The sequence below is a fragment of the Bacillus sp. BS3(2021) genome, from assembly GCF_021043345.1.
GTDB lineage: Bacteria > Bacillota > Bacilli > Bacillales > Bacillaceae > Bacillus > Bacillus paralicheniformis.
On record NZ_JAJNDM010000005.1, the window covers coordinates 170,221 to 227,891 of the forward strand.

54 protein-coding genes and 1 pseudogene (2 of these 55 only partly in view) are annotated in these 57,671 nt (G+C 44.4%); 18 read left to right on the plus strand and 37 right to left on the minus strand.

Going from position 1 to position 57,671, the window contains the following annotated elements:
* Window positions 1-150: the start of a hypothetical protein gene (locus LQ247_RS12905; RefSeq protein WP_152847519.1), read on the minus strand. Its footprint begins 345 nt before the window's first position; the window shows 150 of its 495 coding nt (coding positions 1-150); it begins with the start codon at window positions 148-150; its stop codon lies off the left edge, out of view.
* A 72-nt stretch (window positions 151-222) separates the two neighbouring features.
* Between LQ247_RS12905 and LQ247_RS12910 the strand changes: the two genes are divergently transcribed.
* Complete coding sequence (locus tag LQ247_RS12910) at window positions 223-783, plus strand: hypothetical protein (RefSeq protein ID WP_227005537.1); 561 nt, start codon at window positions 223-225, stop codon at window positions 781-783.
* 856 nt (window positions 784-1,639) lie between these two features.
* Here LQ247_RS12910 and LQ247_RS12915 read toward each other — a convergent pair.
* The 13 genes from LQ247_RS12915 to allB form a co-directional block, all read right to left on the minus strand.
* Complete coding sequence (locus LQ247_RS12915) at window positions 1,640-1,756, minus strand: hypothetical protein (RefSeq protein ID WP_020450851.1); 117 nt, start codon at window positions 1,754-1,756, stop codon at window positions 1,640-1,642.
* Window positions 1,756-2,853 carry a Rap family tetratricopeptide repeat protein gene (locus tag LQ247_RS12920; RefSeq protein WP_025811723.1) on the minus strand — a complete coding sequence of 366 codons (1,098 nt, stop codon included), beginning with the start codon at window positions 2,851-2,853 and terminating at the stop codon, window positions 1,756-1,758. The genes LQ247_RS12915 and LQ247_RS12920 overlap by 1 nt, the downstream gene beginning before the upstream one ends.
* Before the next feature lie 251 nt (window positions 2,854-3,104).
* Complete coding sequence (locus LQ247_RS12925) at window positions 3,105-3,284, minus strand: DUF2690 domain-containing protein (RefSeq protein WP_255265632.1); 180 nt, start codon at window positions 3,282-3,284, stop codon at window positions 3,105-3,107.
* A 190-nt stretch (window positions 3,285-3,474) separates the two neighbouring features.
* Complete coding sequence (locus tag LQ247_RS12930; protein ID WP_075212921.1) at window positions 3,475-4,728, minus strand: MFS transporter; 1,254 nt, start codon at window positions 4,726-4,728, stop codon at window positions 3,475-3,477.
* Window positions 4,729-4,893: 165 nt separating this feature from the next.
* The gene (gene arcC / locus LQ247_RS12935) at window positions 4,894-5,826 is read right to left on the minus strand and encodes a carbamate kinase (RefSeq protein WP_020450847.1); all 933 of its coding nucleotides are present in this window, start codon (window positions 5,824-5,826) and stop codon (window positions 4,894-4,896) included.
* 5 nt (window positions 5,827-5,831) lie between these two features.
* Window positions 5,832-6,602 carry a DUF2877 domain-containing protein gene (locus LQ247_RS12940; RefSeq protein WP_231006137.1) on the minus strand — a complete coding sequence of 257 codons (771 nt, stop codon included), beginning with the start codon at window positions 6,600-6,602 and terminating at the stop codon, window positions 5,832-5,834.
* On the minus strand, window positions 6,599-7,864 hold the full coding sequence (locus LQ247_RS12945) for a DUF1116 domain-containing protein (protein WP_144497753.1): 1,266 nt from the start codon (window positions 7,862-7,864) through the stop codon (window positions 6,599-6,601). Before LQ247_RS12945 ends, LQ247_RS12940 begins: the two co-directional genes overlap by 4 nt.
* The gene (locus LQ247_RS12950; protein ID WP_144497752.1) at window positions 7,864-9,621 is read right to left on the minus strand and encodes an acyl-CoA synthetase FdrA; all 1,758 of its coding nucleotides are present in this window, start codon (window positions 9,619-9,621) and stop codon (window positions 7,864-7,866) included. Before LQ247_RS12950 ends, LQ247_RS12945 begins: the two co-directional genes overlap by 1 nt.
* Before the next feature lie 17 nt (window positions 9,622-9,638).
* Window positions 9,639-10,688, minus strand: coding sequence for an ureidoglycolate dehydrogenase (allD, locus tag LQ247_RS12955; protein ID WP_020450843.1), 1,050 nt, complete (start codon window positions 10,686-10,688; stop codon window positions 9,639-9,641).
* Window positions 10,689-10,715: 27 nt separating this feature from the next.
* The gene (allD, locus tag LQ247_RS12960) at window positions 10,716-11,744 is read right to left on the minus strand and encodes an ureidoglycolate dehydrogenase (RefSeq protein ID WP_231006138.1); all 1,029 of its coding nucleotides are present in this window, start codon (window positions 11,742-11,744) and stop codon (window positions 10,716-10,718) included.
* Window positions 11,745-11,759: 15 nt separating this feature from the next.
* Window positions 11,760-12,548: a (S)-ureidoglycine aminohydrolase gene (gene allE, locus LQ247_RS12965; RefSeq protein ID WP_020450841.1), complete on the minus strand. Its 789-nt coding sequence runs from the start codon at window positions 12,546-12,548 to the stop codon at window positions 11,760-11,762.
* Window positions 12,549-12,571: 23 nt separating this feature from the next.
* Window positions 12,572-13,801, minus strand: a complete 1,230-nt coding sequence (gene allC / locus LQ247_RS12970) for an allantoate deiminase (protein ID WP_231006139.1) — start codon at window positions 13,799-13,801, stop codon at window positions 12,572-12,574.
* A 590-nt stretch (window positions 13,802-14,391) separates the two neighbouring features.
* Window positions 14,392-15,756: an allantoinase AllB gene (allB, locus tag LQ247_RS12975; RefSeq protein ID WP_231006140.1), complete on the minus strand. Its 1,365-nt coding sequence runs from the start codon at window positions 15,754-15,756 to the stop codon at window positions 14,392-14,394.
* Between the two features lie 602 nt (window positions 15,757-16,358).
* On the opposite strand from allB, the gene LQ247_RS12980 reads away from it, so the two are divergent.
* Window positions 16,359-17,972, plus strand: a complete 1,614-nt coding sequence (locus tag LQ247_RS12980) for a PucR family transcriptional regulator (RefSeq protein WP_020450835.1) — start codon at window positions 16,359-16,361, stop codon at window positions 17,970-17,972.
* A 40-nt stretch (window positions 17,973-18,012) separates the two neighbouring features.
* Here LQ247_RS12980 and LQ247_RS12985 read toward each other — a convergent pair whose 3' ends face one another.
* The gene (locus LQ247_RS12985; protein ID WP_020450834.1) at window positions 18,013-19,254 is read right to left on the minus strand and encodes an MFS transporter; all 1,242 of its coding nucleotides are present in this window, start codon (window positions 19,252-19,254) and stop codon (window positions 18,013-18,015) included.
* Window positions 19,255-19,678: 424 nt separating this feature from the next.
* Between LQ247_RS12985 and LQ247_RS12990 the strand changes: the two genes are divergently transcribed.
* Window positions 19,679-21,454: a S8 family peptidase gene (locus LQ247_RS12990; protein WP_231006141.1), complete on the plus strand. Its 1,776-nt coding sequence runs from the start codon at window positions 19,679-19,681 to the stop codon at window positions 21,452-21,454.
* Window positions 21,455-21,585: 131 nt separating this feature from the next.
* Here the strand turns inward: LQ247_RS12990 and lepB are convergent, their stop codons facing one another.
* Together lepB and LQ247_RS13000 are read right to left on the minus strand one after the other, a co-directional pair.
* Complete coding sequence (gene lepB / locus LQ247_RS12995) at window positions 21,586-22,104, minus strand: signal peptidase I (protein ID WP_020450832.1); 519 nt, start codon at window positions 22,102-22,104, stop codon at window positions 21,586-21,588.
* Between the two features lie 12 nt (window positions 22,105-22,116).
* Window positions 22,117-22,728 (minus strand): TVP38/TMEM64 family protein, encoded by a 612-nt coding sequence (locus LQ247_RS13000; RefSeq protein ID WP_020450831.1) that lies wholly within the window; start codon window positions 22,726-22,728, stop codon window positions 22,117-22,119.
* Between the two features lie 207 nt (window positions 22,729-22,935).
* On the opposite strand from LQ247_RS13000, the gene LQ247_RS13005 reads away from it, so the two are divergent.
* A complete protein-coding gene (locus LQ247_RS13005; RefSeq protein WP_020450830.1) occupies window positions 22,936-23,301 on the plus strand; it encodes a hypothetical protein in 366 nt (121 codons plus the stop codon).
* On the opposite strand, the gene LQ247_RS13010 is transcribed toward LQ247_RS13005, so the two are convergent.
* Entirely contained in the window at window positions 23,295-23,873 is a 579-nt protein-coding gene (locus LQ247_RS13010) for a competence protein ComK (protein ID WP_026579946.1), read from the minus strand. The genes LQ247_RS13005 and LQ247_RS13010 overlap by 7 nt on opposite strands.
* 272 nt (window positions 23,874-24,145) lie before the next feature.
* Here LQ247_RS13010 and LQ247_RS13015 point away from each other — a divergent pair, with 272 nt between their 5' ends.
* The gene (locus LQ247_RS13015) at window positions 24,146-24,379 is read left to right on the plus strand and encodes an IDEAL domain-containing protein (RefSeq protein WP_020450828.1); all 234 of its coding nucleotides are present in this window, start codon (window positions 24,146-24,148) and stop codon (window positions 24,377-24,379) included.
* Between the two features lie 68 nt (window positions 24,380-24,447).
* On the opposite strand, the gene LQ247_RS13020 is transcribed toward LQ247_RS13015, so the two are convergent.
* Complete coding sequence (locus tag LQ247_RS13020) at window positions 24,448-25,305, minus strand: SDR family oxidoreductase (protein ID WP_020450827.1); 858 nt, start codon at window positions 25,303-25,305, stop codon at window positions 24,448-24,450.
* Between the two features lie 120 nt (window positions 25,306-25,425).
* On the opposite strand from LQ247_RS13020, the gene LQ247_RS13025 reads away from it, so the two are divergent.
* The 7 genes and pseudogenes from LQ247_RS13025 (at window position 25,426) to LQ247_RS13050 (ending at window position 32,289) form a co-directional block, all read left to right on the plus strand.
* Complete coding sequence (locus LQ247_RS13025; RefSeq protein WP_231006142.1) at window positions 25,426-26,976, plus strand: FAD-dependent oxidoreductase; 1,551 nt, start codon at window positions 25,426-25,428, stop codon at window positions 26,974-26,976.
* Window positions 26,977-27,082: 106 nt separating this feature from the next.
* A pseudogene (locus tag LQ247_RS22325) lies at window positions 27,083-27,616 on the plus strand (protoglobin family protein); the annotation flags it as partial.
* Window positions 27,617-27,880: 264 nt separating this feature from the next.
* Window positions 27,881-28,375 (plus strand): methyl-accepting chemotaxis protein, encoded by a 495-nt coding sequence (locus tag LQ247_RS22330; protein ID WP_237562672.1) that lies wholly within the window; start codon window positions 27,881-27,883, stop codon window positions 28,373-28,375.
* A gap of 147 nt (window positions 28,376-28,522) precedes the next feature.
* The gene (locus LQ247_RS13035; protein ID WP_101560673.1) at window positions 28,523-29,074 is read left to right on the plus strand and encodes a biotin transporter BioY; all 552 of its coding nucleotides are present in this window, start codon (window positions 28,523-28,525) and stop codon (window positions 29,072-29,074) included.
* Between the two features lie 13 nt (window positions 29,075-29,087).
* Window positions 29,088-30,521, plus strand: a complete 1,434-nt coding sequence (locus LQ247_RS13040; RefSeq protein WP_229129127.1) for an AMP-binding protein — start codon at window positions 29,088-29,090, stop codon at window positions 30,519-30,521.
* The gene (locus LQ247_RS13045) at window positions 30,518-31,609 is read left to right on the plus strand and encodes an acetyl-CoA C-acyltransferase (protein ID WP_231006143.1); all 1,092 of its coding nucleotides are present in this window, start codon (window positions 30,518-30,520) and stop codon (window positions 31,607-31,609) included. Before LQ247_RS13040 ends, LQ247_RS13045 begins: the two co-directional genes overlap by 4 nt.
* Before the next feature lie 107 nt (window positions 31,610-31,716).
* Complete coding sequence (locus LQ247_RS13050; RefSeq protein ID WP_020450824.1) at window positions 31,717-32,289, plus strand: histidine phosphatase family protein; 573 nt, start codon at window positions 31,717-31,719, stop codon at window positions 32,287-32,289.
* 30 nt (window positions 32,290-32,319) lie between these two features.
* On the opposite strand, the gene LQ247_RS13055 is transcribed toward LQ247_RS13050, so the two are convergent.
* The 4 genes from LQ247_RS13055 to LQ247_RS13070 all read right to left on the minus strand — a co-directional run bounded on the left by LQ247_RS13055 (window position 32,320) and on the right by LQ247_RS13070 (window position 36,701).
* Window positions 32,320-33,342: a FecCD family ABC transporter permease gene (locus LQ247_RS13055; protein WP_245118013.1), complete on the minus strand. Its 1,023-nt coding sequence runs from the start codon at window positions 33,340-33,342 to the stop codon at window positions 32,320-32,322.
* Window positions 33,342-34,340: a FecCD family ABC transporter permease gene (locus LQ247_RS13060; RefSeq protein ID WP_026579951.1), complete on the minus strand. Its 999-nt coding sequence runs from the start codon at window positions 34,338-34,340 to the stop codon at window positions 33,342-33,344. Before LQ247_RS13060 ends, LQ247_RS13055 begins: the two co-directional genes overlap by 1 nt.
* A 344-nt stretch (window positions 34,341-34,684) precedes the next feature.
* Complete coding sequence (locus tag LQ247_RS13065) at window positions 34,685-35,662, minus strand: ABC transporter substrate-binding protein (protein ID WP_130569373.1); 978 nt, start codon at window positions 35,660-35,662, stop codon at window positions 34,685-34,687.
* Window positions 35,663-35,771: 109 nt separating this feature from the next.
* Complete coding sequence (locus tag LQ247_RS13070; RefSeq protein WP_231006145.1) at window positions 35,772-36,701, minus strand: DMT family transporter; 930 nt, start codon at window positions 36,699-36,701, stop codon at window positions 35,772-35,774.
* 384 nt (window positions 36,702-37,085) lie between these two features.
* On the opposite strand from LQ247_RS13070, the gene LQ247_RS13075 reads away from it, so the two are divergent.
* A complete protein-coding gene (locus LQ247_RS13075; protein ID WP_023856571.1) occupies window positions 37,086-38,222 on the plus strand; it encodes a S8 family peptidase in 1,137 nt (378 codons plus the stop codon).
* A 57-nt stretch (window positions 38,223-38,279) separates the two neighbouring features.
* Here LQ247_RS13075 and LQ247_RS13080 read toward each other — a convergent pair whose 3' ends face one another.
* The 4 genes from LQ247_RS13080 to LQ247_RS13095 all read right to left on the minus strand — a co-directional run bounded on the left by LQ247_RS13080 (window position 38,280) and on the right by LQ247_RS13095 (window position 41,192).
* Window positions 38,280-39,536, minus strand: coding sequence for a M48 family metallopeptidase (locus tag LQ247_RS13080; protein ID WP_020450818.1), 1,257 nt, complete (start codon window positions 39,534-39,536; stop codon window positions 38,280-38,282).
* Window positions 39,537-39,607: 71 nt separating this feature from the next.
* A complete protein-coding gene (locus LQ247_RS13085; RefSeq protein ID WP_009328928.1) occupies window positions 39,608-39,919 on the minus strand; it encodes an AzlD domain-containing protein in 312 nt (103 codons plus the stop codon).
* Window positions 39,912-40,628, minus strand: a complete 717-nt coding sequence (locus LQ247_RS13090; protein WP_003180314.1) for an AzlC family ABC transporter permease — start codon at window positions 40,626-40,628, stop codon at window positions 39,912-39,914. Before LQ247_RS13090 ends, LQ247_RS13085 begins: the two co-directional genes overlap by 8 nt.
* 12 nt (window positions 40,629-40,640) lie before the next feature.
* Window positions 40,641-41,192 (minus strand): helix-turn-helix domain-containing protein, encoded by a 552-nt coding sequence (locus LQ247_RS13095; protein WP_003180313.1) that lies wholly within the window; start codon window positions 41,190-41,192, stop codon window positions 40,641-40,643.
* A 127-nt stretch (window positions 41,193-41,319) separates the two neighbouring features.
* Here LQ247_RS13095 and LQ247_RS13100 point away from each other — a divergent pair, with 127 nt between their 5' ends.
* The gene (locus LQ247_RS13100; RefSeq protein WP_128822848.1) at window positions 41,320-41,766 is read left to right on the plus strand and encodes a hypothetical protein; all 447 of its coding nucleotides are present in this window, start codon (window positions 41,320-41,322) and stop codon (window positions 41,764-41,766) included.
* On the opposite strand, the gene LQ247_RS13105 is transcribed toward LQ247_RS13100, so the two are convergent.
* The 3 genes from LQ247_RS13105 to LQ247_RS13115 form a co-directional block, all read right to left on the minus strand.
* Complete coding sequence (locus LQ247_RS13105; protein ID WP_039072636.1) at window positions 41,737-43,278, minus strand: fatty acid--CoA ligase family protein; 1,542 nt, start codon at window positions 43,276-43,278, stop codon at window positions 41,737-41,739. The genes LQ247_RS13100 and LQ247_RS13105 overlap by 30 nt on opposite strands.
* Before the next feature lie 159 nt (window positions 43,279-43,437).
* Window positions 43,438-44,427 carry a lipoate--protein ligase LplJ gene (lplJ, locus tag LQ247_RS13110; protein ID WP_003180306.1) on the minus strand — a complete coding sequence of 330 codons (990 nt, stop codon included), beginning with the start codon at window positions 44,425-44,427 and terminating at the stop codon, window positions 43,438-43,440.
* 18 nt (window positions 44,428-44,445) lie between these two features.
* A complete protein-coding gene (locus LQ247_RS13115; protein ID WP_020450814.1) occupies window positions 44,446-45,180 on the minus strand; it encodes an MBL fold metallo-hydrolase in 735 nt (244 codons plus the stop codon).
* 156 nt (window positions 45,181-45,336) lie between these two features.
* Between LQ247_RS13115 and yhfH the strand changes: the two genes are divergently transcribed.
* From yhfH to LQ247_RS13130, 3 genes are all read left to right on the plus strand, one after another.
* Complete coding sequence (gene yhfH, locus LQ247_RS13120; RefSeq protein WP_003180302.1) at window positions 45,337-45,471, plus strand: protein YhfH; 135 nt, start codon at window positions 45,337-45,339, stop codon at window positions 45,469-45,471.
* Between the two features lie 308 nt (window positions 45,472-45,779).
* Window positions 45,780-47,066, plus strand: a complete 1,287-nt coding sequence (locus LQ247_RS13125; protein WP_003180300.1) for a cation:dicarboxylate symporter family transporter — start codon at window positions 45,780-45,782, stop codon at window positions 47,064-47,066.
* Window positions 47,067-47,221: 155 nt separating this feature from the next.
* Entirely contained in the window at window positions 47,222-47,419 is a 198-nt protein-coding gene (locus LQ247_RS13130; protein ID WP_003180298.1) for a hypothetical protein, read from the plus strand.
* Window positions 47,420-47,497: 78 nt separating this feature from the next.
* Here LQ247_RS13130 and LQ247_RS13135 read toward each other — a convergent pair whose 3' ends face one another.
* A complete protein-coding gene (locus LQ247_RS13135; RefSeq protein ID WP_016886430.1) occupies window positions 47,498-48,535 on the minus strand; it encodes a M42 family metallopeptidase in 1,038 nt (345 codons plus the stop codon).
* A 106-nt stretch (window positions 48,536-48,641) separates the two neighbouring features.
* Between LQ247_RS13135 and LQ247_RS13140 the strand changes: the two genes are divergently transcribed.
* On the plus strand, window positions 48,642-49,637 hold the full coding sequence (locus LQ247_RS13140) for a ketoacyl-ACP synthase III (protein ID WP_101560668.1): 996 nt from the start codon (window positions 48,642-48,644) through the stop codon (window positions 49,635-49,637).
* A gap of 56 nt (window positions 49,638-49,693) precedes the next feature.
* Here the strand turns inward: LQ247_RS13140 and LQ247_RS13145 are convergent, their stop codons facing one another.
* The 6 genes from LQ247_RS13145 to LQ247_RS13170 form a co-directional block, all read right to left on the minus strand.
* The gene (locus tag LQ247_RS13145; RefSeq protein WP_059231187.1) at window positions 49,694-51,856 is read right to left on the minus strand and encodes a YhgE/Pip domain-containing protein; all 2,163 of its coding nucleotides are present in this window, start codon (window positions 51,854-51,856) and stop codon (window positions 49,694-49,696) included.
* 71 nt (window positions 51,857-51,927) lie between these two features.
* Window positions 51,928-52,500 carry a TetR/AcrR family transcriptional regulator gene (locus tag LQ247_RS13150; RefSeq protein ID WP_003180287.1) on the minus strand — a complete coding sequence of 191 codons (573 nt, stop codon included), beginning with the start codon at window positions 52,498-52,500 and terminating at the stop codon, window positions 51,928-51,930.
* Between the two features lie 196 nt (window positions 52,501-52,696).
* The gene (gene hemY / locus LQ247_RS13155) at window positions 52,697-54,109 is read right to left on the minus strand and encodes a protoporphyrinogen oxidase (RefSeq protein ID WP_023856566.1); all 1,413 of its coding nucleotides are present in this window, start codon (window positions 54,107-54,109) and stop codon (window positions 52,697-52,699) included.
* Window positions 54,110-54,124: 15 nt separating this feature from the next.
* Window positions 54,125-55,063: a ferrochelatase gene (gene hemH / locus LQ247_RS13160; RefSeq protein WP_039072633.1), complete on the minus strand. Its 939-nt coding sequence runs from the start codon at window positions 55,061-55,063 to the stop codon at window positions 54,125-54,127.
* A 73-nt stretch (window positions 55,064-55,136) separates the two neighbouring features.
* Window positions 55,137-56,198: a uroporphyrinogen decarboxylase gene (gene hemE, locus LQ247_RS13165; protein ID WP_186439805.1), complete on the minus strand. Its 1,062-nt coding sequence runs from the start codon at window positions 56,196-56,198 to the stop codon at window positions 55,137-55,139.
* A gap of 125 nt (window positions 56,199-56,323) precedes the next feature.
* Window positions 56,324-57,671, minus strand: partial view of a transglycosylase domain-containing protein gene (locus LQ247_RS13170; RefSeq protein ID WP_023856563.1) — the 3' portion only. The gene runs 791 nt beyond the window's last position; 1,348 of the gene's 2,139 nt are visible here — the last part of the coding sequence; the start codon falls outside the window, past its right edge; the stop codon is at window positions 56,324-56,326.

Here is a 57,671-nt window from a genome sequence, read left to right on the forward strand (position 1 = left end):
CACATCTGGTGCCAAAGCCACCAATTTAAAGACTCCGAAGAATATCAGAAAAGGGGAAGAAATAAGAAATACACACATAAGAAGAACAACCAAAATTGCAAAAATATGATCCCCAATAGAGTAGTTTTTTCCTTTAGTTTTTTTACCCATTTATACCTATTCCTCTCTTTTTGTGGTATTATATTACTTGTTAAGAATATCAAATAATTGGGGGAATTTGAAATGAAATCTAAGAAAAAAAGATTTTCTCAAGGTGTGATAACACTTACTGCCACAACTCTTATCATTTCAGGATTTAGTGGGTTCGCGTCATCTGTCTCAGCCGCTGAACAAGAACAGCCAACCACGTCAATAACAGAAACAATGGATGTCACATTGCCAACTTCTCTTCAAGAATATATGGAAACACATCAAGAACCTACTACCCTAGAAGATTCCAAAGCATTCATCGAATTTGCATCACAGACTCCAGAATTTCAAACTTACAACCAGTTAAATCAGGATGGGCAAGTACATACTGCAGGCCTTATTGGTGGATCTCTGAAAGCCATAAAAGCATTTGGATGGGTATGCAGAGTTGGAGGAAAAACTCTTAAATGGGCTATTAGACCACTCTCTCCTTCTAAAGCGAGACTCGTCGACAAATATGCACGCAAAATTGCATATGCCACAGAGAGATTAAATAGTGCTTCAAAAGGCGCTCTTGTAAAAGCCTTAGTGAAAGCCGGAGTTCCTAAAAAAACAGCAGATTCCCTTGCTGAAATCATCTTATGGATCGTATAAAAGTAGAGCAGGCCGCTGGCCTGCTCCTTACTTTGATTAGTAATTTTGATGATAGGAAATCAATAGGAATGACCTCAAACACAGTTTCATATTTTCATCACTGTTTCATCTCTTGATAAGTAGGCTTTTCCATTTTCCCTTCACGCATCAGTTTTCATTTCTTTAAGCGCTGCCAAAGATTGAGAAGGGGAAGGATTTAAAGTACCAAATAACTTTTTCCTTTGTGCTCTTCTCGCCTAGAATTCTTTTGTTGGTACTCTTTCAAGAAAATCTTACAGCACCTTTTCCTGTTACAATGGGTTTGTCAGTCACTTCCGCCTCCATATAATTATCTCCTTTTCTTCATAAAGAATCCCTACTGAAACAAACAGTAGGGTTTCATTTGCTTCTTCTATGTTTCTAAGTTTTGCTTGTCTATAGTCAATCATAATGCATCTTTGCTATTCTTCTTTTCGAAATTGGAAGCTTAGAATTCTTCAAGACTTCATAGTAATGATTAAGCAGCTTAGCCTCTTCTTTGGTAACAATTACAGTCATTGTCATCACCTTGTAAGGACACTTTACTTTATTATACAACGTGTTGAGGAAAAGGGTACTGATCTGTCGATGGCGCAACCTCTTGTATACTGGATGTATATTCTTTCATGACAACGTTACCTGGAGCCTCAGCCTCTACTTTGTAGTTATGCTGATCTTCTTTATTCATGTTGTCAATTTGAAGTTTCTCAATATAAGAAAAACCAGCAAGTACAGAAGCAGTAATTGTTGATCATATACTCCAATACTTTACCTTTATCCGAAAAACCCGCCCCTTAGCTAAGGAGCGGTTGTTCAATATTTGTTCCGGGTATTCGATTTAACCGACCATCTTTTCAGCAATCTGCATGTCGCCGGATGGCGAATGAGTTTCTGCCGCAAACCATCCCGAACATACGACGGCAGCAATCGCAGCAACAATGAACAGTTTTTTCATCACATTCCCTCCACTTTTTTCATTTTTTCTTCCGCTTTAATCGCTTCCAAAAAGAAATGTGCGGCCTCTTTATAAAGAGACTTTGATCTGTAAACATTGGCCGTTAAGAGAGATAGTTCTCTGGCACTGTCGTATTGCTTTGCTTGAAAGAGGATTTCTATGTTGTCTTTGCAGTCTTTAACCGCCTGTTCACCACATCCAGCATAAGCCGCATATAAAAGATCGATTTTAGCGTCAAATATTTCATTCGCCGCAGATTGCGACCTTTCCTTCCCTTCTTTGTAAAAGGCTGCGGCGCGTTCATAGTCTCCGGTTTTAAACAGCTCTTTGATCATTAAAAACACGACATTGAAATAATAATCCGATGCAGCATATGCATGATCATTCAAAACGATGTCCAAAAATTGAATACTCTTGTCCGATTTGTCCATCGCCGCATAAAGCAAGGCAAAATTATGAAGGAGCTGCATTTCTTTAAAATGGTCGCCGGCTTTTCTGACAGTATGGATTGCTTCTGTTAAATATTCTTCCGCCTCTGTATATTTCCCCATCTCAGTATAATTTCCGGCCATTGTAATATAAGTTGAGACAAGGTTCATGTCATGGTCGCCATGTCCTTTGAAAATTTCCATCGCCTGCCGGGTATGGTTTAAAGAGACGATATTCTGGCCCAAGTAATAGTAGAGCTTTCCGACTTTATCGTGAAATTGGGCAACTTCAATTTCATCATGTACATGAGCAAGCTTCTTCTCGGCAATTTTATAGAAGCTGATTGCCTGCTCATAATTTTTTTTATACACTTCATAAGCTCCTGAAAACAGGTAGTAGTAATAGGATGTCATATGTGATGCAGCACTGTCGCCGGCCGATACGTCGTGCTGCTCTATCTTTTTACCTCTCGAATCGTAGAGCATAATTTTATGCCGCAGTTCCAGCAGGGAATAGTAGATCAAAACTTCCTGATCTTCCTCCATGTCTGCCAGCAGCGGTTTGATTTGTTCAAACAGCCTGATCGACTGTTCAGCATCGCTTCTTCTAATGGCGCGGTACCATGTATTGAGCATGTTGGCGACTTCTTCCGCGGCGATTTTGTTCATATGGAGCTCCTTTCTGCCGATATTCAATTTTTTTGTATTTTATTCATTTCTTATCATACTATATTTTTCCCCTTATATAAATTAATAGTAATAGTTCATTTTGCACAGTTTTTTTTGAATCCCCCGCTATTTCTGCCCCTTCATTAGGTCAAATGACTCTTCAAGAAATGAGAAACCGGGACTGATAAGACAGCAAAAAGCACCCTTGCTGAAAGGGTGCTTTCATTGCTTTAATATAAATACGAACTTATCTAGGCATAAGCGAGGGTTCCGCTTGATGAATGATAATATTTCCACATCGCATATGAAGAACGCGGATCGAGAACATAAACCATCGGTGTATAACAGGATGTCTGACCCGGGAGCACTTTTCCGTTTCCTCCAGCTGAGCTGCCGCTCAGTTCTTTCCCGTCTTGTTTCTTTTCACATATGCATTTGCCTCCAAGCCTGAGCGCGCTGCTTTGTCCAGCGTCATTTTAGCCCATGCTGTTTTGCAGACGCAGCCCAATTTTTACACCGCGATCCCGAATTGTTTATTATTTGCATCTATCAGTCTGGCTGTCGCCTTTGTTATGCTGCTTGAATCACAATTACAGTGAAGAAGTCATAAGCTTTTACTGACTAATGATTTTTAGCTGCTTTATCAACAGAGGGCAAATTACTTTCATCTATTAAATATGTTGCAATCAATGCGATGACTAACAGAGCTGCTGCAAAATAAAATCCTATATTCATACTTCCTGTAGCGTCTGTAAGCCAGCCTGTAATATACGGAGCTAAAATGGAACCTAACATTCCAACAAAGTTGTAGAATCCAAATGCTGTACTTAATGATTGCTTTGGTGCATTATTAGCTACAACCGCAATTAAAACGGGATTAACGCTAATTTTCCCTACAATTCCATACACAATTAGTGTCATATACAGAATTGGTAAGCTATCAAAGTAAACAATTGCAGCTGTTGATAAAATACCAAACGGTAACATCATAAGCAATACTGGTTTACGCCGGCCTAGCTTATCTGACAGCCAACTAAAAAATAATGAACCTGGAATCGCGGCCCATGGAACAAGTGATGCAACAAAGGCGATATTTCCTCCGGTTAAACCGCGTGCTGTTTCTAAATAGTATGGCAACCAAGTAATAATCATAAAGAATCCGTAAATAGAGCAGAAAATAATAATATAAGCCAAAATTAAGTTTCTATTAAATAAAGATGAAAACTTAAACGGTTCAGCGGTGCCTTTAACCTCTTTATCATTTTTGGGCTTGTCTTTAATTACAATTGCCATTGCAATACCAATAAGTACAACCGGCACTCCGATGATAAAAAATGGAATTCTCCATCCGAATCCCCATTCTCCTACAACATAACTGGAGATATAATAGCCAATTGAAGTACCGAAAGCCATCCCTGCATTAATTACAGCACTACCTAATGTTAAACGGTTCTTCGGGATCATTTCGGATGATATTCCATATTGCGGCCCATAATATACCCCCTGAGCCATACCAACCATAAGCCATGCAGAGATAAATAGAAAAAATGTAGGCATCATTCCTGTAACTGCTGCTAGCGATCCAAATAGAATAACACCTGGAACCAACACTCGTTTTTTTCCAATTTTATCTCCTAATATTCCTGCAGGAACGTTCATACCTGCATAACCGATGAAAAATATACTCATAATTAAGCCAAGTTGTGCCTTGCTTAATGAAAACGCTGATTCAATATCCCCCATAATCGGGTTTAATATTGTTCGCGTTGCATAAAGAGCTACCCAACCGAAGAAAAATACGATAACAACTTTAACCCAATAGGGAATCAGTGGTTGTTTTCCTTTACCTTCAACTGATCCCGTCTCTTTTGTCATCAAACTTCCTCCTTCAACTTTTAAATGATCCATTATTTTCTACTCTTCCTTTGACTTTCGATTTAGACTTCATAGATTGTATCTTTTCGAAATCTGTCTGTGGTCATATCTGAAAAAAGGAGGAATTTTGGCTTTTTATCCTCCTTATGAACAACACGGATTGTCTTATTTTGTTATGCGTGTCCCCGCTTTTCCATCTAGCGCAGCTACCGCTTGATCCAATGAACAAATCATTGCCTCTTTACCTGACTTTGCAAATTCTATAGCCGCTTGGATCTTTGGCAGCATACTGCCAGCAGGAAATTGCCCTTCTGCCACATATTGTTCAGCTTCTTCTACTGTAATTCGGCTTAGTTTTTGCTCATTTTCTTTGCCAAAATTGATAAATACATTTGGTACGTCTGTCAACATCATGAAAACGTCAGCATTTACTTGTTGTGCAAGCTTTAATCCTGAACGATCTTTGTCTATAACTGCTTCAAGACCGTGTAATAGACCGCTCTCATCACGATATACAGGTATACCGCCGCCGCCAGAGGAGATAACAATCGTTTCATCAATTAAACGCCGAATCTCTTCTATTCCATGGATCACTTTCGGTTCCGGGGAAGGCACAACTCGTCTGTAGCCTCGCCCTGCATCTTCTGACATCGTAAACCCTTTCTCTTCTAATTGCTTCGCCTCTTCCTCTGAATAAAATACTCCTATTGGTTTCGTTGGTTTTTCAAATGCTTTGTCATCCTTGTCCACTTCGACCATGGTTAGAAATGTAGCTACATTCGCAGCAATGCCCCGTTCTTTCATATGGTTTTTCAAAGCTTTTTCCAGCATATAACCAATGAATCCCTGTGATTCTGCATTACAAGCATAGATTGGCAGTGGTTCAACGACATTTTTGGCAGCTTCGTTTTGAGCAATAATATTCCCCACTTGCGGACCATTGCCATGTGTAATCACAATTTTATGTCCTGCTTCTTTGATTTCAATCATATGACGTGTTGCAGAGATTACATTTTTGAGTTGATTGGCATAAGTTGCTTCTTGTTTTGGCTGTAAAATTGCATTACCTCCTAGTGCCAGTACTACTCTTTTCCCCATTTCTTTCACTCCTTTGTTAAAGCCATATAAATTCCGTATAAAGTATCCATCCCAGAAGAAGAACCTACTTTTATAAGGCTTTTCATACTTTTCAAAGATGGATCATGTTGTAATCTTGTAATTTTCGAACTAAATAAACCTTCTATAGCACAAGTTAAAAAGCGCGTGCTAACAAGGGTTGTTAAGGGTTTTCTGATGAGATTCCCCAATGTTTCGAGGTGGTTTTGTGCGATAAAAGAGTTGATGAAATGTCCATATAATATACCGACCAGTATATCGTCACCTGTTGGGGTTAAACCTTGGCCTCGTCCGATAAAGTAACGAAACTCCTCTTCTAAATTTTCAGTTGGATCGTGTAATTTATTTATCAAGTCCGACACATGAACTGATTCAAAATCAGTAGATTCATACGATTTAAATGAAATCTGTTTCATGTTTTCTTTTAATTTATTGATGTTTGCATATTTAAAATCCGTATATAACGGAAGTATTTTGGCATTAAAATTGAGTTTAAAGCAGTTGTGGGAAAGATGGTTATTGCGAACGTGTAATGAATCTCCCACCTCAAGACCTGCTTTTAATGTTTGCCTCGTTTGTGAACCAAGCAAAATTCCAAATGGAAAAGTCCCATTTTCATTTGTGCCGATAAATATCAATTCATCATTCTGATCAACAATATTTATACCTTTTTCAAAAATGCTGTGCACAGTAAATGTTTTTCCCTCAATTAATAGCTGAAGTGCGATTGAACCAATCGCACTTGCCTGTAAAATCATCCTTGAAAACCCAGTTTTTCAGCATATGCTGTGATTGCTTTCTCAAAACATTCGATTGGAGGATGAACTGTACCAGCACCAATTTGCCCATATCCGGCAATTTTATGTGCAATGCCTGTGTTGATTACCGGCGTGATGCCTGTTTCAACAACTTTACGTGCATCAATACCTAAACACGCACCTTTGAAGTCCCACGTCGGAATCACAAAGTTCGGATTTTCTCCAACACAGATCTCAGCCATTTGATTGCTTGTTTCAAGCGCATCATTAAATCCGCCTGTTCCAACAAAACGTGTTACTGCAGGGGCAGCAATCATTGCTACACCGCCAACACCGATTGTTTCTGTAATCGCTGAATCTCCGATATCTGTGTTTGCATCTTCCGCTGAGTAGCCGGTAAAATATAACCCTTGTGGTGTATGAACAGGTGCTGTAAACCACTCATCTCCCATACCTGCAATACGGATGCCAAAGTTTTCACCGTTTCGGCACATTGCGGTAACGACTGTACCATGTTTGATTGTACGCGCTGCATCCATCATTGCTTTTCCTGTCGCCATGGCAATGTTTAAGAAAAATTGGTCTGTATCAGCTAAAAATTGGATCACTTCTGTTCTTTGTTCGTTTTCAACATCATCTAATGCTGCAATTATTGGAGCAACTTCTTTTAAAAACACCAATGACGCTGCAATATTGCGCTGGTGAAATTCATCCCCCATTGCTATAGCTTTAGCCATCAATACATTAACGTTTAAGCCTCCATCAATTTTTCTTAATGCCTTACTTAACACCGGACCCAACACATCTTTCATCCAGTGCAGGCGATTGATTACCTGCTCATGATAAGCACCGAAGCGTAATACTGCACCGATGCCTTCGTTCATTTGACAGTACGCCTCGTTGCCGCTCTCTTTGTTCACCACAACAAGAACCGGCATATCAGGTGATGTAACGCCTCCCATTGGTCCAACTGCATTCACATGATGACATGGAATAAATGTAATCTTATTGTTTTCAAGCAGTTCACGCGCTCCCTCTTCATCTTCTGCCCATCCTTCAAAAAGAATCGCTCCCACACAAGAGCCTTGCATAGGATCTGTCATATTTTCATATTTAATTGGAGGCCCGGCATGTAATAACACGTAATCTTCCAATTCAGGAATCACAGACTTGGCAGGTACAACATCCGTTAAGAATGGTTCAGCTGCTATGATCTTCTGGATAACAGCTTCGTTCGCTTCATTTATTGTTTTGTACCCCATTAGATTGTCTCTCCTTCATAGTAGTTTAGAAATTGAAGTACTTTCATTAACTTTTCATCACCGCCAGCAATTGGACGCCAGTTAAATTGAACACACTCTGATCCGCTGTTCTGAACAGCTGCTGTAAAACTTTTCAGGCCAATATTGATGACACTTGGTTTCGTATTGATTAAGGACACAATTTTTTCGTCTACTGTCAAGTCTTCTTGGGTATGTTCAAATTTTTGTATATCAAGGACTGGCTGTTCCACTTTTCCTCCTGCCAGTTTAATCGCTGTACGAACCATTTGGTCGTTTGTCTCACAAATGATTGCACCACTTTCTTTTAAGGTTTCAATTTGCTTTTCATAACCTTGAGGATCTTTAGTTGTACCTACAACTGTTACAAGAACTGCAAGTTCGCGGCCTCCCTGATGTGCATTGGCTAACATACATTTAATGGCTGGTGCTAATTCACTTGCCATATCATCATGACTGCCATAGCCAATAACGTTATCAATCATGATGACTGCTGTTTCAGGATCGTTTCCCGATGTTTCAAGCATTTCGATACGCTTTTCAGGATTAATCATCGGGTGCGGCTTCCCTTGGGTATAAATATCATCGCCTAAGTCAATAATTTCATGATGTTTTGTTTTTAGGATATAGGCTTCTTTCTTCTCTTCAAGTACTTCCTCTTTAAATGCCTCTTTCAATAACATAGCTGCTTCAGATGCCAAAGTACCACCTGAGTAATAACCTTTAATACCAACTTGTGAATCTTTTAACGACACATTTACATCTTCAGCCAATGTCGGTTTAAAATTCGGTTTGTCACCATTGGATAATTGAACAGATACAACCGCTGCTTCTTCAAGTGTATACGCATGATAAATATTTTCTTCCTGATAAGTTGGTTGATCTCCTAAAAATAACGTAACAACCGGTTTTTCAATATTTCTTAATACGTTTAATACTTTTTGCTGCACTTCCTCTGCAGGCGGTTTAGAAATTACTGTAATCACTTTTACTTTTGGATCTTGGTTCAATGCTTTGATACTATCTAAAACCGTGATAGCACCAACCTCTGTCGATAAATCCCGACCACCTGTACCAATTGCGTTTGTTACACCTTTACCATAACGGTCAATGATGCTTGTCACTTCCTGAATCCCTGTACCTGATGCACCCACAACGCCAATATCTCCTTCATTCACGATATTTGTAAATGCAAGTGGCACGCCATGGATAATTCCGGTCCCGCAGTCTGGTCCCATTACTAATAATCCTTTTTCATGCGCCTTTTGTTTCAACTTAACCTCATCTTCTTTAGATACATTGTCGCTGAATACAAATACATGTAACCCTTCATTCAATGCATTTTCCGCTTCCATTGCTGCATACTGACCAGGAATGGAGATCAATGCCAAATTAGGGTTGTTCGCAAGTTCCATTGCGCGCTTCCAGTTATGTGCTTCTTGGCCTTTAGATGCGTCTTGTGAAGCGGCATCACCTTTTAAAGCTGCTTCTACTTCTTCTTTCACTGCCGCTACTTTTTCTTCTTGATTTGTATCTATAACGATAACAATGTCATTTGGATTTGCTTTTTCCAATTCATCTGTGCCTAAACCCGAAGATTTAAAAATATCTTTGTTAGCTGGTGTTCCCATCATGATCGATACTTTGTTTACACCATCTATTGCAGATAACTTGTTTGATAAAAGCATTAACACGATAGAATCTTGATAGGTGTTTTCTTTTATAATTGTGTATAACATAATGATCCTCCATTTTGTTATTCTGCAAATCTATTCTTTCCATGATAGCGATTGTAATGAACATCGCCTGAAACGAGGTAGTTATAAATATCGTCTACAATTTCAATTCCTTCTTTATCATATTTGGCACTTCTTAATTTACCGCGCTCACCCGGATAATAAATTTCTCCATAGCCTTCAGCTGCCGGTTGTGCTTTTAATTCATCGAGCATCGTCGAAATCTGTTGTTTAAAAGCAGTTAAATCTGTGAAGTATGCGGGATTGATAACAATATGAATTTGCCCTAAATCGCGGCCTTTTGTCAGATCTTGGTACATGGAGGATACATGTACGCCATGAGGTACTCCAAGAAGACTGCCCGATAAAATATCCACCATCATCATCAATCCATAACCTTTTGGACCAGCAATTGGCACAAGTGCATGAACATCTCTTGCATTCGTTGTTGGTGCACCGGCTGCATCTACTGCCCATGTTTCCGGGATCGATTCATTTTTACTTCTGGCATCCAATACTTTTCCCCATGCCTGAACAGTTGTCGCCATATCAAATGTGATTATGCGTTCATCAGCCGATGGTACACTATAAGCAATCGGATTGGTGCCAAAGTATGGTTCTGTTCCTCCAAACGGTACGACCATTGGATCTGATTGGCACATACTTAAAGCAACCATGTCCTGTTCTGCTGCCATTTCAACAAAGTAACCCAATGCACCACTATGCGAAATATTCTTCATGCCTACAACAGCCACACCTGAATTTTTTGCCATTTCGATTGCTTTTTCCATCGCTTGTTTTGCTGCTTGGTGACCTGGACCATTATCTCCGCTAAAGACAGCGGATGCAGGTCCTGTTTGTTCAAATGTGTAGTTTGGGTTTGCTGTAATACCGCCTTTTGCGATTCGTTCGGCATAGTATTCCACACGTACTGCTCCATGGGAATGGATCCCTCTATGATCGGCGAATGTCAATACATCTGAAACATCGTGTGCGGCTCCTTCATTTAATCCAGCTTTGATTAGCTTCTGTTTGATTAAATGAAACAGCTCCTGCTTAGATACTCGCATCTGATCCTCCCCCCTTCCATTACATAATTAGTAAATGTTGTCTGACTCTAAATAATCTAAAATTTCCTTTGTAACTGGGATACCTGTTTTTTTATACTGTTTCATCACATCTATTTGAATTTCACCGGGATAATACACTTTGTCAAATCCTTCAGCAGGCGGGTTATCATGTAATTCTTCAACCATTTGAGATATTTTTTCCAGGAATTGCTCCTTCCCGCCAAAGTATTCAGGATTGATCACGAGATGAAGCTGCCCTAAGCGACGGTACTCTGATAAATCTTTATACATGGAAGTGACATGCTTGCCAAATGGCAAGCCGAGTAAACTCCCCGATAAAATATCCACCATCATCATTAACCCGTATCCTTTAGGCCCAGCCATTGGTAATAATGCATTTACCTTAAACGGGTCTGTTGTTGGTGCTCCATTTTTATCCACTGCCCATGAGCCTGGAACAGACTTGTTTTTACTTCTTGCATCTAAGATTTTCCCCCAGGCTTGTACCGTTGTTGCCATATCAAACAGTATTGGACTGCCATCTTTTCGAGGCGCACTAAAAGCAATTGGGTTGGTGCCAAAGTACGGTTCGGTACCGCCAAATGGCACAACCATGGGATCAGATTGACATACTGTTAATGCCACCATACCTTCTAATGCTGCTTGACGTGCATAATAACCAATCGCACCACTGTGTCCCATTTCTTTTACACCGACAACACCGATACCTGATGTTTTTGCTAATTCGATTGCCTTTTTCATTGCTTGATAACTCACATAATGTCCTAACGCATTATCTCCATGGTAAATCCCTGATGCTGGACCCGTTTTTACGAAGCTTAAGTCGGGGTTCAGGTTATATCCACCCTTTAATGTACGTTCGGAGTAGTATTGCATTCTCACTGCACCATGTGAGTGAACACCTCGTTCATCTGCAAAGATGAGTAAGTCAGCTGTTTTATCCGCATGTTCTTCAGGTAAGCCTGCTTTCACTAATTTATCTTTCATTAGCTGCCGGAGACGATTACTTTCTACATACACTAATGGTTCACTCATTAAAATTGCCCCTCTTTATAGATTAATATCTCTATTCGCATCCTTTGAATAAATATACGAGAATGGTTCATCTAAACCAATTGCATAGGTTGCTTGCGGCGTATAAGCTCCCATAAAAATATAGTCACCTTTGTCAACTGGCATCCACTCGTTGTCTAAGTTGTAAACACCTCGTCCACTTAATATATAAGCACCATGTTCTTGAACGTGCGTTTCAATGTAACCATGCGAAGCACCCGGCTTAAATGAAAGAATATGAATGTTCATGTCATATGCAATTTCTTTTGGCAGTAAATCTTGAATTAATACTTCTTTCATCCCTTCATAGGGTTCTTGTTTGATGTTATTCACATTACCTGTAACAATTTCTGGCGTATGTCCTTTAAGCGGCTGATAACGCTTTTTGTATAAAAACAAACGGCTGTCCTCACCATTATTATGATTATCAAACGTCAATTGTAAGTGTGGAGGTACATATAAGAATCCGCCTTTTGCCAATTCGTATTTTTTACCATCCGCAAAAGCGTTGATTTTACCATATTCAACGTACACAAATGATTGGATACCATCACCGGCAAAACCGGTTTTGTTTCCGCCCTTGTTTTTAACTGTTACCAAATAATCTACAAACCTTGCACCTAAACGCGGGGATCCTAAAATGGTTACATCACAATCTTCAAAGCCAGGTACAACATTATTAACCAAGCCATCGGGTGTAATTACCGCATAATTATCCTTTTTTATTACTGAACGTGTTTCTAATAAACCTTCTCTGTATCCTTGATTATGATTTAAGTAACTCATGAGTATCTGGCTCCTTTTCATTATTATTCCTTATAAGCTAGTTCAAACAATACATCTTTCAATACTTCAATCCCCTTCACAAGGTCTTCTATCTTCGTTTCTTCATTGGTATTGTGGCTGATTCCGCCAATAGAAGGTACAAACAACATTGCTGTAGGGACAAAATCCGCAAAAATTTGTGCATCATGACCTGCACCAGATGGCATCAATTTATAGCTGTCCCCCACATTATCCTTAGCTGCTTGTTCAATTATTTGAATGATTTCTTTATCCATCAATGACGGTGCTTCATCCATCCATAAATTAATGTCATAAGCCATGCTGTTTTCTTCTGCCACCGCTTTAACTTTATCTTCAATTTCTCTCGCAAAATCATTTAATAGTTGTTGATCAATATGACGACAGTCTATCGAAAAGGTAATTTCTCCAGGGACGACATTTACCGTGTTTGGAACAGGAGTGACATGTCCAAACGTTAATACAAGAGGCTCCCCAATTTCTCTAGCTCGTTTCGTTAAGTCTGTTACAATCTCACTATATGCAACAACTGTATCTCTTCGTAATGACATCGGTGTTGTGCCAGCGTGGTTTGCTTCACCTTTCAAGTTAACTGAGTAACGTTTTTGACCGACAATCCCAGTTACAACACCAATCGCTTTATTTTCCGTCTCTAATACTTTCCCTTGTTCAATATGTACTTCAACAAATGCTTTAATATCGTCACGAACATCATCTGTTTTACGGTAATCAAAACCCGATTCGTGCATAGCATCTTCGAATTTAATTCCTTCAGCATCTTCTATTGTGTCAACATCCTCTTTTTTGGCTAGGTTAAAAAAGTTTTTACTTCCCCAAAATGTATATGGAAATCTGCTTCCTTCTTCTTCTGCGAGCGATAATACTTCTATTGTTCGTAATGGTTGACCATATTTTTCTTTTAAATATTTCACAGCAACCAGTGCAGATAAGATACCGAATTGTCCATCTAGATGACCGCCTTCAACAACTGTGTCGATATGTGATCCTGTTAAAATAGTTTCTTCAGAATATTTACTTCCAACAAGACGACCAGATAAGTTCCCAACATCATCAAAGCTTACTTCTAAACCTTCTTCCTTGAATGTTGCTTCCAGTTCGCGAACTGCATCAATCCATTCAGGAGAGTATAACAGCCGCGTAATTCCCCCTTTTTCTAAACCGCCAAATCTTGTGAATTTCTTATCCAACGTTTCAAAGGTTGATTGAATATCCATTCTTTTTCTCCCCCTTTCTTTTATTTACTTTCATCATAGAACCCTATTTACAACCATTCATTGACATAACCAACAATAATGGAAAAACATTTTATGCACTTTTAACAAAGACACCTTTTAATCAATTTACGGTATCTAAATAATCGGCTAATGCCAGATATAAAAAGAAACTGTTGGCTTTCGATTACATAAAAAAATACGCTTTATAACAAATCAAATTTGCATTGAATGTCTCCTAAAGAAAATCACAGATCGCTCGCTTCAAAAGAGCGAAACTTCTCTTTTGCCAATCAAATAAATAAGGTGCAAATAAAAAAACGACCCTATAAATCAATAAAAAACATTGATTTATAGGGTCATTTATCTATTTCATAAATGATATGCCAAGAGTCAGGATACATATTGATTAACAACTGCTGCTGTAATAGCAAAAGATTGTGATGAAGTCAACTTTGCCATGCTCACTTCAGCTATATTAGCTGCCATAAGAAATGCTGATGACACACTGAATTTGCGAGTGTAAGACAATCTCAGGTCGCCTTCACATCTTCCTATGCCTCAAATTCCTGACGGGCTAGCTATTCCGTCACTCAAGGAATAAATCTTCCTACTTTTTCATTTGAAATCCCTTTTTCTTTATCATAGATTTCGACACCGCGAAGGATTGTTTTCACTACCTGAGCACCAATTTTGCGGCCAATATACGGACTAATTTTGTGTCGATATGCTAGGTCCTCAGCTTTTAATTCATAAGGTGCATCTTTCTTAATAAATACAAAATCCGCATCTTTCCCTACTGCAATACTGCCTTTTGACATTAGATTAAAACGTTTCGCAGGGTTTGTAGCAATAATGTCTGCAAATTTGGATAATGACATATTACGTTTTTGCACCCCCTCATCAAATAATATGTCAACATTATTTTGTATACCTGCGATACCCCCCCAAGCTTCAAATGCATTATCCGTAGCTTTTAAGTCTGGGGTACATGGTGAATGGTCTGATGTTACGAATGAAATATCTCCGTTTAATACCCGATTCCACATGCCTTCTAAGCGTGATTGTTCACGAATTGGCGGAGAACATTTTGCAACTGGTCCGATATGATCCAGTTCTTCTTTATAGAAATATAAATAGTGTGTACATGTTTCGCATGTAATATCGACCCCTTCCTGTTGTGCTTTGACAATTTCATCTACGCCCTCTTCACAAGCTATATGAACGATGTGTACACGACATCCCGTTTCTTTCGCAAATAGAATTATTTTTCTAATCGGTTCTACTTCAGTAAATACGGGTCGAGAATCTACATAAGCACGTAAGGAGGTTTCACCATTTTTAGATGCTATTTCCCCTAACTTGTCCGTAATTGCAGCATTTTCAGCGTGTATAGATAATATTTTGCCTGTCTTCGCAATTTGTTTCATACCTTCGTAAAGGGAATAGTCATCCACATTCATGAAATCTCCTTCTATAGAACGGTCACCACATGTTGCTAAAAAACATTTATATGCAACAACACCATTGTTATCTAACTCTTGAATACCCCCATCCAAGTTAAATGGTACTAAACCGCCGTAACTCGCAACGTCTACAGATAATTTTCCTTTCCCAGCTTTAAATTTTACTTGAATAGATTCCTCATCTACCGTTGCTGGCACTTGATTTAATGGCATTTCGATGATCGTTGTGACACCGCCTTTTGCAGAGGCACGTGTTCCTGTGTCATAGCCTTCCCATTCATCACGATAGCCGCCGCCCGGCTCTGTGATATGAACATGTGCATCAACCATACCCGGAGATACAATCGATCCTTTTGCATCGATAATTTTTGCACTTGTACCCAAATCCTGACCGATTGCTGCGATTTTGCCATCTTTAATCCCTACTTCGACTTCTTGTTCACCATTTTCCAGAATGACTAATCCATTTTTGATAATTGAATCAAAATTCATTAAAATCATCCTCCTCTTTTAATGGTTGGATATATAATACTGCCTTTCGCAACCGCCAGCATGAATCCCCCAGATAGCCAAATACCAAAAAGTGTAAATCATTAGATTTAAGATAGCAGTTATTTAATGTTTCACCGATAGCAAAGTTAATGATCAAGAATAATAAATGGCAACCCCGCCCCACTATCAATGAAAACGGGACGCCATATTTTGAACCTGTGTATCCGTTCGCAACAAGTCATAAGGCTATCCGACAAGTGATATCGTTGCTTGAAATGGTGATGTAAAACATCACCAACAGCTATATAATCCGGAATATTATGCACTAGTCCCACCCCCAACGTTAAAAAAAGTAAATGAGGATGAAATTCTTTGTTCAAGTGATCTTCGGCATGATATCTTTGTTATAATCACACTTTTCAAAAAACGAAAAATCATGTTCAAGCATTAATGATTCTCCTTTAATATTTTTAACTAAAGGATTATACGTATAATTACCTTCAAAAACAGTGTACGATCAGATTGAAAAGTTATCCTTGTAACATCTGACATATTTCATTTTTATTTTATCTTTTTCTAACAAAGATAAGGAGGCAGCCTTTATGACAACATTAAAAGAAATATTATCTGTACTACAATTTTCAGATTTAACATTGCTGAATGAGCAGGGCGATTTGGAACGAGTGGTAGAAATGGTTGATATTACAGAAACGCCTGATATAAAAAATTTTACAACGCCGCACTCACTTATCGTCACAACAGGAATGAGCTATCAGGATGATCAATCCGGACTAATCAGTCTTATTAGTGAGTTAAATGATATACAAGTTGCTGGTCTAGGTATCAAGCTATCCCGATTTTTAAAAAAATTAGATGATGAGGTTATTGCATTTGCAAACAAATTAAAATTCCCAATTATTGAAATTCCGGAAAGTTGGAATTTAGGATCCATTACTCATCATATATCGTCATTTATCCTGGATGAAGAAACAGAAAAATTACACTTCGCATTAGATATCCAACAAGAGTTAAATGCTATGCTTATGCAAGGGTTAAGCCTGAACATGATGATTGAACGTTTAAGTAGACTTATAAAGGTTCCTGTCATGCTGCTAAATTCTTTTCATCAAGTTGAGTCAGCGAGTCATCACTTTCATCAACACTCAGAACATGTTCAAAAAAACCTCAATTATTTCCGAAGATATTTAAATTCAGAGCAAATCGAACCAAATCACAATGGTGTTTTCCAGGAAGAATATGCTATATTTAAGGTTCCTGCATTTAAATATTTTCCGTATTATCTAATGATTTCAAATGTTAATTTGCTCAACTATCCGTTTAGTTTATTAACAATAGAACAAGCAGTTAACACACTTAGTCTCGCAATTTACAAAAATAGCAAAATCAAAGAAGCAGAGCAGCAGGATACGAACCATTTTTTTACATCTCTGATGTCCGAACATCCTGATAACCTTGTTTCACTAACACAACACACCGACCTTTTAAAAAAATATCACATTCAACCCTCTAAATTCTACCAAGTGATGATTTGCGGGATAGACAAAGAAAAGAATGTAGAAAATAGCGCCTACTTAAATGAGCGATATCAGATGACTTTTGAGTGGTTAACGCATAAGTTTACTGGGATTGACCCTTCCATTAGTATATATATGTCTCAGGGTGAACGCAGATTTACGATACTTTTACAAAGAAGACATCATTATTATTTGGAATATTGCAGATATATCCAAAAAGAGTATCAGCTATTTTTTAATAGCTCCCTTTCATTTGGCATTGGTAATGAGGTCTCCGAGCTTTCACAATTACCACTGTCTTTTTTCGAAGCGAATGAGGCTTATGATAATAAATATGAACAAGGCGAAATAGAATTTGTAGAGCCCTATAAATCTAAAAGCGTAGAAGAATTATTACAACTCATTCCAACGAATAAATTAAAACCATTTATCATTTATACACTCGGTCCATTAGCTTATCCCCAAACAACGAAGGAAAAAGAACTAAGGTTTACGTTAAATGTCTATATGGCAAACCAATGTGATCTTACAAAGACCTCAGAGGATATTTTCATTCACCGTAATACTGTGAAATATCGTATTAAAAAATGCGAAGAAATATTAGGTCAATCTGTAGAATCTCCTGATACATCCCTGAGCATTCGATTGGCATTATTTGCTTCAGAGAAAATATCGTTGTAAATCAAAAGTAGAACCACCGGAAGTTTTCTTTTCTATTTATTTAGTTAGCTACTGTTTTATTCTGTCTTAACATAACCACAAGGAAAAATAGCAACGCTGCTGCTGCGAGAAGGATGGTTGCAATATAGAATGCTAATACTTGCGAGCCGGTTACATCACCAATATAACCAGTAAGTGTTGGTGCAATAACAGATGAGCTCATTCCAAAGAAGTTAAAGAGAGTTAATGCTCTGGCCACTCTATCTCCTGATACGGAATCAGATACATAGGTTATTAAAACTGGATCAATCGCAAGTTTACCTAATAAGCCATATAAAATTAATGCAATATACAGCACTGCAGGATTTGGTGCAAATACTGTCAAACTAATTGTGATTGCCGCAGCAATTAATAGAAATAAAATTAAACGCAGACGCAAATGTGCATGTTTGTCTATGTATTTAGTAAATATCAAAGCACCAGGCACTGCAGTGACTGCAACTAGTGCAGCTACATATCCTACTGAACCTTGAGCAAATCCTTTTTCTGCTACAAGGAAGGATGGCAGCCAAGTGACAATCATATAATAGCCATAGCATGTTGCAAAATACACAAAATATACAACTAATTGTCTTGGAGAAAATAAGCTTTCATTTAGAATCTCTGTGCTTTGTACGGCGTCTTTCTTCTCTTCAGCCACTTCCTTGTCTGATGTTTTATCTTGTTTAATAAACAACACAAACACAAATGTTACAGCTACGATAACGATAGCTGTTATAAAAAGCATATAATTCCATTGAATTTCAAAACCGCCTACTAAAACCGATGATCCGATTAGTCCAATTACCATTCCTAATGCTGATCCGCTATTTATTATCGCATTGGAAAAGCTTTTTTTATCTTTTGGCGTATGTTTGGCTGATAAGGAAAAGGCTGCACCGTAATATGAACCAGTCGAAATACCAGCCAATAACGAACCAATGTATACTTGCATGATAGTTGAACTTGTGCCAATTACAAATGCAGCCAGCGCAAAGACGATAAATGCAGGAATTAACACCTTTTTCTGTCCAAATTTATCGACAAGTGCTCCTGACGGAATTTGCATACCCGTATAGGCAAAGAAATAAATAGAAGCAACCAACCCCATTTGTGTATCACTAATATGTCCTAATGATTCTTGAATCTGTGGATATATTGGCGTAAGGATTGTTCGATAAATCCAAATAGCTACCCACCCTAAACACAATGCAATAATGATCTTTTTGTAATAATCGGGGTCATGTTTCTTTGTTTTTTCCACGGTATGACACGCTCCCTTTTTATTATTTAATTAAATTGTAGGTTATAAGCCAGTCAATAACATTGTTCACTTTCAACAAAAACAAAAGTAACATTATACATTTTAGACAAAAGGCATCTGCTTAAAAATATCGATGGAATGATTCATCAATAGAAGCTGATCTTATTTTTTCCAGCTCTCTCATTTCTATAAAAGCAATCAGGTAAAAAAGATGGCTCTTTTTTAAACAAACCTACAATTTATTAAAAAAAGCACTTCCCAAATAAACAAGAAGGCTCCCCAAACGTTGATATAGCAGCGTTCTTAACATTTCAAGAACGGAGTTGCACGACGAGCGCCCTTAAGATCGGCTTTCTTTCTCTTTGAAAATTCAAAAATTCTCCGATATATATAGCGAATGCCGCTAAATAAGGAGGAGAGCCGGATGAGAAAGTTATGGAAAATCGCGGTGTCCGCTGCAATGTTCGTCGGTTTTTCCGCAAATTCACCCCGCATTCAAGCGGAAAGCAATAAGCAGGAAAACGAAGTCATTGTCGTATATAAAAATGCCAGCGGAAAAGAAAACGTCATCGAACAAGCAGACACGGTAGAACACGTTTACCGGCACATTCCCGCAGCTGCTGTTACTGCGGACGACAAAACAGTGCGGGAACTTGAACAAGATCCCGACGTCCTGTATGTCGAAGACAACCTCCCGGTAGCTGCTGCCGACAGCACCGTTCTAAAAGCTGTCTCCAGCAGCACAGCGCAAACCGCCTCCGCGTTTTCACAGTGGAACATCAAGCCGATTCAAGCCGCACTGGCTTGGAATAAAGGTTTGACAGGGAAACAGGTGAAAATTGCGGTTATTGACAGCGGGATTTCCCCCCATGAAGAGCTGTCAATCGCAGGCGGTGCATCGATGGTCGGCTATACCGCTTCATACCGTGATGATAACGGCCACGGAACACATGTTGCCGGAATCATCGGAGCGAAGCATAACGGACGGGGGATCGACGGTCTCGCGCCCGGCGCGCAGCTGTATGCCGTAAAAGCGCTGGACCGGAATGGTTCGGGGGATCTGAAAGGCATCTTACAAGGCATCGATTGGTCGATCCAGCACGGAATCGATATCATCAATATGAGCCTCGTCGTTTCAGGCGACAGTCAAGTTCTCCACGATGCAGTAGATAGAGCATACAAACGGGGAATGATTTTAGTCGGTGCAAGCGGAAATGCCGGAAACGGAAAATCCGTTTATTACCCGGCCGCCTACAGCAGCGTCATTGCCGTCTCGGCCACCAATGAAAAAAATCAGATCGCCTCATTTTCCAACACCGGCAGCGCCGTCGAGTTTGCCGCTCCCGGCACATCGATTATCAGTACATCTTCCGACCGCGGCTATGCAATCGGAAGCGGCACTTCACAGGCAACGCCGCACGTAGCCGGAATGTTTGCTCTTTTGAAACAGCTGTACCCAACCGCTTCAAATGCTGAGCTGCGCAAGAAAATGCAGATTTATACAAGCGACTTGGGCGCTCCCGGCCGTGATCATTTGTTCGGCTATGGATTAATCCGCTTCAAAGAGATCACACAGCCGTTGGAGAAAGCGCAAAAAGCAGTCGGACAAGCGGAAAAGACAAAGAAAAAAGCGGACATTCAAACCGCGCAAAAGGCGATCGAACCGCTGCCTGCAAACGCCGATAAAACCGCTTTGAAAAAGAGGCTCGATGCTGTTAAAGAGCAGCTTAAAAAGACAGCCGAAAGCAAAGTAAAACTCGCAGAGAAGCAAAAAAAGAAAAACAATGCCGACGCAGCCCAAAAAGCGGTCAATGAACTCGACAGCGGGACTTTCAAAACGAATTTGCAAAAACGGATCAACGCGGTCCGCTCAAGCCTCTTGAACACCGCAAAGCAGGCCGTTGCCAAAGCTGAAAAAGCGGCCACAGACTCAAACTTCGGCAAAGCGCAAAAAGCGATTAATGAGCTGCCTGCCGGAAAAGACAAATCAAATCTGCAAAAAAAGCTGAACACCGCGAAAATGCAAGCCGCGTCAGCCTATAACAAAAAAGTGGCAGCGGCGAAAGCCAAAGTTAAAACGGCCGAACAAAAGAGAACGAAAAAAACAAAATCGGCAGCGCAATCAGCGGTCAGCAAGCTGAAAGCATCCGCCGAAAAAACGAAGCTGCAAAAACGAATCAATGCGATCAAACTGAAATAGCAAGAAAAAAAGCCCGGAATCCCGGGCTTTTCTTGCGAATACGTCTTTTTTGATGCTGTTCTGCTCGGACACGACAATTGCGACATCGTATTCCTTTCGGCCGGGCGCTTGCTTTCCGCCGCATTCTCCAATCACTTTTTATCAATTCTTTCCGTCACAATCCCGACGATGTCCCGGTCTGAAACAAAGCCGAAATGGCGGCTGTCAAAGCTGTGGATCCGGTTGTCCCCGAGGACGAAGTACTCATTTTCAGGCACCTTTTCCTCTCCGGTCACTTCCTTCAGCGTAAAATCCCCTGTCAAGTCCCCTCCGGCAGTGACGGCCTTTAAATCGTCCAGATAAGGCTCTTTGATCTTTTCTTCGTTGATATACAGCTGATCATCTTCATACCGGAGGGTTTCGCCCGGAAGCCCGATCACCCTTTTAATGAATATATCTTTGTCAGGTCCTTTAAACAGCACGATGTCAAATCGGCTGATTGTTTTAAAGTGGTGGGCGAACCTGTTGATCAAAAGTTCGTTGCCCTCCTGAAAGGTCGGATTCATGCTGACGCCTTCTACTTTATATTCAATGAAAACGGCATTTTTGACCTGAATTCCGACGACGATGACAAGCAGCACCCCGGCTATGACCAAAAAACGCTTTTTCAATTCTGTGTCCCCCTAGTCTTTCTCTCTCTGGCTGAATCTCACGTTCAGACGATGTTCAACCCGTTTTCCGGCGTACCATAAGATCAGCATGACGATGATCACGGCAGCTGTCCGCAAAGGCTGGGTAAAAAGCGCCTTCAGATCATGGCCGACAAAGCTCACCATAAAAATCATCACGAACTTGCCGCAAAGCACCGCCAGTGAAAAAGGCAGCAGGCTGACTCTCGAAAGTCCTGCCACAACATTTACCGCAGCCGAAGGCGTGAATGGAAAGCAAAGCAGGAGAAACAGCGGACCGAAGCCCCGTTTTTCCACCCAGATCATCAGTTTTTTTACGGATGGATGCCTGCGGATAAAACCGAGTGCTCTTTGCTGGCCGAAATGGCGGATAAAAAGAAAAACTGCTATAGAGCCTAAAGATGCCCCTATCCACGTCAACAAGAACCCCTGCCATAAACCGAACGAATTTACATTGGCGACAACAAACACGAGCAGGGGTAAAAACGGGAGCAGCGCTTCAATAAACGGCAGCAGAACGGCTACAAAAGGACCAAAAGCCCTGTAGCTCTGAAAAAACTCTGTTAAATTCTCTTCTGTAAAATAGCTGAATAATTGCTCCAACATTGATTCTCCTCAGGGCGGTTGTCTACTTCTATTCTACACTTTAAATCAAAAACTTTAAATCATCCGTCTCGGTGTTTTCTGTATTAGTCTGAAACAACTTGATCATTTTAGTCATTTTTTCCCGTTCTTGATTAAAAGGCCGTCTTTCGTGTAAAATAAAAACAGAACAAACGTTCCTTATCAACAAAAGAAATGAGGAGAAAAGCCATGACAAGAATTCCCGCTGAAGCCAGGGATATGATTGAAAAGGCGATTTACCTCCCGATGACCGTCAGCATATTAAACCGGGACATGAAAATCATCCAGCAGGGGCCATTCAAGCTGAAAGACCCCTATCAGCGTCTGATCGAACAGGCGTTAAAGCTTGCCCAGCGCGATCTGTACGACGTGAAAAATGAACTGCGCCGGCGGAAAATCAAGGTGCACGAAGTGTCACGGGACGAAGCCTTTACGATGTACTCCTTTATATATGAAGGATACGAAGAAGAGCATAACTATTTTAATCCCCGCATCCGCAATCAGGTATCCGCGCTTCTTGAGCACTATTTATTCAAAGCCGCTCCCGATCAATAGCGCTTTTTCAGCTCCCTGAGGATGAATTCGTATATCAGCTGATTCCGGTCTTCCTTCGGATAAAGCATAAATTCCTGTTTCTTCTGCATGGCGTTTCCTTCAATCCGGTCGATAAATTTTGTTCTCAGCCATGCCGTTCGGTAAACCTGGTTTTCAAAAGATGTGATGGATACGGGCAGCTCCAGCGTTTCCCCGTTGACAAACGTGACAAACGTGTTGTCATACTTTGCCGCGCAAAACTCGTGAACATGCGCATGGGAAAGCCACCCGCACTGAGGACGAGTTGAGGAAAATGTGGGAAAAAGAAAAATATTGTTTGAGTGATCCACCATGATCGGCGGTTTATGGGAAACTTTAATGACCTCATATGTGCCCGCTTTTCTCCCCGCATAGCTCGACCCGAAATAGCGGCAGCTTCTTTCGATGATCTGAAACGGCTTCATATTGACGCGGAAAGTCCTGTCGGTCTCGAGTATTTTTGAGGCGGGTTTCTCCCCCTCTCCCAGAGGCAGGACAGCCATTGTCGAACTGTTTACTTCATACGTATCTTTTGTCATATCCTCTGTGCTCATCATGATCCTCCTAATCGTTAGTAAATTTATACTATTAATCTAACATTATCCTTTACAAAACGACAGGATTTTTTCCAATTAATTTGAAAATATGTTTTTAAAATGCCATTTTTATGTTTTGTTCGATTAAATCCGTGTTTCTTTGTCCAAATATACAAACTTTTATTCTCATAAACACGCATCTTCGAATAATTATCTAAAAATTATAAATACTTATTGATTTTTTGTTGTGTAATCCATATACTATAAAAAAGGCATCAGGGGGAATCTTTATGAAAGAGAAAAAGTCGTACGCTGAGCTCATGAAGTCCCGCAATACCCAAAAGGTGAAAGAACTTGATGTAACCATCACGGATATCTACATTCAAATGGTCCTTGATGAATCGCTTTTTAAACGGCGTTTGCACACGCTGAACAAGAAGATTAATGAAGCATTAGACAAAGGAGATAAGCAATCTTTCCTTGAGCTTTCAAGAGAATATACAGCGCTGAAAAAGCACGCATAACGGCCAATCCCTCCCGGATTGGCTTTTTTACGCGGAAAAAGCCGGCTTATGAAATAGTCCCGGCCTTTTTATCCGTTAATAATCGTTCCGCCGTTGACATGGAGCACTTGGCCCGTCATGTAGGAAGAATCGTCGCTGGCTAGAAACAAATAGCTCGGCGCCACTTCAGCAGGCTGTCCGGGCCGTTCCATCGGCGTTGTTGAACCGAATATTTCGACCTCTCTCTCCGTAAACGTCGACGGGATCAGCGGCGTCCAAATCGGACCCGGCGCCACCCCGTTCACACGGATGCCCTGATCGACAAGCGACAAAGCGAGCGAACGCGTAAATGATGTAATCGCTCCTTTCGTCGAAGAATAATCGATCAGCCTTTCATTGCCGGCATAAGCCGTAATCGAAGTGGTATTGATGATTGAGCTGCCTTTTTTCAAATGCGGCAGCACAGCTTTTGTCAAATAAAACATTGAAAAAATATTCGTCTGAAACGTTCGGATCAACTGATGGCTTGTAATTTTTTCGATTCCCTTTTGCGGATGCTGTTCAGCCGCATTATTGACGAGTATATCGATCGTTGGGAATGCTTCCTTTGCCTGGCGCACAATATCGTTGCAAAAAGCCTCGTCTCCGATGTCTCCTGCGATCAGCTTGCATCCGACCCCTTCTTTTTCCACATACCCCTTTGTTTCTTCTGCATCGCGGTGTTCATTTAAGTAGACAATGACAATGTTCGCGCCTTCCTTCGCAAACAAAACGGATACGGCACGGCCGATTCCGCTGTCTCCTCCCGTAATAATCGCGGTTTTCCCGGCCAGTTTCCGCTCTCGTTTCGGCCGGTCGAAAACGGGCCGGGGATCCATCAAATACTCCAATCCCGGACGCTGCGTTTGGTGCTGGGGAGGCAGTACTTTCTTCGGCTGCTTGCTCAAAACGATTCCCTCCTTCACATCGATTCAACCTTACTATTTTATGAAAACGCCCCTTTTTTATGACAAGCCGTTTCACATGCATGAATATTTCTCAATTGGGAAAATTTAAGAACAAAACAGATGGATGATGGAGGGAACTTTGTGAGCAATCAAGAACAAAAACTGCCGGACTCGCCTGAATCGTATTGGAGAAACAGTACAGATCTTCCTAAGTTCGAAGAACTGTCTGAAGATGTCAAAACAGATGTCGCCGTCATCGGCGGCGGCATGACCGGACTGACGACTGCTTATTTACTGACGAAAAAAGGCTACAGCGTCATCTTGATCGAATCCGGGCGGATACTCGACGGAACAACCGGCTATACGACAGCCAAAATCACCGCACAGCATGATCTGATCTATGATGAGCTGATCGGGCACATCGGAATGCCGAATGCGAGACTGTATTATGAAGCAAACCTCAAGGCGCTGTCCTTTATCAAAAACCTCGTGCTTGAGCAAAAGATTCCGTGCGATTTTGAAGAACAGGACGCATGCATTTACACAACTGAAGAACAATCGGTACAAAAAATCAGAAAGGAATATGAGGCATACCAAAAGCTCGGGATTGACAGGGAATTCATCAAAGATCTCCCCGTTCCAATCGATATGAAAGCAGGACTTGTTATGAAAAGCCAGGCCCAGTTTCATCCGCTCCACTATTTGAAACACCTTGCAGAGGCCGTCCTGGAAGCCGGCGGAAAAATTTACGAAAACACGGCGGCTAAAGAAATCAAAGAAGGCGACCGGCCAAAAGTGCTGACAAGAAACGGGCATCAAATCTTCAGCGATTATGTCGCGTGCTGCACGCACTTTCCGTTTCATGATAAAAAAGGCTTCTATTTTGCAAGGCTTGAGCCGAGCCGGTCATACGTGCTCGCCGTCAAGCCGAAAACGCCGTATCCAGGCGGCATGTATTTAAGTATAGATCAGCCTTCACGCTCGCTCCGTTCGGTGACGATTGACGGAGAAGAAATGGTTCTTGTCGGCGGTGAAAGCCACAAAACCGGCCAGGGAGAGGATACAATCAGGCATTATCAGGCGCTTGAATCATTTGCAGAAGGCGTGTTCGGCATTGAATCGATCCCTTACCGCTGGTCAGCGCAAGATTTAATCACGCTTGACAAAATTCCGTATATCGGGCCGATCTATCCGAAAGAAAAGCGCATTCTCGTCGCCACCGGCTTTCGGAAATGGGGCATGACAACAAGCACCCTCGCCGCGCAGTTGATGACAGACCATATCGCAGGCGAAGACAATCCTTATCAAGCCGTCTTTCAACCGGCCCGTTTCCACCCGGATCCAAGCATCAAAAAAGTCATTTCCTATAACGCGGATGTTGCAAAACACTTTGCCGAAGGAAAACTCGAACAGCCGATCAGGAAGCCGGAAGACCTTGTCAACGGAGAAGGTGCGGTCGTATCACATGCCGGGAAACGTGCGGGTGCTTATCGCGATGAAAAAGGCGAGCTTCATCTGGTTGACACAACATGCACCCATATGGGCTGCGAAGTCGAGTGGAACGACGGAGAAAAGACGTGGGACTGTCCGTGCCACGGCTCAAGGTTTTCGGTCGACGGCGATGTCATCGAGGGTCCTGCCGTAGAACCTTTGAAAGATCCGGAAAGCTGAGGTGTACAAGTTAAAAAGTAATGAAAAATTGCCGATAAAAAGATAAATGCTGGAAATTTCATAAAAACGGCAGTTTTATCATTAACGATTACAGGGGGATACGATCGTGTTATTCAAAAAGGATAGAAAGACAGAACGATCATTCTTTGCTGAAGAAGGTCCTGACCAAACAAAAAGAATCAGGCTCAATCAGCACGCAGAATTTAAAAAACAGCTGGCAATGGTCGATTTGACGGATGAGGATCTTTGGGTGCTGAGCAGGCTGAAGCCTTTAGTCACTGAACATATCGAAACCATCGTCACCCGGTTTTACCAAAACCTTGAGCATGAAAACTCTTTGATGGAGATCATCCATGACCACAGCTCAGTTGACCGTCTCAAAAAGACATTGACGATCCACATCCAGGAAATGTTTTCAGGTGTCATCGACGAAGCCTTTTTAGAAAAAAGGATCCGGATCGCCCACGTTCATCTTCGGATTGGGCTCTTGCCAAAGTGGTATCTGGGGGCATTTCAAGATCTCCTTCTTTCCATGCTGTCAATCTTTGAAAACGCATTATCCGATGAGGAATACAGGCGGTCAGTCAAAGCCGTCACCAAAATTCTCAACATCGAACAGCAGATCGTCCTCGAGGCCTTTGAAGACGAGCATGCAAGGCTCCGCAGACTTGATGAAGAGAGCAAAAATGACCTTCACCGGCAAATCAAAGATACTTCCGGTTCTTTGGCCGCTTTATTTGCCGAAACAACGGGCGCTGTACAGGAATTGGTCGACAAATCGTCCGAAATCGCCGAAACGTCAAGAGCCGGAACGAAGACAGCTGTTTCTGTCGAACAAAAATCGATCGGCGGAAAAAAGGAGCTTGAGGAGCAGGAACACCAGCTGAATCAAATGGGAAGCAGCATGACGCAAATCGAGCAGGAAATTAAAAAGCTGGAAGAAATCGCGCTGCAGATCGAAAAGATTTTCGGAATCGTAACAGGCATTGCCGAGCAGACGAATTTACTTTCGCTCAACGCCTCGATCGAATCTGCAAGAGCGGGGGAGCACGGCAAAGGGTTCGCAGTCGTCGCAAACGAAGTCAGAAAGCTGTCCGATGATACGAAAAAAACCGTCTCCACCGTATCTGAGCTCGTCAATAACACAAACGCGCAAATCTCGATCGTCACGAAGCATATTACAGATGTAAACCAGCTCGTGAACGAAAGCAAAGACAAGATGTCGGAGATCAATCATCTATTCGATGATATCGTCTCCAATATGAAAACGAGCAAAGAGCAAAGCGGCCGAATCGAAGGCGATCTGCAGGCATTTTTAAGCGGCCTTCAAGATGTGAATGCCGCCGTGTCACAAGTCGCGGTTTCAGTCGATTCTCTCGTAGAGCTGACAAAAAAATAAATCATTCCTGTACACAGGTCAACTCATGGCCTGTGTTTTTTCTTTCGATCTCCTTTTTGTAAACCTAAATAAAAACAAAGTTGACATTATAGAGCTTCAAGTGATACTTTGATTCTATTACGTTATTTGAAAGGAATCGAGTCTACTATGCAAGTCAAAGATATGACATTTATCTCGCTTAGCACAGCCATCATGGCAGTGCTCGGCTTTTTCCCGCCGATCTCCCTGCCGTTCACGCCCGTACCGATTACGTTTCAAACGCTTGGCGTCATGCTCGCCGGCGGAGTCAACAAACCGCGGAACGCGGCACTCAGTCTTACCGTCTTTTTGCTGCTAGTCGCAAGCGGGCTGCCTCTCCTATCAGGAGGAAGGGGCGGAATCGGCGTCTTCATGGGACCAAGCGCCGGCTACTTGCTCGCCTACCCTGTCGCAGCTTTTTGCATCTCATGGGCCGTCGGCAAACTTAAAGTTTTACATGTTCGAAACCTCTTTTTCATTCATCTCTTATTCGGCGTATTGCTGTTATACACGGCAGGCGTCCCTGTCCAGGCGTTTCTGATGCAAATTCCTCTCACCGAAGCGATGAAGCTCTGCCTGGTGTATGTACCCGGAGACCTGCTAAAATCCGCCGCAGCCGCCTTTCTCGTGCTAAGATTGAGAAAAGCGCTCAAAAACGACGTAAGCAGGAATGCAGCTTAGGAGGAATGAAACCGTGCCAATTACTGAGACTTATCAATACCACGCCAATCGCTATCCTCAGAAAACGGCTGTTCAAATAGATGAAATGTCTGTCAGCTATCTGGAATGGCACCAGTTAGTATGCAGGACGGCCGGCTGGCTCAGCGCGAAAAAAACAAAGAATAAAAGGATGGCCTTTTCGCTTCCAAACGGACTGCCTTTTTTGCAGCTGTTCGCGGGAGCGGCGATGGCCGGCTGGACGGCCGTTCCGTTTGATCCGCGCTGGAGCCCGTCTGAATGCCGGGAAAAGCTTTCTCTTTGCAAAGCCGAACTGTTCATCTCGGATCAGCCGTTCCCTGCTCTTGAACAAACACTGCTTCTGAACGAATGCCTTGACGAAATCAATCACGCTCCGGTCCTGGAACCTCGCCCATTTGATGATGAACCGTTTTACATCGGGTTTACATCCGGGTCTACCGGAGCTCCGAAAGCATTCATCAGATCGCATCGCTCCTGGGTCGAAAGCTTCCGCATCAGCAGCAGGGATTTTCAGCTATCAGCCGGAGACAGCGTCGTGATACCCGGCTCGCTCTTCTTCTCGCATTTTTTATACGGAGCAATGACAACGCTGTATCTCGGCGGAACCGTCTACCTTCTGAAAAAATTTTCGCCGTCCCGGCTCGAAAACGCAGTCGCCCGGAATCCCGTGACAACGCTGTTCACGGTGCCGACGATGACTGAAGCCCTGAGAGCGGAGAACAGGCGAATCGATAAACCGGTCAAGGTCATTTCTTCAGGCGCCAATTGGAGCAGGCAGGCAAAAAAAGCGATTCAAAAAGCGCATCCGCATCTTTCTTTATTCGATTTTTATGGAACTTCTGAGATGAGCTTCGTCTCTGTATCCGCTCCGGAAGACTTTCATGTGAAGCCGGACTCTGTCGGACGGCCTTTTCACAATGTTGACGTTGCCATCCGTTCAAGCTCAGGGGAAGCAGTCCGAACCGGGGAGGTCGGCAAAATTTTCGTGAAAAGCCCGATGCTGTTTTCAGGCTACCTCCAAGAAGCGGCCGCCGCCTCCCCGATTGATGAAAACGGCTGGATGACAGTCGATGACATGGGCTGGATGGATGAAGATGGTTACCTCTACATAACAGGACGGGAGAACAGCATGATCGTCTACGGCGGCATCAATATTTTCCCCGAAGAGGTTGAAGGTGTTCTCCTGTCACACCCGGAAGTGGAAGAAGCTGCAGTAATCGGCATCCGCGACGATTACTGGGGAGAAAAAGCGGCAGCCGTCATTAAGGGTAAAGCCCCGGTTAAAGAGCTTAAAACATATTGCAAAAGCCGACTCGCTCCGTACAAAGTGCCGAGAATGTGGCACTATCTCGAACAGATTCCGCATACTTCCGGAGGAAAAGTCGCCCGTCACCTTCTGAAAGAACAGCTGAAGGACGTGATCAGATGAAAGCTGTTATCACGGCCGCCAAAAGAACGCCGCTCGCCAGACAAAACGGCTTATTGAAAAATGCCGAGCCCCATGATCTGGCCGCCTCCCTGATCAAGCACCTCGCAAAGCCGCTGAACGGGATATTGGACGAGGTCATCCTCGGAAACGTGGTCGGACCGGGCGGCAACATCGCCCGTTTATCCGCGCTTGCCGCCGGTCTTCCCGCTTCCGTCTCAGGAATGACGATAGACCGTCAATGCAGCGCTGGACTTGAAGCGATCCGGACCGCCTGCTGTTTCGTGCAAACTGGGGCAGGATCCTGCTATATTGCCGGAGGTACAGAAAGTGCAAGCCTCTCCCCTTTTCCGGGAAGAGCGAGGTTTTCTCCCGATGAATGGGGTGATCCGGATATGGGAATTGCCGCTGAGCTGACGGCGGATCGGTACCGCATTACCCGCAAGATGCAGGACGACTATGCCCTGTTAAGCTATAAAAGAAGCGAGTCCGCGTTTGAAAACGGCTATTATGACGACGAGATTCTGCCATTTCAAGGATTGGCGGCCGATGAAAGCATGATTCGCAAACGACTGCTGGAAAACATCATCGAAAGAGCAAAACCAGTCTTTAAAAAAGGAGGAACCGTAACAGCCGCAAACAGCTGCGGAATTCACGACGGCGCAAGCGCGGTTGTCGTGATGAACGAAGAAAAAGCGGAAGCGCTCCGCTTGCAGCCTGTTCTCCGATTTGTTGACAGCGCGGTCGCCGGCGTCGACCCAAACGTTCCGCAAATTTCTCCGGTGCCCGCGATTCAAAAACTCTTAAAGAAACGAAACCTGTCTGTCAAAGACATCGATTTGTTTGAGATCAATGAAGCGTTCGCCGTCAAAATCGCGGCCTGCGCCGGAGAGCTTGGCCTCCCCTATCACAAACTGAATGTCAGGGGAGGCGCTTTGGCGCTTGGACACCCGTACGGTGCTTCAGGAGCCGTGTTGGTAACCCGCCTGTTTTACGAAGCGGCAAGAAGAGACAACTTGAAGTATGCCGTCGCGGCGATCGGCAGCGGCGGCGGAGTCGGTATGGCGCTCCTTTTTGAAAAAAACGTTTGAATTTTTCTCTGTTCCAGTCATCATTCGTAGTCATTGTATTTAAATTTAGTATAATAGCCATATCACCGAAAAACGCGAAAGCCGACATCGAAAGGAGATTTTTCAGAATGACTGCGATTTGTTTGATCCGGCATGGCGAGACAGACTGGAATGCTTTAGGAAAACTGCAGGGAAGAACCGATATCCCTTTAAATGAAACCGGTCAAAAACAGGCAAAAGAAACCGGGGCGTTTTTGAAAGGGTCCGACTGGGACGTCATCATTACAAGCCCTTTAAGAAGAGCGAAAGAAACCGCTGAAATCATCAATCAATACCTGGGACTTGAAATCATCGAAATGGAAGATTTCATCGAAAGGAATTACGGAGATGCAGAAGGGATGCCATTCGAAGAAAGAACGAGGCTCTACCCCGATAAAGAATATCCGAATCAGGAATCAAAAGAAGCGCTTGCCGAACGGCTGATGGCCGGCGTTCAAAAGGTCAGCGAGCGGTATCCGGACAAAAAAGTGCTGATCGTCGCACACGGAGCCGCGATACACGCCCTTCTGTCAAAAATCTCAAACGGCGACATCAACCTGGAAAATACGAAGCTCGTCAATGCGTGCCTAAGCAACATCAAATTCCATGAAAATAAATGGCATGTGAAGGATTACAATCTTTCACACCATTTGTCAAATTAAAAAAAGACGGCAAGGTTGATGCCGTCTTTTTTATGCTCTCCCCTGCCTCGCTTCGCGGCGCAGTAAATAGATAAAATACGGACCGCCGATAATGGCTGCGATCAATCCAGCCGGTATTTCAAGCGGCGGAACAAGGCCTCTTCCGGCGGCATCGGCTATCAAAAGAACGATGCCGCCGACGAGCGCTGAAACGGGAATCAAGATCCTCGTTTCAGCCCCTGCCAGCTTTCTTGCGATATGGGGCGCCATCAGCCCGATAAAACCGATTGTTCCCACGGCGGTCACAGCCGCAGCTGTCAGCAGGACCGAACCGGCAAGCAGCAGAAATCGCGTTCTTTCGAGCCGGATGCCGAGGCCGACGGCAATCCCGTCCCCTGATTTGATGATATCGAGCGGTTTTGCCGCAAACCATAACGGAGGAATGACCAGACAGCACCATATGAAAAGAGACAGTACATCATCCCAGTCTCTCCCCCACAGACTTCCATTCAGCCAAATTAATGCGTTGTTGACATTTGGGCTCCCCCTTGAAATGAGTAGCTGAATACCCGAATGGCAAAAAGCATTGACCGCGATCCCGACAAGCGCCAGCCGCACAGGAGAAATCCCGTTTCGATAAGCCAATAAATAGACGAGAGCCGCAGCCAAAACGCTTCCTGAAAAGGCGGCGCCTGTCAGCAGAAGCGGACTTTGCTGTGAAAACAAGACCGTAACGATCACAGCGCCCAATCCCGCTCCTCCTGTAATGCCAAGCGTGTCAGGGGCGGCCAGCGGATTTTTCATCAGCGATTGTGCGACTACACCTGCGATTGAAAGCGCCCCTCCGGCAAGCACAGCGAGAAGGATGCGCGGCATTCGAAATTCCATCACCAAGAAGCGGACTCCTGCATCCTCTTGCCCTGCCAGTGATTTCATTACGTCCCACAGTCCGATGTTTTCATCGCCGATCGCCAAATTGAGCACAATGAGCATCAACAAACAGGCGCATAACGCAGAGAGGACAAGCGCCGATTGCCCGCGCCGTCTTTTCATTTTTCTTTCCGCATTGTTCATCATGCCGCCCCCTTTTTCCGTCTTCTCGCCAAATAGATGAAAAACGGCGTCCCGATCATTGCCGTAACAACTCCGACCGGCGTTTGGTACGGAAAATAGACAAAGCGGGACAGAATATCAGCAAACAGCAAAAGAACGGCTCCAAGCAATGCCGAATACGGAATCACGAACCGATAGTCAGCCCCCATCAGATACCGGATCATATGAGGAACCATCAAACCGATGAAACCAATCGGTCCGGCAGCGGACACCGATGCTCCTGCCAGCGCGACAACAGTGAAAGCGATGAACAATCTGCTGAGCCATACATTTTGTCCCAGCCCATGTGACACATCATCTCCGAGACTCATGACGGAAGCCGCCCTCCCTAAGGCCAAAGCCGTCAACAAACCTGCCATGCTTACCGGAATCAACAAATGAAGCTTATCCCACGAGCTCCCCGCTAAAGAACCGGAAAGCCAAAACAATAGCGTTTCCGTCGACTCTTCATGAAAAATGAGCAGCATTTGCGTCATCGAAGCAATGATCGCCTGAATGACGACACCGATCAAGGCAAAGCTGATATCCCTGTCGTGTTCGCTGAATACTGAGGCAACCGCGTACACGACCAGCGCGGCCGCGGCACCGCCGGCAAAAGCGGCTCCCATCGCTGTCTGGGGAGCGGCAAGCGCAGGAAACATCACCGTCAAACATACGACAGCAAGAGAGGCCCCTGCATTGATTCCGAAGATGCTCGGAGATGCCAGCGCATTTCTTGTCACCGCCTGCATCAGTGCGCCCGCGGCCCCTAGATTCGCGCCGATGAATGCGGCGGCCAAGGCGCGCGGAATTCGGATGGACTGAATAATCGCGTGCAATTTTGAACCGTCGTACATAAACACAGCTGCCCAAATGTCGGGCAGCGCAATCGTTGACGAACCGATTGAAACAGAAAGCGCAAAACCCGCGAGCAAAAGAAAAACAAAAATGAGCGGTGCAAAACGTTTCATATATATCAAAACAGGTCACTCCTTTAGAAAAAAACAAGCGCATGCTTTTGTAAAAAGCATGCGTCAAATTGTTGACAAAATCCCAAAATGGCTCTTAGTTTTGGGATTTTGTCATCCTTTCAGCGTGACCCTCAACCCTTGCAGTCTAGGAAGGCCGAGCATCGGAGCTGACTTTCACAGGAGGTGATGACGGCGGCGTTCAGGCAGGACGTCTGGGCAGTTAGCCGCCGATTCTATCTCTATTCGTGAGCACCGACGCGCAGGCCTGACAACGAATGCGAGGGTTTCTCGACACGCTGGCGCATGCTTTTGTAAAAAGCATGCGTCATCCCGTCCAGCAAACCGGCAGGCTCTTAAGATTTCTTTTGATCCTCAGACAGAAGATGCTGACCGATTTCATCTATCAGCGCATCTGCTCCGTCAATACTGCGGCGGAGCGACCAGGCGAATCTGTCGGCTTCATAAACCTTGCCGTTTTTGACAGCGCTGAGCTTTTTCCAAAGAGGGTCTTTTTCAATGGGTCTTTTCCCGTCTTCATCGACTTTATCTTTTTCTCCCGTCATCAGGACAATGGTGTCGGGGTCTTTCTCAAGCAGCTGCTCAAGCGTCATTTTAATATTGACGGATTCACCGTTTTCGCCATCGCCTTTGCTGCTGTCTCTGACACCGTATGTATAGCCGATTTTCGTCAGAAGCTGAGACGTGAAAAAGTTTTCGTCGCGCACAGTGATTGCTTCATTTGTGTTTCCGAGCAGAAGAATGCTCTGTTTCCGGCTCCCGAATTTCTGTTTCAATTCATTCAGCTTTTGTTTATGTTCAGCCAACTTTTTCTCCATTGCGCTTTCTTTGCCGACGGCTTTCGCAATCGTAAGAGACGCGTCAAGCGTGTCCTGATAATCTGCATTCAAGTTTTTCAGCGCGATTGTCGGCGCAATTTTCGCCAGCTTATCATAGACACCGCTGTGCCTGCTCGAATCGGCAATTATTAAATCGGGCTTTAAAGAAGCAATTTTTTCAAAACTTGGCTGGGCGCGCGAACCGACTGAAGTATACCCTTTGATTTTTTCTCTGACCTTCTCGTTAATAAACTTAGGTTTGCCGTCGTCCGCAATCCCGACAGGCTTAATGCCCGCATCAAGGAGCGCATCAATAAAACCCAATTCAAGAACCACAACTTTTTTCGGATTGTTCTTTACTTTCGTTTCTCCTAAGTCGTGCTTAACTGTCACGGAATCCTGACTGGAGGTTTTCGTACTTTCGCTTCCCCCCGAGCAGGCTGTCAACACTGATATCATCAATAGGAATAAAATAGCAAAATACTTAGGCTTCATATGTATCTCCTTTTCTGGTAGTAGACGAAATTATTATAGCAACACTTCATACCAATGACAACGATAATCATTATCATTATAAAAAAAGAAAGGAGCCTCCTTCTCCTTTCTACACCCGTTCATTCACGGAATCCCCCGCTTTGCTTTCTCTGCTGAGGGAAAGAATGATGACCGTAATGATCACCATTACCGTACCGGCACCTTGAAAGGCATTGAACGGCACACCCAGCCAGACCGCCGACGACAAAACAGCCGCTAGCGGTTCGGCGCAGCTCAGGCAGCTCGTTTCTTTTGCGGAAAGATAAGAAAGGCTGCCGATGTATAGGGCAAACGCCAAAGCTGTGCCGCACAATACAACAAACAGAATGGCTGCCGCCTCCCCTGCCCCAATGTGCGAAAGGTCAAACCGAAACGGCGGAAACAAAAAAGAAATTCCGGCCCCTCCGACAAGCATACCCCATCCCGTAACCGTCAAAGCACCGAACGATTGAATTAATCCTCCTGCAAAAACCGTATAGAAAGCAAGCGCTCCACCGGACAAAATGCCCCAAACGGCGGCCTCGGCCGGAATATACAAACTGTCCGGCCTTCCGCCTGTCAAAAGAAGAAGCACGCCGAAAAGCGCCAATAAAGTAAGTACGGCATCTTTCCACTTAGGCGGAAGTTCTTTTTTAACATATAGGTAAAACAATACGAAAAAAGGCGCCAAGTATTGAAGAATTGCAGCAGCCGCGGCATTACCCTTTTCGATTGAAGCAAAAAACGTATATTGAACAGCAAGCATTCCAAAAATGGAAAATACTAAAATCGAACAAATATCAGTTTTTTTCTTCCATATCCGACACACATGTTGAAAACCGTTTTTCATTGAAACATATAACAAGAGAATGACTCCCGATGCCAGAAGCCTGACAGAGACAAGCGAGCCGGCTTCAACCGCTCCCCTTTCAAATATGTACTGTGCAGCGCTTCCCGATAATCCCCACAATGAAGCCCCTGTAAGCACCATCAATACGCCTTTCACATGAGCTGATTTCATATCTTTCACCCGTTTCTGTATGCGATATATTGCATATTTTAATAGATGATCGACAAGGCCGCAACCTCCTTCGGCAAAAAATGATCTCTTAAAATAAATGAATAGTATTTTCATAAAATGAATCAGATGGAGCAATCTCCTGTCATTCGCGGCCCTCGGGACCTCTTTCCCTGCCAGGCTGAAGCGGTCTATTCATACTTTCGAACTGAACATTTTTCTAAAACAGTTATTAATAACCAAAAAATTTTAAATTGGTCCTCCAAAAAAATAGGCCTACCATATAATTCATTTTTTTTCTATAATAAATTAACAGAATAATTGGAATAGATTATATTATCCTTCTATTTCAATTATTCTGAATAAAGAGGAGGAGAGTGAGTAATGATGAGGAAAAAGAGTTTTTGGCTTGGGATGCTGACGGCCTTCATGCTCGTGTTCACGATGGCATTCAGCGATTCCGCTTCTGCTGCTCAACCGGCGAAAAATGTTGAAAAGGATTATATTGTCGGATTTAAGTCAGGAGTGAAAACCGCATCTGTCAAAAAGGACATCATCAAAGAGAGCGGCGGAAAAGTGGACAAGCAGTTTAGAATCATCAACGCGGCAAAAGCGAAGCTAGACAAAGAAGCGCTTAAGGAAGTCAAAAATGATCCGGATGTCGCTTATGTGGAAGAGGATCATGTGGCCCATGCCTTGGCGCAAACCGTTCCTTACGGCATTCCTCTCATTAAAGCGGACAAAGTGCAGGCTCAAGGCTTTAAGGGAGCGAATGTAAAAGTAGCCGTCCTGGATACAGGAATCCAAGCTTCTCATCCGGACTTGAACGTAGTCGGCGGAGCAAGCTTTGTGGCTGGCGAAGCTTATAACACCGACGGCAACGGACACGGCACGCATGTTGCCGGTACAGTAGCTGCGCTTGACAATACAACGGGTGTATTAGGCGTTGCGCCAAGCGTCTCCTTGTACGCGGTTAAAGTACTGAATTCAAGCGGAAGCGGATCATACAGCGGCATTGTAAGCGGAATCGAGTGGGCGACAACAAACGGCATGGATGTTATCAATATGAGCCTTGGGGGAGCATCAGGCTCGACAGCGATGAAACAGGCAGTCGACAATGCATATGCAAGAGGGGTTGTTGTTGTAGCTGCAGCAGGGAACAGCGGATCTTCAGGAAACACGAATACAATTGGCTATCCTGCGAAATACGATTCTGTCATCGCAGTTGGTGCGGTAGACTCTAACAGCAACAGAGCTTCATTTTCCAGTGTGGGAGCAGAGCTTGAAGTCATGGCTCCTGGCGCAGGCGTATACAGCACTTACCCAACGAACACTTATGCAACATTGAACGGAACGTCAATGGCTTCTCCTCATGTAGCGGGAGCAGCAGCTTTGATCTTGTCAAAACATCCGAACCTTTCAGCTTCACAAGTCCGCAACCGTCTCTCCAGCACGGCGACTTATTTGGGAAGCTCCTTCTACTATGGGAAAGGTCTGATCAACGTCGAAGCTGCCGCTCAATAACATATTCTAACAAATAGCATATAGAAAAAGCTAGTGTTTTTAGCACTAGCTTTTTCTTCATTCTGATGAGGGTTGTTCAATATTTTGAATCCGTTCCATGATCGTCGGATGGCCGTATTTAAAAATCTTGACGAGAAACGGCGGGTTTGCCTCGCTCAGCCCGGCTTTTGAGAGCTCTTGAAACGTCGAAACCGCTGCATCGCTGTTTTGTGTCAGTTCAATCGCATACTGGTCAGCAGCTTTTTCCTGATGCCTCGAAACTGCGTTCGTAAATGGAGACGACGCGAAAGAGATAACCCCCATCAGCATCAGAAGAAGCGGAAGTGCGGCTAGATCGGATTTTCCCGCAATATGAAGGCTTCTTCCATAGCGGCCGATGATCCGCTTGTACAGCTTGTCGATCACATAAAAGACAGCAAGGGATAAAAGCAGATACCCGCCGAGTCCTATGTAAACATGCTTCATCACATAATGTCCCATTTCGTGCGCCATGATGAATAAAATTTCCGGCTCATCCAGCTTGTTCAGCGTGGTATCCCAGAGCACAATCCTTTTATTGGCGCCGATTCCTGTTACATAGGCATTTAACGCATTCGTTTTTTCAGACATGTTCACTTCATAGACGTGATTCGCAGGAATATCCGCCTGATCGGCCAGCTTCAGAATGCTTTGTTCAAGATCTTTATTTTTCAGCGGATAAAAGTCATTGTATAAAGGATCAATGACAACCGGCTGGAGAAAAAATAAAAACAGCGTAACCGGAACCGTCAGACACCAGGCATAAAACCACCAGCGTTTTTCATGCTTTTTGATCAAATAGTAAAAGACGATCACCGCCGCAGCCGTTATCGGAAAACTGATCCAGAAGTCGATCACCTGGTCTTTGATCCAGCTCGCGGTTGTCTGGGTTGATATGCCGTAGTCAAGCGAATATTGATAGCTGATCCAGTCAAGCGGCAAAGAAACGATCGTAACGATCAGAAACAAAGCAAAAACATATGCCGTGATTTGAATGCTTCTCCTCTTCGAGGTCTGCTCCGCCCAATTTTTCATTTTCCTGGATAAACCGGCAATCAACAATATAAAAAATAAAAACCATTCAAACGGAATCCGGATAAAAAACATAAAGTCCTTTATTTTCGAGTACTCTTCCGTCAGCATGAGTTCTCTTTCGTTCATAAATGCCGCCGGGTCTGCGCTTGTCCCTTTCAGCGCCTCAGGAACGGAGGGTTCACCGGCCATAAAGAGATACCAATAGAAAAAAAGGCCGTACAGCACATACAGGAGACCGGCTCCCGCGATCCATTTCCGCATGGCGAATCACTTCCTCTCACATAGCAGTTACTTCTATTGTAAGCTTTTCATGCGAAAGTTAGAACCAAGCCTTACAATGAGAGCAAGAGGCCGGCGCCTGCGAGCGTCAAAATCGTCCCCATCACGACGACTATGACGCTTGCTCCAAAATAGGAAAATAAAAATGCGATAAGAGCGCCGGCAAGTCCGTAGAGCATACCGCTTTGCACCAAAAAAACTCCCGGAAAAATGAGAGCCCCTAAGACGGCGTACGGCACATTTTTCAGCACGCGCTCCAAAAATCCGGGAAGCTTCAGGCTTTCAAAAGCAATGAGCGGCACCATCCGCGGCACATATGTAACGGCAGCCATGCCGATAATCATCCAGATGATCGGGCTAAACATAGTTTCTCTTCCCCTCTGTTCTAAATTGGTACAGCCATTCAATCAGGACGGCGGATAAAAGCGTAGCGCAGACGATCGACCATCCTGCCGACAATATTCCGTTCATTTGGAAAACCGTATTGAATAACGCAGCCGCCCCCGCCAGCAGCAGGACTTTTCGCTGTTTTTTCAAAGGCGGCACCAACAATCCGATAAACATGGCATAAAGGGCGATGCTCATGCTTTCCTGGAGAACAGCCGGCATGGCGGCCCCTGCAAAATGCCCGGCCGCACTCCAAAAAACCCAGCTTACATATCCGATCGAACCGAGGCCGATCATATACCCGGTCGTCAGCTTTTCCTTTCTTAGAGCAGCGACGGCAAACGATTCATCTGTCACCGCGAAAAATGAGTAAAACGCTTTTTTCCAAGGCGAATCTTTTTCTACCAATTGATTCAAAGTCGCCGAAAATAAAAAATGTCTGATATTCACAATGAACGTCGTCATAACGATTTCGATGATTCCCGTCTGAACGGCGAGCATGCTTAAAGACATATACTGGGACGCTCCTCCGAAAACAAGGGCGCTCATCAAAAACGTTTCAAAAAGCGACAGCCCCGTTGTTTTCGCCAAAAGCCCGAATGTCAAAGCGACCGGAATGTAGCCGACGGCAAGGGAAACCCCTGAACGAAGCCCGTCTAGAAAGTTGAGTGAATCGTGCTTTTCCATCTTGACACCTCTTTACGGATAATAAATGAGTGTATAACATGATGCCGTTTGTTCCGTGTTGTTTTCGTACGTATGCACGGTGTTTGCGGTGAAATGCATCGCATCGCCTTCGTTCAGGCTGCAGGTGTAATCACACGCCGTCACCGCGATCGCTCCTCTAGAGACGAGCACATACTCTTCAATTCCTCCGTGGTGAGGCTCTGATTCGTGTACACAGCCGGGCGCAAGTTCAATATAAAAGATTTCAAACTTCTTTTTCTGGTCGAAGGGAAAATGCGGAAATGCCGCGTATTTTTCTTCTCCGGCCAAAACGGGCGTTTTCTCATGCTTTCTGACGACCGTCGGCTCCCCCGCGGGCTTTTCTGCCAAGGAAGTAAATGATACTTGCAGCCCGTTTGCGATCTTCCACAAAGTTGTGATCGTCGGACTTGAAGAGCCTTTTTCAATTTGCGCGAGCATGCCTTTGCTGACGCCAGTCATCGATGACAATTGATCAAGACTGTAATTGCGGACTTTTCGCAGCCTCTTTATGTTTTCTGCGACTTGTTTTTCAATCGAATTCATCTTCTGCCTCCTCTCAATAAATTGAACATTTGTATAATTTATTGAACATTATAGCATAATTTTTTAGGATGAAAAGCCATTAAACGGAGAAAATAAATAGCCTGAGGTGATCATTCTGAAAAAAATAATGGGGATCATACTTTTTTTCGGTATTTTATCTATCACTGTCTTTTATGTATTCCACTTGATGGCGGAGCCTTTCGACTCAAGAAATGCCGAAGAAATCATCTTGAAGCAGGCAAATGACAGCGAAAAAACGGTCAGCATCAAAGATAGGCACAACATAGGCGTTCTGCTTGATACATTTAACAAAGGGAAAAGAATGAAAGAAAAGTCGGCGCATAGCCTGCCTTCTCCGGCGTATCACGGATACATCAGCATGACCGACACACATCGCGTTCACTTCACCGTCTGGCTGAAGAAAGATGAAGCCGTCATCCTGAAAGAAGAGGAGGGCACATATTTTGTTCTCCGACAAAAGGAAAAAGACGCTCTTCTCAGAGAACTGCAGAAAAGGGACGCGGCAGGCGTCCCTTTTAACGTGTCAAGATTGATTTGTCAAAATGTCTTTTAAAGCGCGCCTTAAAATTTTGCCGGTCGAATTTTTCGGTATTTCATCCATGAAGACGATCGCCGCCGGGCGCTTGTATTTGGCAAGATGCTTTTTGCAATGCGACAAGACATCATCCTCTGTCAGCGTTTTATTCTTCGGAACGACATAGCACTGGACGGCTTCTCCCGTATTCGGGTCGGGCACTCCGATCACCACCGCTTCTGCGATTTCCGGATGAAGGTAGAGCACTTCTTCGATCTCCCTCGGATAGACATTATAGCCGCCGACGATAATCATGTCTTTTTTTCTGTCGACGATATAAAAATAACCGTCTTCATCCCGTTTTGCCAAATCACCTGTATACAGCCATCCGTCTTTAATCGTATGGGCCGTTTCTTCCGGCATGTTGTAGTACCCTTTCATAACATTCGGCCCTTTAACGATCAACTCCCCGACTTGACCGGCAGGCAGCTCTTCCCCGATTTCATTGACGACTTTGTTTTTCACATTGAGAATGTTCGTGCCGATCGATCCTGGCTTGCGGCCGGTGCTGAACGGGTTAAAGCATGTAACAGGAGAAGCCTCCGACAAACCGTAGCCTTCTAAAACGAGAACGCCGAATCTTTCTTCAAAGCTTTTCAGGAGAGCGACAGGCATGGCCGCTCCGCCTGAGATGCAAATCCTGATGGATCGAAAACCGGTTTCATCCGCCCCTTCATACTGGTACAGGTAATTGTACATTGTCGGCACGCCTGAGAAGATCGTCGCCTGATGCTTTTTAATCAGCTTGAAAACCTCGGCGGGACTGAATTTCGGCACGATCAAAATCGCTGCGCCGTTCATGAGCGGCGCATTCATGCAGACCGTTAAACAAAAAACGTGGAACATCGGCAGGGCGGCGACGACAAGGTCAGATTCATTCATTGTTAGATAGCGGGCTGTATCATTTGCATTCGAAAATAGATTTTGATGTGTGAGCATCGCCCCTTTTGGTCTTCCCGTAGTTCCTGACGTATAAAGGATGGCGGCCGTATCTTCGGCGTCGATTTCAGGAAACGGCCGGACAGGAGGTTTCATAATGTTTGTAAACGATTTCAATTTCATCTTAACCTCGGTGCTTTCCGGTTCGCGAAGCGGCTCTCCCGTTTCGCAAAGTACGACGCAGCTGACTTTCGGAAGGGATTCATGCACCTTTTCGTAAAGCGGAAGCAGCTGTCCCAGAGCCACGATCACTTTTGCGTCGCCATTTGTCAGCATATAGCCGATCTCAGTCGGCGTATAGGCCGGATTGATCGGTATGACAACGGCTCCGGCCTTCAGCGCACCGTAAAACGCAATCACAAAATGCGGGGTATTGCCGAGAAGCAAAGCAACATGATCTCCCTTTTCCACCCCGATTTCGCGCAGACCTTCTGCAAAGCAATCAATTTTCTGCTGTAATCCCCCGTATGTTTCCGTCTGTTCCCCAAAAATATAAGCGGTTCTGTCAGGCTTTGATTGAGCTGTTTCCCCTAATTTTGAAACTAAATTCATTCTCCCACCCCTTAAAAATGAATGAATGACCATTCATTTTGTGATAATCAAAATCTATTCCCATTATAGTAAATGAACAGAAAACACTCAAGGGCTGTTGGGAAATATCTTCCATTCCTCTCAAGTTAAAAAGGGGCCGCGGAAACCGCAGCCTCTCTTTTAGTAGACAAGATCCAAAAATTCTTCTTTTTGAATATTGCCGAAGTAATGCTTGATGTCGACGCCTTGAAGGGCTTCTTCAATCGCTTTTCTTTCATACTGTACGCCTGTCAGCTTCTCTTCAATATCGCTGACATCGCCGACTCCGAAAAAGTCACCGAATATTTTACACTCGCGGATCACGCCTTTTTGCACTTCCAGGCGGATGTCGACCGATCCCGCTTGAAATCGTTTTGAATGCTGAAGATTGAATTTCGGAGACTTCCCATAGTTCCAATCCCAGTTTTGATAGCGTTCCTTTGAAATTTGATTGATGATTTTCCAGTCTTTTTCAGTCAGCTTATACTCCGGTATTTCCCCTTCGGTATCAAAAATATAGCGGAGAAGCATGCTTCGGAATTCCACTGTCGTCATCTTCTGATCGAGAAATTCGCTGATATTGGCTACCCGGCTCCTGATCGATTTGATGCCTTTTGATTCGATTTTATCTTTTTTTACTTTTAAAGCCGATACGACATGTTCTATCTCAGAATCGAACAACAGCGTGCCATGGCTGAACATTCTCCCTTTCGTTGAGAACTGGGCGTTTCCCGAAATTTTCCGGCCGTTTGCCATCAAGTCGTTTCGGCCGCTCAGCTCCGCATCGACGCCAAGCCGCTTTAAAGCGGCCACAACGGGCTCCGTAAACTTCTTAAAATTATGGAAGCTGTTGCCGTCGTCTTTCGTAATAAAGCTGAAGTTCAAGTTCCCGAGGTCATGGTAGACAGCTCCGCCGCCTGACAGCCTGCGAACGACAATGATCCCGTTTTCATCCACATACTTTGTGTTGATTTCCTCAATCGTATTTTGGTTTTTGCCAATGATGATCGACGGCTGGTTGATATAAAACAGCAGATACGTCTCTTCAGGATCGAGGTGCTTTAAGCAGTACTCCTCAATCGCCAAGTTGATCCTCGGATCTGTAATATTTTGATTATCGATAAACAGCATGTTTGTCAGTTCCTCCTTCTATTCTCCCCACACATAACCGGTGTGCGCCAGATCAACCGCGCCTTTATAAACGGTTTTGGCCTCTTCTGCTAGTTTTTGATGTTCCCCGAAATGCGGGAGGTGTGTCAAGAGCAGATGTCCCGCACCCGCTTCTGCAGCGATGCGTCCCGCTTCGAGGCTGTTCATATGACCGGCGCTTCTCCCATCCTGATCCGCATAAAAATTGCACTCCGAGATCAATAGATCGGCTCCTGCACTGAACGGGATGAAAGCTTCCTGAAAGCTCGAATCGGCTGTATAAACGACAGAATGAACACCGTCCGTCACCCTCATAGCAAAGCAGTCAACAGGATGAACCGTCTTTAAAAACGTGAACGTAAACGGTCCGATTGCCAAAGACTCTTTCGGATCATAGGCCAATCCAGCGGTATGCGTTTTATATGTAAGTTTTGAAAACTGCTCTTCATCAAAAGGATGTCCATATATCGGAAGGGCATTCGCTCCCTTGCCGAGGAATGAGCCGACCAGTTTGGCAAATTGCAAAGGGCCGACATCCGCAATATGGTCGTGATGATAATGGGATAATATAACGGCATCAAGCTCCTCAACGGGCAGAAACAGCTGAAGCTTCGATAAAACGGCACTGCCGCAGTCGATTAAAACGGAATAATCCCCGGATTGAAAGAGATAGCCTGAAGTCGCTTCATTTGCAGCCGGAAATCCTCCGCAGCAGCCGATGACTGTCATCTTCATATATACACACCTCTTTTTTGTGTCTATCGTCCCCCTATTCAATATACCCATTTTTCTTAAAAATTGCATGTTTTATATTTTGTCATAAAACAGACATTGATTTCCTGGATACTGTTATAATACAATGATGACAACAAACGAATTGGGGGAATCAACATGCTCGCTAAAATCACCGAGTTCTTCAGAAATTTGCCTTCCAAAAAATGTTCAAAATGCGGTCACGATATTGATGAGCAGCACGAATGCTACGGAAACACTTGCTCTAAATGCTTAAATGTAAAAGATATATAGACGTCATTAAAAAATGCTCCGGCGGATCTCCCCGGGGCGTTTTTTTGTCATAAAGTTAGTTATAAAGAGAGAGATTCTTGTCAAAATTCATTATTTTAATAACATTTTACTATTTCACTTAGGGAAATATACACCGATGAACGTCCCGATTTGAATTTAAGCTGGGATGATCATCTCATATTTGAATTTTCAATATATTCAGACGTTATTTTTTTAATGGACGAGCTGTATTTTCTTTCGCTATACTTAATTTACGATCTCAAGTTTAATATTCTAGTATAAATTAAGCATGCGTTGGGAGGGCATCTATGAAAAGACTTAAATTCGGATTAGCCACACAAATTTTCCTCGGGCTGATTTTAGGTGTTGCAGCAGGAGCGATTTGGTTCGGAAACCCTGCGGTCGCAACGTATCTGCAGCCCGTCGGTGATTTGTTCTTAAGATTAATCAAAATGATTGTGATTCCTATTGTCGTTTCAAGCTTGATTGTCGGGGTTGCAGGGGCCGGCAGCGGAAAAAAGGTCGGCAGGCTCGGTTTTCGGACGATTCTGTACTTTGAAATCATTACGACTTTTGCGATCGTGCTCGGACTGCTCCTTGGAAATATCATTCAGCCTGGACACGGCGTAAACTTTTCTGGTGCTGAAAAACAGGATATCAGCCAATATGTAGAAACAGAAAAAGAGGCAAGCACCAAATCTGTCGCAGACACGTTCCTGCACATTGTGCCGACAAACTTTTTCCAATCGCTCGCTGAAGGCGATCTGCTTGCGATCATTTGCTTCACTGTTCTGTTCGCACTCGGAGTGTCAGCCATAGGCGAAAAAGGCAAGCCTGTGCTTTCCTTTTTTGAGGCAACGTCTCAAGCCATGTTCCACGTCGTGAACATCGTCATGAAATTCGCGCCGTTCGGCGTTTTTGCTTTAATTGGTGTAACGGTTTCAAAATTTGGTTTTTCTTCGCTTTTATCATTGGGAAAGCTCGTTTTGCTTGTCTATCTTGCTCTTGCTTTCTTCCTGATCGTCATTTTTGGGATCGTCGGCAAGCTGTGCGGTATCAATATATTTAAATTTTTGGCCTATATGAAAGATGAGCTTCTTCTTGCATACAGTACATCTAGCTCTGAAACTGTGCTTCCGCGCGTCATGGAAAAAATGGAGAAAATCGGCTGTCCGAAAGGCATTGTGTCGTTTGTCATTCCGATCGGCTACACATTTAACCTTGACGGCTCTGTCCTGTATCAGGCAATCGCGGCGCTGTTTCTGGCGCAGGTCTACGGCATCGATCTGTCCATTGGGCAGCAGCTCACGCTCATCCTTGTCCTGATGGTCACTTCTAAAGGAATGGCTGCCGTTCCCGGCACATCATTCGTCGTTCTTCTCGCGACTCTGGGCACGATCGGCGTTCCTGCTGAAGGGCTGGCCTTCATTGCCGGAGTCGACCGGATTATGGATATGGCGAGAACGGTCGTCAACCTGACCGGAAACGCTCTTGCCGCTGTGGTCATGTCAAAATGGGAAGGTGAATATGACGCCGTTAAAGGACAGACCGTCTTAAATCAAAGGGAGCCGGCAGATATGAAAATGTCCGGCTGACAGCCCGCAAAAAAACGTATGTTTCCCGCTTTTGGAGAAACATACGTTTTTTTAAAAATATGCATTTTGCTCAAGAAACCTGTCCAAACAACTTCCTTTCGTTTACATACGATGTACTGTAGTTAAATTAGAAAAGAAAACTGGAGGGAAGTTTAATGTATTTTTACCATGACCATTGCAAGAAAGATTATGACTTTGACTACCACAAGAAAGACCACGACTGCAAGAAATACTACTACTACTATTATTACTACTATTATCCATGCTATAAGAAGTATGATTATGACTATGACTACAAGAAGTTTGACCACTTTGATCACTGCAAAAAGAAAAAACACTATGATTACTGGTAAGTAAACGCCATCCTCTACGGATGGATGACTTCCACTCTTTTTTTACTCCCAAGGGACCGGGGTCCTTTGGGAGCTTTTTTATGCCATGTCAGACAGGACATAATGATACAGCAGCTTTGCCGTCTGCTCCAAGGACGACTGATGCGTCCTTTCAAACGCGTGGGATGCGTCAATTCCCGGGCCGATCAGCCCGTGGACGATATCATGGCCCGCTCTGATGGCTGCTGAAGCATCTGAGCCGTAGTACGGGTAAATATCAAGCTTATACTCGATTCCGTATGTTTCACAAAGAGCGGTCAGACGCTTGCGAAGCCCGTAGTGATATGGCCCGCTGGCATCCTTCACACAAATGGATACCGTATATTCGTCGGTTGACTGCCCATCGCCGATCGCTCCCATATCAACAGCCAAATATTCCACCGTTTCAGGCGGGATATTGGAGTTGCCGCCATAACCGATTTCTTCATTGTTGGAAATTAAAAAATGTGTTGTGTAAGGCAGTGTCATCCCTTCTGTGTTGATCGTTCTGATCAGCTCAATAAGGAGGGCGACGCTTGCTTTATCATCAAGATGACGCGATTTGATAAACCCGCTCGGTGTGATCTCAACGCGCGGGTCGAAGGAGATAAAATCACCGACATTGATGCCGAGTGCCCGGGTTTCTTCTTCACTGCGGACCGGTTCGTCAATGCGGACCTCCATATTCTTCTGGTTCCGCTCGGCTTTTCCGGCGTCTTTGTAAACATGCACTGATGTCTGATGCATTAAGATCGTGCCGGTGTAAGTTTTCCCTGATGCTGTTTCAATTTTGCAATACTCGCCTTCAATCGAGTTGTAATTGAACCCCCCGATTAAGTCAATTTTCAGCCTTCCGTTCGGTTTAATCTCTTTCACCATCGCTCCGAGGGTATCGACATGAGCGGTGAGCATCCGGTGCCGGGCTTTGTCGCGGCCCGGTATCGTCGCGATCAGGCCGCCCTTACGGTTAAACTTTGTTTCGACTCCTTCTTCCTGTAATAGGCGATTGATATAGTCTATGATGTCATACGTATTTCCGGTAGGGCTCGGGATGGAGACGAGCTCCTTGATGAGCTCCAGCGTTTTCTGTCCTGACATTGTTCATTCCTCCCAACTTGTGATGTTTATAGTATACATCAGATCAATATTTTAGTACCAGATACTAATACTAGGTGTTATAATTAAAAAAAGGAGAGTGAACTTCATGAAAACTTTATCAAAAGCGCGAATTTCCGCCATCGGCACCTATGTTCCCGAAAAGCGCATGACAAACAAAGACTTTGAAAAAATCGTCGATACTTCTGATGAATGGATCGTTCAGCGGACAGGAATGAAAGAAAGGCGAATCGCAGGAAGTCACGAATTCACATCAGATCTTTGCATAAAGGCCGTTGAAAATCTACAAAGCAGATACAACGGCACGCTGGACGATATTGACATGATCATCGTCTCTACCACAACGGCGGACTATGCTTTTCCAAGCACGGCATGCCAGGTTCAGGAGCACTTCGGATGGAAAGAAGTCGGCGCGGTGGATGTAAATGCGACTTGCGCGGGATTAACATACGGATTGCATATCGCCAACGGCCTGATCACTTCCGGACTGCACAAAAAAATTCTTGTGATCAGCGGTGAAACCTTATCCAAAACAACCGACTACACAGACCGCGCGTCTTGCATTTTGTTCGGCGACGGCGCGGGCGCCCTGCTTGTCGAACGGGACGACAATTCCCCAAGCTTCATTACTTTTGCCCAGGATACGAAAGGTGACGGAGCCCGCCATTTATACAGAACCGGCTTGCGCAGCGACCTTAAAGGGGAGCCGCTCTCAGGTGAAGGAAAAATGGTTCAAAACGGCCGCGAAGTGTATAAATGGGCGGTCAGGTCCATTCCCGAAGGCGTCAAAAAGCTGCTTAGCCAAGCTGAAATGGAGCTGAAGGATATCGATTGGTTCGTCCCGCACAGCGCGAATTTGCGAATGGTCGAATCAATTTGCGAAAAAACCGGAATTTCACTCGAAAAAGCGCTGACGAGCGTCGAATGGTTTGGCAACACCTCATCCGTATCAATCGTTCTCGCCCTTGATGAAGCCGTCAAAAACGGAAAGTTGAAAGAGGGCAATACCTTGATTCTGTTCGGTTTCGGCGGGGGTCTTACATATACGGGACTGATTGTAAAATGGGGCGCGCCAGCTTCCTGATTTCAAAAAAAAACATCTTTTCTTGCCCTTGCCGGGCTTGAAAAGATGTTTTTCTTTTATGCGTGCTGCTCTTCAACTTTTCCTTTTCTCAGCAGCACTTTAAAATAAATCAGCGTCAAGGCCATCATGACGATCGCAACACCGCCGAGCACGGCAGCCTGCTCCCACATATACGCGTAGTCTCCGCTTGAAATCACCGCTCTGTATCCCGCAATGCTGTAGGTCATCGGCAGTGCGGAATGGATGACTTGGAAGAACTTAGGAACAAGTGCAAGAGGGAATGTTCCTCCGCTTCCTCCAAGCTGAAGCACGAGCAGAATGACGGCAATGAAACGTCCCGGATTTCCCATGGTCGCAGCCAAAAATTGAATGATCGCAAGACATGTAATGCTCATGATCATACTGAACACATAAAATCTCCAGACGCTTTGCACTTCAAGCCCGATGCCAGAGAGAATGATCGTGCAGGCGATCGCCGCTTGAAGAATCCCCACTGCAAAAAGTACGCTGAATTTGCTCATAAACCAGCCGAAAGCTGATTCAGGCCGGACAGCCGGCTCTTTCACATCAAAGACGACGGTAATCATTAATGCACCGACAAATAAGCCGAGCGACAAAATATACGGGGTTAATCCTGTTCCGTAGTTGGAAACCGGATCGATTTTATCGCCTTTCACATCGACGGGATCTGAGAACATATTGTAGTTTTCGTCTCCCGCTTGAATATCGCCGGTCTGATCGGCAGCGTCAGACAGCTTGTCAAACAGCTCCCCGCTTCCGTCAGACAGCTTGCCAAGACCTTCATCAAGAGATTTAGCCCCTTCTGCAAGCTTGGAAGAACCGTCTTTCAGTTTATCAGCCGCGCTTTGCAGATCGCCGAACTTCCCGACTAACGTCTGGCTGCCTTCGGCGATTTTGGATGATCCGCTTTTCGCCTCCGCGAATTTTTCGTTGTAAGCACCCAAACCGTTTGTCAGCGCATCGAGCCCTTGCTGAATCTTTTGCGATCCTTTATAAAGCTTGTTCACATCCGAAGGAACTCGCTTCAATTCCTCAAGCTTCTGTTTCAGCCCGGATAAATCGGGAAGTTCGCTTACATCGGGAATTTGCGCTTTCAACTTGTCAAACTCAGGCAGCTTCACCGTTCCCATTTTTTCATCGACTTGTTTCATAAGCGCGGCTTTCTGTTCTTGTGTCAGCATGTTGCTGGATTCAATAATTTGTTTGACTTCACTATGCTGGTTTTTCAATGCCGCTTCAAGCTCATCAATATTTTTTGAAATCTGACTGATTTCTTTTTTTGCCTTTTCGGCGTTTGAAAGTGCCGTTTCAAGCTGCTGAATCTTTTCATTTGAAATGGCTTCTTCGAGTTTGCTTATCATCTGCGCTTTTTCATTCATCTGCTCCAATCCCGCCACAATCTGAGGCATGCCTTGTTGGAGCTGTTGAGCACCGCTGTGCAGCTGGCCGCTTTTTTCCAAAAATTGCGCAAGCCCTGAATCAAGCTCATGAATTTTGTCGTTCAGCGTATTGAATGCTGTGCCGAACTTCTCCATTCCGTCTTTGTTGAACTGAATTTGGCTTTTCGCAAGCTTTTCAAGGTTCTTTTTCAGCGTTTCGCTTCCTTCTTTCGCATCTTTCAGTCCTTTATCCAGTTTTCCGGCACCTTCGCTGGCTTCACCGAGACCTTTTGCGATTTTGCCGAAATTGTCAAAGATGACTTCGGCATATTGTTGCGTAATTTCAGAACCGACTGAATGCTGAAGCTGTTCAATCGCTTTATCGCTGATCTGGGCGCCGACATAGTTTCGTCCTGCGTTTGTATGATAAATCAGATTCAGCTTTTTCGGATGTTTATCCATCACCGTGCTGGCATCCTTCGAAAAGTTTTCAGGAATTTCTACAACCATGTAGTATTCCTCATTTTGCAAGCCTCTCAGCGCTTTTTCCTTCGTCGTAAAATGCCAGTCGAATTTATCGTTTTTTTTCAGTTCTTTGACAAGGTCGTCGCCGATGTGAAGGTCTTTTCCTTCATATGTCGTTCCCTTGTCGGAATTCACAACCGCTACGGGGAGCTGATCGACGTTTCCGTATGGGTCCCAGTACGCCGCCAAAAATATGCTGCTGTAAATCAGCGGTATAAAGAGAACCCCGATCACGGATATCAGTAGTTTTTTATTGGTTATCAGTTCTCTCCACTGGTTTTTGAAAACATTCATGTTGATACGCCTCCTAGTTAGTAGCCGCTCTCTATGCGGATAAGCACCCCTTTAAACAAAGAAAGGACAATCTAACGAGATAATCCTTTTAAAATATACATTTTCAGCATCTCTGCCAACTCTTCATCTTTCAGCGGTTCATGGTTTTTTTCCCAGTCAAAGATGAGCGCGATGTAAAGCTTGAAGATGACAAACGCGTTCAGCTCGGGGTCACACGGTCTAATATCGTCATTTTTAATCGCTTCTTTAATCTTTCTCTTAATATAGCTGATGACCATGCGTTCCAGCTTTTCAATCACTTCGCGGGCCGCCGGTGTGCCGAGCTCCGCACCTTCCTGAAAGATCTTAATGGTCAGCTGGTGCTTCTTTCTGTACTCCAATATCGCCATCATCGCGCGATGGGCATTTTCGTGAAAAGGCAGATCAGGATCAATCGCTTGATCAGCCGTTTGCTTCATCTCAATCAGAAGCGAAGAAAAAATGTCGTCGAACAGTTCCTCTTTATTCTTGAAAAAAGTATAAATCGTACCTTTGCCGACATTGGCAAGCTTCGCCACCAGATCCATCGTCGTCGCTTTGTAGCCGAATTGTGTAAACGATTTTGTCGCCGCTTCTAAAATCAGTGCTTTTCGATCTTTGCTCACGGTTTCTCACCCCGAAATTGACTATTTGAACATTTTGGTCAGTAAGTACAAAAAGTAATGTAACACACCTGAATATAAAATGCAATAATTTAAATGTTATCTTTTCCATAAACAAACTTTAAAATGATGAAAGCTGTAAAAAGAGTGAAATAAAAAAAGCCGCCGAATGGACTCGGACAGCTTTATTTGCTCTTCTTTATTCGAAAAGGTGTGAGAGCACATCGGCTACGGCCTGCTTGCCTTGGTCGATGCAATCCGGAATGCCGACCCCTTCAAAAGAGGCCCCCGTCATGAAAACGCCCGGATATGACGCCTGTAACCCTTCCCTGATCTCTTTCATTCTTTTCTTATGGCCGACATGGTATTGCGGCATCGCTTCATGCCATCTTGTGATGCAGGTCATTTCCGGCTCGCCGTCGATCTTCATAATCCGTCTTAAATCGTCGAGGACGATTTTCACCATTTCGTTATCTGACTGTTCGACAACGGACTCATCGCCGGCTTTCCCCACATAAGCTCTTAACAGAACTTTTCCTTCAGGCGTTGTGCTCGGCCATTTTTTGTTTGTCCAAGTACACGCCGTAATCGAAAAGTCGCTGTTCCTTGAAATGACAAAGCCTGTTCCTTGATGCTCCATTTGGACGGCTTCTTCCGGAAATCCGAGCGCCACATTGGCGACAGATGTTGACACCATATCTTCTAAACCCTTCAGCCAATCCGCTTTTGGAAACATCGCGGCAGCTGCTTTATGGGGAGCGGTGACCACGGCCGAATCAGCGTGAAGCACCTTGCCGTTGTCAAGCTTCATGCTGTAGCCCGAGCCCGCGCGCTCAATGCTGACGACCTTTGTGCCTTTATAAACCTTTGTGATATCGAGCTGCTTTTCCAGTTCTTCAACAATCGTCTGCAGGCCGGTTTTCACCGTCTGGAACTGGCCTTTCTTTTTGTTCGCAGGCTTTTTGGCACTCTGGGCGCCGCGCGATTTTTTCATCCCGATGATCAAGCTTCTGTACTTCTGTTCTGTCTGGTAGAATTGCGGGAAAGTTGACATCAGACTGAGGCGGTCAATGTCCCCGGCATAAATGCCTGACAAAAGCGGTTCGATCAGGTTCTCCACCACTTCACCGCCGACACGCCTTCTGAAAAATTCTCCGAGCGACTGGTCTTCCTGCGGCTTGCTCGCTGGAAGCAGCAAATCCATTCCGGCTCTCAACTTCCCCGGCAAGGAAAACAAGCCGGTTGTCAGAAAAGGTCCGATTTTTGTCGGCACCCCCATCACAGCTCCTTCCGGAATCGGATAGAGCGTTTCGCTGACAAGAACATAAGACTGGCCTGTCGCGTTGTTCACGAGCAAGTGCTCCAGCCCGAGATCCTTCACGAGCTGAGGTGCGCTTTGCTTCCGTTCCAAAAATGAATCCGGCCCCCGTTCAATCACATAGCCGTCTTTGTGTACCGTCTGTATCTTTCCGCCCAGTCTCGGACTTGCTTCAACAAGCGTGACTTCGGCCGGGAGATCGTTCTTTTTGATTTCCTTCTCCAAGTAGAAGGCGGCGGCCAATCCGGTAATACCGCCGCCGATGATGACAATCTGCCTGCGTTCTCCACTCATTTACAATCGCCTTCTTTACTGTTCTTTCTCCAATTGTTTTAATACAACATCTGCTAAAGCATCGATAAACTCATGTTTTGCGTTAGGCATTTCAGGTCTGTAATAGCTTGCTCCGATATCGTCTGTGACGACTTTGCATTCATAATCGTTGTCATAAAGAACTTCCAAATGGTCAGCTACGAAGCCGACGGGAGCATAAACAAAAGCGCTGTACCCTTTTTGCTCTGACAAGTCACGGGTCAAATCCTGAACATCCGGCCCAAGCCACGGATCAGGGGTGTTTCCTTCGCTTTGCCAGCCGACGGCGTAATCTTTTACACCCGCCGCTTCGGCAATCAGCTTCGCTGATTCTTTAAGCTGTTCAGGATATGGATCACCCATTTCGACGATCTTTTCGGGAAGGCTGTGCGCCGATACAATCAAGACGGCGTTTTCCCTTTCTTCCGAAGGCATTTCGTCATAGATTTTTCTCACTTGATCCGCCCAATATGCGATGAATTTCGGCTCATCATACCAGCTGTTGATCGATGTGATCGACAATCCGCCGAGCTTTTCAGCCTCGTCTTTCGCCCGCTTGTTGTACGACTGTACGCTGAAGGTGGAGAAATGGGGCGCAAGCACGATGCTGACGGCTTCTGTAATCCCGTCTTTATGCATCTCCTGAACGGCATCCTCGATGAAAGGTTCGATATGTTTGAGACCGATATATGACTTGAATACCACATCATCCTGAAGCTCGTTTAAGCGTTTTTCCAGCTGCTTCGTCTGCTCTTTCGTGATCTTTGCAAGCGGAGAAATTCCGCCGATCGCCTTATAGCGGTCTTTTAAGTCCTGAAGCATGTCAGGCTCAGGCTTCCTGCCTCTTCTGATGTGTGTATAATAACGTTCAATGTCTTCCTCTTTGTACGGCGTCCCATACGCCATAACAAGAAGCCCCATTTTCTTTTTACCCAACGTGAACACCTCTTTAAAGATCATGATCTATACGTATTTTGACAGTTTATATTGAAAAGACCAACTGAAATGCTCATGTCATCAGGCTCGATTTTTTTGAGGCGGAATACTCATGAACAAATGCCGTCAATTTTTTCAGTGTGTCAGGACTCACTTCGGGAAAAATCCCGTGACCGAGGTTGAAAATAAACCGGTCCGTCTGCATGCCCTGATCGAGAATGGCTTTCGTCCTCTCTTCAATGACTTCCCACGGGGCGAGGAGGATCGAAGGATCCAAATTCCCCTGAAGCGTTTTTGTCAGCCCTTTATCCCTGGCTTCCTGCACGCTCATCCGCCAGTCCAACCCGACGACGTCAAGGTCAAGATCGTGCCATTCAGTCGCGAGGTGGCTTGCGCCGACCCCGAACATAATCAGCGGCACGCCTTCTTTTTTCAGCTCTTTGAAAAGAATGTCCATCGTCGGCTTGATATAGCGGCAATAATCACCGGCATTCAACGCCCCGACCCAGGAATCGAACACTTGAATGGCTTTGGCACCAGCGCGGATTTGGGCTTTGACGTATACAGCCGCCATCTTCCCGAGCTTTTTCATCAAGAGGTCCCATGCAGCAGGCTGGCTGTACATAAACGCTTTTGTTTTATTGTAGTTTTTGGACGGGCCGCCTTCGATCATATAGCTGGCCAGTGTAAACGGCGCCCCAGTAAAACCGATCAGCGGAACGTTCAGCTGTTCTTCTGTCAAGAGCCTGATCGTCTCCAGCACATATGGTATATGCTCCTCCGGCTCGAGTTCGCCGAGTTTTTCAACATCTGTGAGAGATGTGATCGGCTGATCGATGACAGGACCGATGCCGTTTTTAATTTCGACGTCAACGCCAATACCTGGAAGCGGTGTCATTATGTCTTTATAAAGTATTGCCGCATCGACACCGTACTGTTCGACGGGGAGCCTTGTCACGTAAGCGCACAGTTCGGGCTGATGCGTAATTTCGAACAGTCCGTATTTTTCCTTGAGCGCTCTGTACTCAGGCTGTGATCTTCCAGCCTGCCTCATGTACCATACCGGTACATGGGCGGCTTTTTCTCCTCGGCACGCTTTTAAGAATGTGTCATTAAAAGCCTTGTCGTTTTTCATCATGATATCCACCTTTCAAGCTGCAACCATACGTTCGCAAAATTACTCCTTCCAATATACCGTTTTTTTATTGAACGGTATACTCATGAGACTTATTGTTCAAGAAATTGATGAATTTCGGGTACCTAATGACCCGAAGGAAACACTTTCGGTTCGATATAATCAGTCCCTTTCCCCTCTGTTTTCGTCTGCGGATTGTACGGAACAATTTTATAGGAAGCATTGGAAAAGATGTTTGCATAAGGGATTGAATAGCTTCCTTTCCCCTTAACCGTATCAATGAGCGTTTCTTTTCCGTTTTTCCTTTCATATATTCGGTATTCAACCCTTTTATCCTCTTGTTCATGCCATTTTAATGACACCGTAATCAGCCCCATCGGCGTAAAGGAATAGTCTGCTTTAACACTTTCCAAATCTTCGAGGCGGATCGGCCTGTCCAGATCTTTTACACCTTCAGGCGCCTTAAATCGTTCAGGCTTATGGTTGGAGCGTTTTAAAATGTCTTTAAACAGCCTTGTCGGATAAGCGCTGCCGCCTTTTAAATAATGGGATTCATCGGTTTTATCGTAGCCCATCCAGACAGCTCCCGTCACTTCGGGCGTATACCCCGCAAACCAGGCATCTTTTGTTCCGCCCTCTTTTCCGGTATACGTGGTCGAGCCCGTTTTTCCTGCAATCTCTCCGGAAAAATCACCGGCTTTTCCCGTTCCGCTTTTCACGACCTCCTCTAGCATTCGCGTCATGTTCCAAGCGGTTTGTTTGCTGAATACCTTTTCTGATTTTTCCTCGCGGCGGAATATGACATCCCCGTTTTCGTCCGTGATTTTTTTAATAAAGAACGGCTCGGTGTATTGTCCTGAATTTGCAAAGGTCCGGTATGCCCCGGCAATCTCAAGCGGCGACACTCCTTTCTCTAAGCCGCCCAGCCCCAATGCCAGGCCCTCATCCGGCACGTTCATGCCCAAGCGGCTGAGATAAGGCTTCACCGTTTCGATTCCGATCTCATTTAACGTCCATACGGCAGGCGCGTTTTTGCTGTAGGTCAGCGCATCCACCATAGAGACCTTGCCCTCGTACTGGCCGTCATAGTTTTTCGGCGAGTAGCCGCCGTATGACAGCTGTTTATCTTCAAGCATGGAGTACGGCTTAAACCGCTTTTCTTCAAGAGCGGGGCCGTAAACGGCAAGCGGTTTAAAAGTCGAACCCGGCTGACGCGGGGCTGTTGCCCTGTTGTAGCCTTTCGGAGCGTATTCCCGACCTCCGAGAGCGGCCACTACGCCGCCTGTCCGGTTATCGATAAAAACGGCGCTCCCTTCAGCTTTATTGTCTGTTCCGGGAAAATAGCCGTCCTGCTTCATCAGCGTGTAAGCCGCTTTTTGTATCGAAACGTCGAGCGGAACACTGATTGTGTATCCGCCTTGAAGAAGCTGTTCACTCGAAATCGAATATTTGTCTTCCGCTTCTTTCATGACC

Coding starts and splice junctions, on each gene's coding strand:
- allB (WP_231006140.1), bottom strand. CDS start 15,756: ATGAATTTTGATTCAATTATCAAAAATGGATTAGTCATTCTGGAAAAT.
- LQ247_RS13005 (WP_020450830.1), top strand. CDS start 22,936: ATGACAAGAATTCCCGCTGAAGCCAGGGATATGATTGAAAAGGCGATT.
- LQ247_RS13130 (WP_003180298.1), top strand. CDS start 47,222: ATGTATTTTTACCATGACCATTGCAAGAAAGATTATGACTTTGACTAC.
- LQ247_RS13035 (WP_101560673.1), top strand. CDS start 28,523: ATGCAAGTCAAAGATATGACATTTATCTCGCTTAGCACAGCCATCATG.
- LQ247_RS12950 (WP_144497752.1), bottom strand. CDS start 9,621: ATGTTATACACAATTATAAAAGAAAACACCTATCAAGATTCTATCGTG.
- allE (WP_020450841.1), bottom strand. CDS start 12,548: ATGAGTTACTTAAATCATAATCAAGGATACAGAGAAGGTTTATTAGAA.
- LQ247_RS13095 (WP_003180313.1), bottom strand. CDS start 41,192: ATGAATTCGATTGAAAAACAAGTCGCAGAAAACATAAAGAGGCTGCGA.
- LQ247_RS13140 (WP_101560668.1), top strand. CDS start 48,642: ATGAAAACTTTATCAAAAGCGCGAATTTCCGCCATCGGCACCTATGTT.
- LQ247_RS13070 (WP_231006145.1), bottom strand. CDS start 36,701: ATGAAATCAGCTCATGTGAAAGGCGTATTGATGGTGCTTACAGGGGCT.
- arcC (WP_020450847.1), bottom strand. CDS start 5,826: ATGGGGAAAAGAGTAGTACTGGCACTAGGAGGTAATGCAATTTTACAG.
- LQ247_RS12920 (WP_025811723.1), bottom strand. CDS start 2,853: ATGAACAAAATCGCCGCGGAAGAAGTCGCCAACATGCTCAATACATGG.
- LQ247_RS13105 (WP_039072636.1), bottom strand. CDS start 43,278: ATGAATTTAGTTTCAAAATTAGGGGAAACAGCTCAATCAAAGCCTGAC.
- hemE (WP_186439805.1), bottom strand. CDS start 56,198: ATGAAAAACGACAAGGCTTTTAATGACACATTCTTAAAAGCGTGCCGA.
- LQ247_RS13015 (WP_020450828.1), top strand. CDS start 24,146: ATGAAAGAGAAAAAGTCGTACGCTGAGCTCATGAAGTCCCGCAATACC.
- lplJ (WP_003180306.1), bottom strand. CDS start 44,427: ATGCTGTTTATCGATAATCAAAATATTACAGATCCGAGGATCAACTTG.
- LQ247_RS13025 (WP_231006142.1), top strand. CDS start 25,426: ATGGATGATGGAGGGAACTTTGTGAGCAATCAAGAACAAAAACTGCCG.
- LQ247_RS13085 (WP_009328928.1), bottom strand. CDS start 39,919: ATGTTTAGCCCGATCATCTGGATGATTATCGGCATGGCTGCCGTTACA.
- LQ247_RS13115 (WP_020450814.1), bottom strand. CDS start 45,180: ATGAAGATGACAGTCATCGGCTGCTGCGGAGGATTTCCGGCTGCAAAT.
- LQ247_RS13075 (WP_023856571.1), top strand. CDS start 37,086: ATGAGGAAAAAGAGTTTTTGGCTTGGGATGCTGACGGCCTTCATGCTC.
- LQ247_RS12980 (WP_020450835.1), top strand. CDS start 16,359: ATGACAACATTAAAAGAAATATTATCTGTACTACAATTTTCAGATTTA.
- allD (WP_231006138.1), bottom strand. CDS start 11,744: ATGAGTGAACCATTAGTGTATGTAGAAAGTAATCGTCTCCGGCAGCTA.
- LQ247_RS12945 (WP_144497753.1), bottom strand. CDS start 7,864: ATGGGGTACAAAACAATAAATGAAGCGAACGAAGCTGTTATCCAGAAG.
- LQ247_RS22330 (WP_237562672.1), top strand. CDS start 27,881: ATGACGCAAATCGAGCAGGAAATTAAAAAGCTGGAAGAAATCGCGCTG.
- LQ247_RS13045 (WP_231006143.1), top strand. CDS start 30,518: ATGAAAGCTGTTATCACGGCCGCCAAAAGAACGCCGCTCGCCAGACAA.
- LQ247_RS13055 (WP_245118013.1), bottom strand. CDS start 33,342: ATGAACAATGCGGAAAGAAAAATGAAAAGACGGCGCGGGCAATCGGCG.
- hemY (WP_023856566.1), bottom strand. CDS start 54,109: ATGAGTGGAGAACGCAGGCAGATTGTCATCATCGGCGGCGGTATTACC.
- allD (WP_020450843.1), bottom strand. CDS start 10,688: ATGCGAGTATCTAAGCAGGAGCTGTTTCATTTAATCAAACAGAAGCTA.
- LQ247_RS13000 (WP_020450831.1), bottom strand. CDS start 22,728: ATGTTGGAGCAATTATTCAGCTATTTTACAGAAGAGAATTTAACAGAG.
- LQ247_RS13065 (WP_130569373.1), bottom strand. CDS start 35,662: ATGAAGCCTAAGTATTTTGCTATTTTATTCCTATTGATGATATCAGTG.
- allC (WP_231006139.1), bottom strand. CDS start 13,801: ATGGATATTCAATCAACCTTTGAAACGTTGGATAAGAAATTCACAAGA.
- LQ247_RS13090 (WP_003180314.1), bottom strand. CDS start 40,628: ATGGAAAAGCACGATTCACTCAACTTTCTAGACGGGCTTCGTTCAGGG.
- LQ247_RS12930 (WP_075212921.1), bottom strand. CDS start 4,728: ATGACAAAAGAGACGGGATCAGTTGAAGGTAAAGGAAAACAACCACTG.
- LQ247_RS13010 (WP_026579946.1), bottom strand. CDS start 23,873: ATGAGCACAGAGGATATGACAAAAGATACGTATGAAGTAAACAGTTCG.
- yhfH (WP_003180302.1), top strand. CDS start 45,337: ATGCTCGCTAAAATCACCGAGTTCTTCAGAAATTTGCCTTCCAAAAAA.
- LQ247_RS13080 (WP_020450818.1), bottom strand. CDS start 39,536: ATGCGGAAATGGATCGCGGGAGCCGGTCTCCTGTATGTGCTGTACGGC.
- LQ247_RS13135 (WP_016886430.1), bottom strand. CDS start 48,535: ATGTCAGGACAGAAAACGCTGGAGCTCATCAAGGAGCTCGTCTCCATC.
- LQ247_RS12915 (WP_020450851.1), bottom strand. CDS start 1,756: ATGAAAAAACTGTTCATTGTTGCTGCGATTGCTGCCGTCGTATGTTCG.
- LQ247_RS13125 (WP_003180300.1), top strand. CDS start 45,780: ATGAAAAGACTTAAATTCGGATTAGCCACACAAATTTTCCTCGGGCTG.
- LQ247_RS13050 (WP_020450824.1), top strand. CDS start 31,717: ATGACTGCGATTTGTTTGATCCGGCATGGCGAGACAGACTGGAATGCT.
- LQ247_RS13145 (WP_059231187.1), bottom strand. CDS start 51,856: ATGAATGTTTTCAAAAACCAGTGGAGAGAACTGATAACCAATAAAAAA.
- LQ247_RS13100 (WP_128822848.1), top strand. CDS start 41,320: ATGGGGATCATACTTTTTTTCGGTATTTTATCTATCACTGTCTTTTAT.
- LQ247_RS12990 (WP_231006141.1), top strand. CDS start 19,679: ATGAGAAAGTTATGGAAAATCGCGGTGTCCGCTGCAATGTTCGTCGGT.
- LQ247_RS12910 (WP_227005537.1), top strand. CDS start 223: ATGAAATCTAAGAAAAAAAGATTTTCTCAAGGTGTGATAACACTTACT.
- LQ247_RS12940 (WP_231006137.1), bottom strand. CDS start 6,602: ATGATTTTACAGGCAAGTGCGATTGGTTCAATCGCACTTCAGCTATTA.